General features: G+C 31.8%; 48 protein-coding genes. 12 read left to right on the top strand and 36 right to left on the bottom strand.

Features of this window, described 5'->3' with window-relative positions; all coding sequences use genetic code 11:
- The first annotated feature begins 368 nt into the window (after window positions 1–368).
- Window positions 369–725 carry a hypothetical protein gene (locus QZN45_RS06850; protein ID WP_292883607.1) on the top strand — a complete coding sequence of 119 codons (357 nt, stop codon included), beginning with the start codon at window positions 369–371 and terminating at the stop codon, window positions 723–725.
- Between the two features lie 22 nt (window positions 726–747).
- On the opposite strand, the gene QZN45_RS06855 is transcribed toward QZN45_RS06850, so the two are convergent.
- The gene (locus QZN45_RS06855; RefSeq protein WP_292607398.1) at window positions 748–1,545 is read right to left on the bottom strand and encodes a DUF4013 domain-containing protein; all 798 of its coding nucleotides are present in this window, start codon (window positions 1,543–1,545) and stop codon (window positions 748–750) included.
- Between the two features lie 222 nt (window positions 1,546–1,767).
- Here QZN45_RS06855 and QZN45_RS06860 point away from each other — a divergent pair, with 222 nt between their 5' ends.
- Window positions 1,768–2,253, top strand: a complete 486-nt coding sequence (locus QZN45_RS06860) for a hypothetical protein (RefSeq protein WP_296812014.1) — start codon at window positions 1,768–1,770, stop codon at window positions 2,251–2,253.
- 171 nt (window positions 2,254–2,424) lie between these two features.
- Window positions 2,425–2,862: a hypothetical protein gene (locus QZN45_RS06865; RefSeq protein ID WP_296812017.1), complete on the top strand. Its 438-nt coding sequence runs from the start codon at window positions 2,425–2,427 to the stop codon at window positions 2,860–2,862.
- A gap of 13 nt (window positions 2,863–2,875) precedes the next feature.
- On the opposite strand, the gene QZN45_RS06870 is transcribed toward QZN45_RS06865, so the two are convergent.
- Both QZN45_RS06870 and cas2 read right to left on the bottom strand, forming a co-directional pair.
- Window positions 2,876–3,586 carry a potassium channel family protein gene (locus tag QZN45_RS06870; protein WP_296812019.1) on the bottom strand — a complete coding sequence of 237 codons (711 nt, stop codon included), beginning with the start codon at window positions 3,584–3,586 and terminating at the stop codon, window positions 2,876–2,878.
- Window positions 3,587–3,848: 262 nt separating this feature from the next.
- Window positions 3,849–4,118 (bottom strand): CRISPR-associated endonuclease Cas2, encoded by a 270-nt coding sequence (cas2, locus tag QZN45_RS11085; RefSeq protein WP_367241211.1) that lies wholly within the window; start codon window positions 4,116–4,118, stop codon window positions 3,849–3,851.
- 267 nt (window positions 4,119–4,385) lie between these two features.
- Between cas2 and QZN45_RS06875 the strand changes: the two genes are divergently transcribed.
- Window positions 4,386–4,595 carry a hypothetical protein gene (locus QZN45_RS06875; protein ID WP_292607375.1) on the top strand — a complete coding sequence of 70 codons (210 nt, stop codon included), beginning with the start codon at window positions 4,386–4,388 and terminating at the stop codon, window positions 4,593–4,595.
- 365 nt (window positions 4,596–4,960) lie between these two features.
- Here QZN45_RS06875 and QZN45_RS06880 read toward each other — a convergent pair whose 3' ends face one another.
- Window positions 4,961–6,448 carry a glycosyltransferase family 39 protein gene (locus QZN45_RS06880; protein WP_296812022.1) on the bottom strand — a complete coding sequence of 496 codons (1,488 nt, stop codon included), beginning with the start codon at window positions 6,446–6,448 and terminating at the stop codon, window positions 4,961–4,963.
- A 497-nt stretch (window positions 6,449–6,945) separates the two neighbouring features.
- On the opposite strand from QZN45_RS06880, the gene QZN45_RS06885 reads away from it, so the two are divergent.
- From QZN45_RS06885 to QZN45_RS06900, 4 genes are all read left to right on the top strand, one after another.
- Window positions 6,946–8,028 carry a site-specific integrase gene (locus QZN45_RS06885; protein WP_296812024.1) on the top strand — a complete coding sequence of 361 codons (1,083 nt, stop codon included), beginning with the start codon at window positions 6,946–6,948 and terminating at the stop codon, window positions 8,026–8,028.
- 132 nt (window positions 8,029–8,160) lie between these two features.
- Entirely contained in the window at window positions 8,161–9,177 is a 1,017-nt protein-coding gene (locus QZN45_RS06890; protein WP_296812027.1) for a hypothetical protein, read from the top strand.
- A gap of 647 nt (window positions 9,178–9,824) precedes the next feature.
- Window positions 9,825–10,622, top strand: coding sequence for a DUF169 domain-containing protein (locus QZN45_RS06895; RefSeq protein ID WP_296812029.1), 798 nt, complete (start codon window positions 9,825–9,827; stop codon window positions 10,620–10,622).
- A 68-nt stretch (window positions 10,623–10,690) separates the two neighbouring features.
- Window positions 10,691–11,245: a manganese efflux pump MntP family protein gene (locus tag QZN45_RS06900; RefSeq protein ID WP_296812031.1), complete on the top strand. Its 555-nt coding sequence runs from the start codon at window positions 10,691–10,693 to the stop codon at window positions 11,243–11,245.
- A gap of 7 nt (window positions 11,246–11,252) precedes the next feature.
- Here QZN45_RS06900 and QZN45_RS06905 read toward each other — a convergent pair whose 3' ends face one another.
- The 6 genes from QZN45_RS06905 to QZN45_RS06930 all read right to left on the bottom strand — a co-directional run bounded on the left by QZN45_RS06905 (window position 11,253) and on the right by QZN45_RS06930 (window position 15,459).
- A complete protein-coding gene (locus QZN45_RS06905; RefSeq protein ID WP_296812034.1) occupies window positions 11,253–11,702 on the bottom strand; it encodes a hypothetical protein in 450 nt (149 codons plus the stop codon).
- Between the two features lie 39 nt (window positions 11,703–11,741).
- Window positions 11,742–13,151, bottom strand: a complete 1,410-nt coding sequence (locus QZN45_RS06910; protein ID WP_394346768.1) for an MATE family efflux transporter — start codon at window positions 13,149–13,151, stop codon at window positions 11,742–11,744.
- Window positions 13,138–13,602, bottom strand: a complete 465-nt coding sequence (locus QZN45_RS06915; protein WP_292607353.1) for a MarR family winged helix-turn-helix transcriptional regulator — start codon at window positions 13,600–13,602, stop codon at window positions 13,138–13,140. Before QZN45_RS06915 ends, QZN45_RS06910 begins: the two co-directional genes overlap by 14 nt.
- Before the next feature lie 4 nt (window positions 13,603–13,606).
- The gene (locus QZN45_RS06920; RefSeq protein WP_296812040.1) at window positions 13,607–14,065 is read right to left on the bottom strand and encodes a flavodoxin; all 459 of its coding nucleotides are present in this window, start codon (window positions 14,063–14,065) and stop codon (window positions 13,607–13,609) included.
- A 123-nt stretch (window positions 14,066–14,188) separates the two neighbouring features.
- The gene (locus QZN45_RS06925; RefSeq protein ID WP_292607348.1) at window positions 14,189–14,875 is read right to left on the bottom strand and encodes a type II CAAX prenyl endopeptidase Rce1 family protein; all 687 of its coding nucleotides are present in this window, start codon (window positions 14,873–14,875) and stop codon (window positions 14,189–14,191) included.
- A gap of 8 nt (window positions 14,876–14,883) precedes the next feature.
- Entirely contained in the window at window positions 14,884–15,459 is a 576-nt protein-coding gene (locus QZN45_RS06930; RefSeq protein WP_296812044.1) for a flavin reductase family protein, read from the bottom strand.
- A gap of 37 nt (window positions 15,460–15,496) precedes the next feature.
- On the opposite strand from QZN45_RS06930, the gene QZN45_RS06935 reads away from it, so the two are divergent.
- Complete coding sequence (locus QZN45_RS06935) at window positions 15,497–16,372, top strand: hypothetical protein (RefSeq protein ID WP_296812046.1); 876 nt, start codon at window positions 15,497–15,499, stop codon at window positions 16,370–16,372.
- A 25-nt stretch (window positions 16,373–16,397) separates the two neighbouring features.
- Here QZN45_RS06935 and QZN45_RS06940 read toward each other — a convergent pair whose 3' ends face one another.
- The 16 genes from QZN45_RS06940 to QZN45_RS07015 form a co-directional block, all read right to left on the bottom strand.
- The gene (locus QZN45_RS06940) at window positions 16,398–17,888 is read right to left on the bottom strand and encodes a hypothetical protein (protein ID WP_296812047.1); all 1,491 of its coding nucleotides are present in this window, start codon (window positions 17,886–17,888) and stop codon (window positions 16,398–16,400) included.
- A gap of 310 nt (window positions 17,889–18,198) precedes the next feature.
- Window positions 18,199–19,170 carry a glycosyltransferase family 2 protein gene (locus QZN45_RS06945; protein WP_296812049.1) on the bottom strand — a complete coding sequence of 324 codons (972 nt, stop codon included), beginning with the start codon at window positions 19,168–19,170 and terminating at the stop codon, window positions 18,199–18,201.
- Between the two features lie 66 nt (window positions 19,171–19,236).
- Window positions 19,237–19,917, bottom strand: a complete 681-nt coding sequence (locus QZN45_RS06950) for a zinc ribbon domain-containing protein (RefSeq protein WP_296812051.1) — start codon at window positions 19,915–19,917, stop codon at window positions 19,237–19,239.
- Between the two features lie 253 nt (window positions 19,918–20,170).
- Window positions 20,171–20,854 carry an amino acid ABC transporter ATP-binding protein gene (locus QZN45_RS06955; protein WP_296812054.1) on the bottom strand — a complete coding sequence of 228 codons (684 nt, stop codon included), beginning with the start codon at window positions 20,852–20,854 and terminating at the stop codon, window positions 20,171–20,173.
- 10 nt (window positions 20,855–20,864) lie between these two features.
- Window positions 20,865–21,515 (bottom strand): amino acid ABC transporter permease, encoded by a 651-nt coding sequence (locus tag QZN45_RS06960; RefSeq protein ID WP_292607332.1) that lies wholly within the window; start codon window positions 21,513–21,515, stop codon window positions 20,865–20,867.
- A 31-nt stretch (window positions 21,516–21,546) separates the two neighbouring features.
- Complete coding sequence (locus QZN45_RS06965; RefSeq protein ID WP_292607329.1) at window positions 21,547–22,383, bottom strand: amino acid ABC transporter substrate-binding protein; 837 nt, start codon at window positions 22,381–22,383, stop codon at window positions 21,547–21,549.
- Between the two features lie 322 nt (window positions 22,384–22,705).
- A complete protein-coding gene (gene wecB / locus QZN45_RS06970; protein ID WP_296812059.1) occupies window positions 22,706–24,025 on the bottom strand; it encodes a non-hydrolyzing UDP-N-acetylglucosamine 2-epimerase in 1,320 nt (439 codons plus the stop codon).
- Window positions 24,026–24,059: 34 nt separating this feature from the next.
- Window positions 24,060–24,509, bottom strand: a complete 450-nt coding sequence (locus QZN45_RS06975; protein WP_296812061.1) for a glycosyltransferase — start codon at window positions 24,507–24,509, stop codon at window positions 24,060–24,062.
- Window positions 24,491–27,121, bottom strand: a complete 2,631-nt coding sequence (locus QZN45_RS06980; RefSeq protein WP_296812064.1) for a CDP-glycerol glycerophosphotransferase family protein — start codon at window positions 27,119–27,121, stop codon at window positions 24,491–24,493. Before QZN45_RS06980 ends, QZN45_RS06975 begins: the two co-directional genes overlap by 19 nt.
- Before the next feature lie 14 nt (window positions 27,122–27,135).
- A complete protein-coding gene (locus QZN45_RS06985) occupies window positions 27,136–28,929 on the bottom strand; it encodes a CDP-glycerol glycerophosphotransferase family protein (protein ID WP_296812067.1) in 1,794 nt (597 codons plus the stop codon).
- A gap of 127 nt (window positions 28,930–29,056) precedes the next feature.
- Entirely contained in the window at window positions 29,057–30,154 is a 1,098-nt protein-coding gene (locus QZN45_RS06990; protein WP_296812070.1) for an acyltransferase, read from the bottom strand.
- Between the two features lie 286 nt (window positions 30,155–30,440).
- Window positions 30,441–31,985: a CDP-glycerol glycerophosphotransferase family protein gene (locus QZN45_RS06995; RefSeq protein WP_296812073.1), complete on the bottom strand. Its 1,545-nt coding sequence runs from the start codon at window positions 31,983–31,985 to the stop codon at window positions 30,441–30,443.
- Between the two features lie 89 nt (window positions 31,986–32,074).
- The gene (locus tag QZN45_RS07000) at window positions 32,075–32,470 is read right to left on the bottom strand and encodes an Ig-like domain-containing protein (protein ID WP_296812075.1); all 396 of its coding nucleotides are present in this window, start codon (window positions 32,468–32,470) and stop codon (window positions 32,075–32,077) included.
- 22 nt (window positions 32,471–32,492) lie between these two features.
- Window positions 32,493–32,918: a universal stress protein gene (locus QZN45_RS07005; RefSeq protein WP_296812078.1), complete on the bottom strand. Its 426-nt coding sequence runs from the start codon at window positions 32,916–32,918 to the stop codon at window positions 32,493–32,495.
- A 170-nt stretch (window positions 32,919–33,088) separates the two neighbouring features.
- Window positions 33,089–34,597: a Mur ligase family protein gene (locus tag QZN45_RS07010; protein WP_296812080.1), complete on the bottom strand. Its 1,509-nt coding sequence runs from the start codon at window positions 34,595–34,597 to the stop codon at window positions 33,089–33,091.
- Window positions 34,590–35,978: a Mur ligase family protein gene (locus QZN45_RS07015; RefSeq protein ID WP_292883035.1), complete on the bottom strand. Its 1,389-nt coding sequence runs from the start codon at window positions 35,976–35,978 to the stop codon at window positions 34,590–34,592. Before QZN45_RS07015 ends, QZN45_RS07010 begins: the two co-directional genes overlap by 8 nt.
- A gap of 108 nt (window positions 35,979–36,086) precedes the next feature.
- On the opposite strand from QZN45_RS07015, the gene QZN45_RS07020 reads away from it, so the two are divergent.
- Together QZN45_RS07020 and QZN45_RS07025 are read left to right on the top strand one after the other, a co-directional pair.
- Window positions 36,087–37,178: a cation diffusion facilitator family transporter gene (locus QZN45_RS07020; RefSeq protein ID WP_296812085.1), complete on the top strand. Its 1,092-nt coding sequence runs from the start codon at window positions 36,087–36,089 to the stop codon at window positions 37,176–37,178.
- 37 nt (window positions 37,179–37,215) lie between these two features.
- The gene (locus QZN45_RS07025; protein ID WP_292608295.1) at window positions 37,216–37,602 is read left to right on the top strand and encodes a hypothetical protein; all 387 of its coding nucleotides are present in this window, start codon (window positions 37,216–37,218) and stop codon (window positions 37,600–37,602) included.
- Window positions 37,603–37,621: 19 nt separating this feature from the next.
- On the opposite strand, the gene QZN45_RS07030 is transcribed toward QZN45_RS07025, so the two are convergent.
- The 10 genes from QZN45_RS07030 to QZN45_RS07075 form a co-directional block, all read right to left on the bottom strand.
- Complete coding sequence (locus tag QZN45_RS07030) at window positions 37,622–37,915, bottom strand: hypothetical protein (RefSeq protein WP_292608292.1); 294 nt, start codon at window positions 37,913–37,915, stop codon at window positions 37,622–37,624.
- Window positions 37,912–38,226 (bottom strand): hypothetical protein, encoded by a 315-nt coding sequence (locus QZN45_RS07035; protein ID WP_292608289.1) that lies wholly within the window; start codon window positions 38,224–38,226, stop codon window positions 37,912–37,914. The genes QZN45_RS07030 and QZN45_RS07035 overlap by 4 nt, the downstream gene beginning before the upstream one ends.
- Window positions 38,227–38,269: 43 nt before the next feature.
- Window positions 38,270–39,406 (bottom strand): hypothetical protein, encoded by a 1,137-nt coding sequence (locus QZN45_RS07040; RefSeq protein ID WP_296812088.1) that lies wholly within the window; start codon window positions 39,404–39,406, stop codon window positions 38,270–38,272.
- Between the two features lie 4 nt (window positions 39,407–39,410).
- The gene (locus QZN45_RS07045) at window positions 39,411–39,728 is read right to left on the bottom strand and encodes a zinc ribbon domain-containing protein (protein WP_292608281.1); all 318 of its coding nucleotides are present in this window, start codon (window positions 39,726–39,728) and stop codon (window positions 39,411–39,413) included.
- 2 nt (window positions 39,729–39,730) lie between these two features.
- Window positions 39,731–40,303 (bottom strand): hypothetical protein, encoded by a 573-nt coding sequence (locus tag QZN45_RS07050; RefSeq protein WP_292608279.1) that lies wholly within the window; start codon window positions 40,301–40,303, stop codon window positions 39,731–39,733.
- A gap of 71 nt (window positions 40,304–40,374) precedes the next feature.
- Window positions 40,375–41,274, bottom strand: a complete 900-nt coding sequence (locus tag QZN45_RS07055) for an SseB family protein (protein WP_296812092.1) — start codon at window positions 41,272–41,274, stop codon at window positions 40,375–40,377.
- 5 nt (window positions 41,275–41,279) lie between these two features.
- Window positions 41,280–42,062, bottom strand: coding sequence for a hypothetical protein (locus tag QZN45_RS07060; protein ID WP_292883050.1), 783 nt, complete (start codon window positions 42,060–42,062; stop codon window positions 41,280–41,282).
- Between the two features lie 72 nt (window positions 42,063–42,134).
- A complete protein-coding gene (locus QZN45_RS07065; RefSeq protein WP_296812096.1) occupies window positions 42,135–44,102 on the bottom strand; it encodes a helicase C-terminal domain-containing protein in 1,968 nt (655 codons plus the stop codon).
- Between the two features lie 32 nt (window positions 44,103–44,134).
- Complete coding sequence (locus tag QZN45_RS07070) at window positions 44,135–45,202, bottom strand: zinc ribbon domain-containing protein (protein WP_296812098.1); 1,068 nt, start codon at window positions 45,200–45,202, stop codon at window positions 44,135–44,137.
- On the bottom strand, window positions 45,203–46,645 hold the full coding sequence (locus QZN45_RS07075) for an AAA family ATPase (RefSeq protein ID WP_296812101.1): 1,443 nt from the start codon (window positions 46,643–46,645) through the stop codon (window positions 45,203–45,205). It abuts the gene before it with no gap.
- Window positions 46,646–46,984: 339 nt separating this feature from the next.
- On the opposite strand from QZN45_RS07075, the gene QZN45_RS11090 reads away from it, so the two are divergent.
- Window positions 46,985–47,130 (top strand): helix-turn-helix domain-containing protein (locus QZN45_RS11090; RefSeq protein WP_394346771.1); only part of this gene is annotated, 146 nt, incomplete at its 3' end.

Genomic DNA, 47,130 nt, shown 5'->3' on the forward strand with positions numbered 1-47,130 from the left:
TCTGGAGCAGGGGGGATAGCACGGTAATCCTACTCTCGTGGGAGAGTATCAGCCCGTGAAGTAAGAATCCTCGACTTCTCCAAAGTCGAGGTAGTTCAATATGGAATTTAAGTCATTACAGGTGAAATATTTTCTATATAGATGGTTAATTTGCATATCTCTTCAAAAAAACGGAAATAAACTTTCTACAATTCTTCTTCAAAAACGAAATCATTTGAACATAATCCCTACAACAAGACAAAAATTAGTATAATTTAAATAATAATAATATAAATAAAAATATAGATGTGAATTTATTGAAACAAAAGAAATAGCAATTATTGTAATTGTAGTAATTATAATTTTAGCAATTGTTGGATTCTTATAAAATGAAAATAAGAAAAGACGTTATTATATTAATTAGCTGCGTAATATTATACTTTGCCAATCAATATTACTTCAAATCATTGGGGGTTTTATTCTTCAATGACCATTTTAATGATTTGATAGCAGTGCCTTTGTATTTTGCAGCGATTAATGTAATACTGTATTATACTTTAGAAAAAGAGGTCAACTCTTTTAAGATATTATTTTTAATGACCATAGTCCTGTCATTTTTAGGTGAGTATGTTTCACTGTATACTAGAAAAGGAAGCGTATTTGACTATTGGGACGTATTATGTTACTTTATAGGGCTCGTAGTGTATTACATAATTAAAAACTATCCAAAAAAAGTTTCAGACTGAAAAGTGATTCAAAGCACTTTTCCTATTTAATCCTACCATACTCATGGTATTCAATATTCCTGAAATTTCCCAAATCATCATCGTAGCTTTTGGCAATATTTGAATACAGCAGTCCAAGGGAATAATTAGCAATGCTTTCAAGTATTGGAATAACAACAACCACATAAATCAAAAAGCCCACATAAGGAATCGCCATTACAAATGATGAAACGAAACCAGCCACAACAAGCAATATAAGCATTACTATTGCCCATTTGATTATGGTAAATATTCCTATTCTTCTAATGTCACCCACCACCTTATTGATCTTTAAGGCTTCAGGCAAACTGTTGAAGTAAGCCAATCTTGCTTTTGCAAAGAACAATAAAAATTCAAAGACAAGATATATGAGAATAATAAGCAGTAGCGCAAAGTTAAGATTTAGAAAAAACTCTATTATTCTATAGTTAAAAATCAGATCTCTGCTTGAAGAGCTCAATAGCTTAAAAGCAATGAGAAATACCGCAGCCGGAACAATCATGTAGACCATTCTTAAAAATATCACCCTGATGGAATCATAGATATTATTAACCAGATTGAAGGACGGAAGCAATGCTGATTGAGTTGAACCCATTCTAACAATAGACAGGAAATATCCCGGCACAAACAATACAAACAGGAAAAATGCAATCACACCGATGGCTACAACATAATCATTATTAATCATCAGGCCAATTGGAATGATGGCAATCAGAATGAAAAACAGACAGATTACCAGCATTTTTTTAATGCTTCTGAATGGATATTTGAATGAATACGAAACTATTTTTGACAAATCCATAATAAAACTCCCTAATTATAATACTGTATTTGTTAACATCAACTTAAAAAGATTCGTAAATTCAACCAGTAAGTCACCACCTTGACTGTGTATTTTTTGCCTTTTTTGATAACATTCAGTTCAAAGGAAAAAATCTGACAAAATATATAAATAATCATAGAACTAAACTATTAAATGTACATCAAAATAATTTTTTGGTACATAACATTAAAGAGGAAAAAAATGAATTTCAAAAAAATATTGATTGCACTGATTCTTTCATCTATTCTGATTGGCTGTGTTGGCGCCGCAAGCATACAGGAATACAAAATTGATGCTCCCGTTAAGGAAATATTCGGCAGCGACGACTATGTGATATATGCCAATTTCCATGGCGATGGTGGAATTGGAATCTATAAATGCATTGACAAGCAGGAAGACAACAAAACCGTCGATGAGGACTCTCTTGACAACCTGATTTATGATGACGGGGACGAATACATAACCCAGGACAAGGACATGAAAATCAGCGTAAATCCAGACCATAGTGCAAACTTCACAGACAAACTTCACAAAACCCATGGAATTTCAGAAGTCATAAACGATAGCGGAGAAAAGCATGTTGTGGTTTTCTGGGCAAAATCTTCAGGCGAAACAAACATGACCCAACTGAAGACAGTCCAAGATAAGTTCAACGAAATCAACAATGTTACTCCAATAGCATTCTAGATTTCCGGATATTGAGTGAATAACATTCTTCCATCCTATTTTTAATACTTGAAAAAAGCAAGTTCATCACCAAATTTTCAGAAACGAAGAAAATGATTAATTTCCAGTATTCTTTTTTTTGACAACAATTATTAATATAAAAAATATAATATATCAAACAGGAGTTTAAAGATGAAATTGTGGAATCCGATAGCTTTTTTCATAAGCCTTATAATGAGTATGGTAATGCCGTTGATTTTTGCAATCCCCAGGGGAATGCCTGTTGAAATATGCTTTTTGATGTGGCCGATTCGTTGGGTTGTAGCTTATTTTATGGTGAATTTGATTGTTCATCCGCTATCCCTTAAATTAGCAGGCAAAGTCTTTGGCTTTAAACTAGGCATGAAAACAGGTTTGTGGAACCCATTTGCATTTTTCATAAGTCTTATTATGAGTTTCATAATGCCATTGATATTTGGAGTTCCTAATGGACAATTGCCTGTAGATGTGCTCGTTTATCAATGGCCGGTTAGATGGATTGTAGCTTACTTCATCGTAAATATTATTGTGAATCCTTTGGCATTCAAATTGGCCGGAAAGGTATTCGGATTCAATCCAATGAATAACTAGATAAAAAAATAATTCATTCCCTTTTCAGCTCATCAATTTTTTCGTTGAGCCTTTCAATTTCGGAGGTGAGATTTTCAATTTTTTGATTCACATCATCCCGATTGTCCTTATTGATTTTTGAAATATACAATGATGAAATTACAGCAGTGAATGAAGCGAAAACCAAAATACCACCAATCATTGCAATCATTCCAACGATTCGCCCTGAAAGTGTTGATGGAACGACATCCCCATATCCTGTACTGGTTATGGAAACGATGACATACCACAAGGCCGTATGTATATCATGGATATCAGGATCAACAAGGCGGATGGATATTGTCAAAATGAAAGTGAAAATGATTGCCACTAAGATTATCTTATCCAGATAGGTATGTTTCAAAAAGTCGGAAATGGTTTTTTCACTATCCCTTGCAAGAACAAACAGCTTAATCAACTGGATAAGTTTCACTAATCTTAATGCTCTAAGGAATACGAAATTGATAGGTAACATTCCCAGGATACTTAATGAATTTTCAATCAGGTACTGCTTTTTATCTTCGGATTTCAAATAGCTGTAGATGAATTCTATCCACAGGACTGCGCATAAAATTATATCAAAAGCGAAAACCGTATCTCTGAATGTTGAAGAAACGGGACGCAAAGCTACATAAAACAACAGCAAAATATCCAAAAATGTTGCAAAAATTAATATCAGGTATATTCTTTGTTTAGACTTTTCCATTATTTATTTATTTGAATCCATCAATATTTAAAATTTTAATCTTCGGAGAAACAATCATTCATTAGCCAACGGACCCCACAATATCTGTATGATGAAGTTCAAGATGGTCAAAAATCACATTAACATTCTTTTTTTAAAAAATAAGCAATAAAATAACTTGTTTTAATAAAATAACTGTGTAAGTAACCACTTACATTCGAAAAGCTTTATATATGTATTAATTCATACTATAATTATCTAAAATTGAGTATTTTTAGATAAATCAAATCCGTCTTCGATGGATTTGAAACTGTAATGAGTTGGCTAACTTCATTCTTATACAAAAAAATGAAAATGTTTTGCCATTATTAACCAACTCATTACAAAAACCCCCCACATCGATGTTTTTCACGAGTGTTTCGCGTTCATTATTATTCAATTCTCCCCAATATAATGAACTTTGAATCTTTCTAAGTCCATAATGCTGAAGCATATTTTCAATATATTCCTGATTGATTTTGAATTTGCAATCATAAGTGACTATCGTATACATGAATTAACTTATATTAATTCAACTTTAATATTATTGTTTTTAGAAATAGTTAACTTCATATTTTACGTTTAAATGAAAACAATTTTAAAAGGCCACAACAATTAAACAAAGATAATACAATTCGAATAAGTTTAAATAAGATGAATACAATTGAAATTAGTAATTATTAATGAATTACATTAAACAAAAGTAGAAATTAGAGGAAAAACCATATTTTTGAGATAAACTAAGATAGCTCCTAAAGAATTATTCGATGAATGGGTTGAGTTGGTTACAATTTGTAACCAACTGAAATTACCATTCCGTAAAATTGAAAATCCTGAAGGTTTTTATGAAAGTAAAAACGTTGCTATTGATGGGAGAACTATTGCAGGCAATGCTCGAAGGGAATTTGAATCAAGGACAGGAAAGAAAGTAGTCAGCAGCAAAAATTCTAAATATCCAAAATTGTTGGATGAAAAATTTTTGTTTAAATAATAATTATATAATTTCCAAGTTACAATAACATTAGAAAATTTTTGCCAATATCTATGTTTTTTTAAAATACTAATCTTTATAAATAACTGGTATGTTAGAAAATACTAGTCTTTATAAATAACTAGTATGTTAGAAAGTACTAGTCTAACTAAACATACCTAAGTTATAGAGAATAACAACTAATTATCAGTTAAATTTAATATAATTAAATTATTTTAAGTGTTATTAGAATATTTAAAAATTTAAATATTATATGGTGCATTAATTTTTTGAATAGCTCAGCCTCAAAGAATCAAACTAATTATTAAACTGGACTGTTTTAAAAAAATAAGCGATAGGGATTTTAAACCCTATTTCTGACAATATTATTCGTTTGTCGAAACTGAAGTCATATTGCTTGTTTTTGCCTTTGAAATTGTCACACCTGCCCAGGCGTCAATCTTTTCAGTAGGTGTTTTAATAACAGGATCGCTCCAGCTTATGATGTAGATGTTCTTGCCAGTGTTGTTTGCAATCAGCTTTTCGATATCCCTGGTGTTGAACGTATTGAAGTCATAGAACTTATGGAGCTGAGTCATATTCTCACCGAATACATGGTCGACATTCATGCAATATGTATCAGTCTGATTAGTATAGCTCAAAAAGTACATTATCATATTCTGGTTATTTATTATAAGCATGGAATTCGGGTCGTTTGTTATGTTTTCCAGAATCTCCTTTTGGTGGACTCCGCTATTATAGAAATAATCATTGGTTGAAATTGTTGTTGTGATTCCGATTAAAAGAAGCAATGCTATAAGTGCTGCTGAAATCATAAACAATTCTTTGCTTTTAATCTTTGAAAAGATGATTGATATTGTAAGCCACATTACGGCTGCTGCCGGAAGCAGGTACCTCGGCATCAGTATAGGCTTGAACACGATTGAAAAAATAACTGCCAAAAGGATTGTTCCTATATACACTCTAGCTCCGCTTAAAATCAAAAATCGTTCTTTTTCACCAGCATCCTTGGATTCCTTTTTGTATATGCGTAAAAGCACTATCAAAACTGCAATTGCAATCAGACAGATTATCGCATCATCTGAATATGCAATGTATCCCAGTGCCTTGATTAATAAATCGGGGTTGACCTGACGAATCCAGTAGGCTGCATGAACCTGTGTCATTTGCCTTATGAGTGGAGGTATCCATGGAAGGTAGAGTATTGCAGCTCCGGCAACTGACATCACCCATATTTTGAGTTTATCCTTTTCAAATTTGATTATGTAAAAAAGCAGTAAAATATACATGCATACAACGCTTAATGCCGCAAAGTAATGTGTATATGCGCACAGCACTGAAAATATGGTCAGTATGATCCATGATTTAATGTCATTGCTTTTGATAATTTCTGTAAATGATATGAATGCGACAATTATAAAAAGAATTGCCCAGCCGTACATCCTTGCAATGAGAAAGTGTGCGAAAAATTCACTCATTACCGCCAGTGAAAATGCAAAGAGTCCCGCAGTCAAAAGGCCATAGTCCTTTCTGATTTTAGTTGCTGAAATGACTAGAATCAGAATATATGGTATTATTGAAAGGATTCTTAATGCATGGAGGGAATCCATTCCAATTGCAGCAGCTATATCCACTGCAATCTTTCCCAAAATGTAGTACAGTGGCGGGTGGACATCCCAACTGGTAATGTTTATTATATCTCCCATCGGAAGTGTTAAGACACTCAGTGTAAAGTATTCATCAACATGCATAATGTAATGGTTAAGGGGTGTCAGAAACATGTACCCCAGCATTATTACACTCAATGCGAAAAAAATCATTCCAAAAATATCTCTCTTGCTGGTGATTTCCATATAGTTATTTTTGGAATTAAATGCTATTAATAGTTATTATTTTTCAAATCAATTTAAAAACCAGTTTTTAAAGTAATTTGGAATTATTATAAGTCACAATTGTTTAAGTATAAATAATTAAAAAATAATTTTTGACAAAAACATTTACTGGAAAAAAATTTTGGATTAGATTTTATTCCAAATTTTTTTCATTACTTTTTCTATTTTTAAATTTATAATTAATCTAAAAAAATTTTTATTACTTTTTGATTAAATTAGTATTACAAATACAAAAATTGTAGAAATCACCATTTTGAGACCACTTGATGTATATGTATTACTTCACTTACAACATTTCCCTAGAAACTCCCAAATTATCCAAATTTAATATATAAAGAGAACGTATATTTTATGTAATAATATACAGTAAAAATGAAAAGATACGAAGTCTTTATATACTCAAAAAATCAATAGTATAACCAAGGGTTAGGTATAAAAATTTAGGAGGCAAAAAGCTTATGATCGAAGTTGATGAGCTAACAGACTACCTAGATGAATACTTAGAAGAAAAGCAAGAGGTAAAAAACTTAACAGAAGAAACAATCCAAAAACAAACATTTAATATATCAAAATTTATAGAATATCTGGAAAATGAAGGAATTGATGAACTCAACAGCAACAATGTTAAAAAACAGTTAAGACATTATCGTAGGTACTGTCTAAAGAAACGTGGGAATAAAAGAACAACTGTAAAAACATATATGATGAACATTCTGGAATTCATCAATTCAGAAGATGTCCAGGAAGAAATTCAGCACGATCCCATCAAAATGAAAGATATCATTGAAGTAAAGGCTGAAGATCCAGAAACTGCCAAAAAAAGAATTGAAAAAATCAGCTTAACATGGCAACAATCCGATTTCTTTTTAGATACAATCAAACAAAGCGGAAATCCAAGAGATTACGCAATTTGCAGGACTTTCATTGATTCTGGAATGAGGCTAAAAGAACTGGTACTATTAAACAAGGATGATATCCAAGTTCCAATAGATGACAATGGCTTTTATGAAATGCCAAGCGACACAAATGAGTTTATTGATGTATATCTACGTGCAGAAACTACAAAAGGAGAATTGAAAGACCGTACAACCTTCATCACATATGATACATTGGACAGCTTGAACAGCATGATCTACAATCGAATAACAAAACTCAGAAAAAACACAAATGATGTATATAGACCAGTAATTCAGAGAAACAAGGCTGCTGAAGAAGTAACTCGCGAAGAACTATTTACCAATATTAAGGGAAACAGAATAGGAAAACGTGGAGTTCAGGACATCGTAAAAAAATATGCTCATCTTGCCGATGAAAGAATCATCAATGAAAATATCGATTGCCCTATAAACTATGGAAAAAATGTTAGTGTTCACATCCTTAGACACACCGCTTTAAGCCATTATGCAGAAGTATTGACCGTTGCGGAAGTCCAAACAATTGCAGGACACTCCAACAGCCAAACAACAGATAAATATATCCATGTAGACAGAGAACAAATGAAACAAAAATTAAAAGTAAACAATATGAAATTTAATATATAAATTTTAAATTTTACTTTTTTTATTTATTTTATACCTAAATCAACAATATTTAAATATTAATTTAAACAAATCTATATTTACTATCAGCATACTGATAAGTTATAATATTACTAAATTTTTTTAAGGGTTTATATGATTTCTAAGAGGAGTATATTTATATTAGGTATTTTTTTAATACTTGTTTCGGTACTAAGCGTATGTGCATCGGATAATCAACAAAATATATATGAAATACAACAGATTTTGGATGAAACCAATGCATCAGACTTAACTGGCTGTTGTTCAGTTGCATTGCAATTAGATGGAAACAACAGTATGTTCTCCTTTAGAAGAGATGCAAATTTAACCGCTGATATTTATGTAGAAGAGATTGATTGGCACGGTATTCCTGCAATCAAGCAATATAAAACAGAAGGTGACTATTTCTGTCAAGTAATCATAACCAGTAACGGTTGGACAATCGGATATGGAGGAATTGACGACGGTCCGGATAATGAAAAAATTGAAGAAATAACATCCAAAATGATTACAGATGACAATAGTATTTCAGAAGATGGTTTAATCCAAGTTCAGCAAATTAAAGAACCTTATAAACTAGGACATCTTTTGATTAAGGCCCCTAACGGAAATTATGGTGTTGCATTTTCTGATAATCATTTTAAAGGGAAATTGGAACCTGGCCAATACATTGTAATTCCAAATAGAGAAAAATACATGGACAATGGCAGCTTATCACTTAATACTAGTGATAAAGTAGCAGCTATGATAGAATTAGCGCAATCTGATGCCTTTGGACTTACCAGAAGAGATATTACCACTTATCACTTCCATACCTTTGAAAATAACACAGCTAAAGTGAATGTAACTGACGCTTACCTATCCAATGATGATGGATCCAAGTGGGGTATGAGTACAGGTGGCCTTGTAGACAATGTATATTTCAACAAAACACTATTTAAAGCTGAAGATATACCAATAGCACCTAATTATGAATATATGGGCAATATGACACTTCATGAATCTATTCATCATGTATCTAAACTCATGTTAGCCTCTATCCTCGTAGGTGTTGTAATATTCGTGGCCATATTGTTCTTTGTAGTCTATCAATCAATAAAATATATTAGATATAGGCGTCATCGCAAATAAAATTTAATAAATTTTATAAAATTTAATAAAAAACAACAAAATTTAACGAAAATAGTCAATTTCACTAGCTTGATATATATCAAGCAGTTGATTTATACTATTTTCTTGATATTACTTGAGCATTAGTGGTAAAATACATATAATATATATTTTCTGTAAATATGGAAAATATATAAATAATATATTTCCGCAAATACAGATAAATAGTATAATAGCCATCATACTATTAATACCACAATACATATAATTAGTAAGTATATAATATATCAACTACTAGTTAAATACCTATAATATCTATAATGCCTATTTTTATATATTTCCATATAATACATATCTAAGTATAATATACGGAAATACTATGCCGACTATTGTAATATTACACCAACAAGAATTTTAGTAAAAATAATTGATTTAAACCAATATTTTAACTAATAGCAACACCATAAATAATATTATCATATTATAAGCAATATTTATCTTACTTTATCTAAATTAACTGCAATACATCACATATATTAGGATTAAAACTCATACGAATAAAAAATTAATAAAATTTATTAAATTTTATAAAAATTATTAAATTTAATAATAACAACAAAATTTTTATAGAAAATTATAAAAAATTTTAATTAATCGGAGGAGTAACAATGGAATTTAATATTATCAACGAAATAAATGGTAAATTTAATCCAATCGTTTTAATAAAAAGTGATGAAAAGCCAGATGATGCAATAATACCAAAACCTGGAAGAGGTGGTTGTGTTATGGCATTTGTCTCACAAACAATAGCCAAAAGAAAAACAACTGCATTTGGTCGTGAAAACGTTTCATGCGGAGGTGTTGAAACCGCTATGGGATGGGGAGACGGTTTTACCCATGAAGGTGCCTTAGAATTTCAAGCAGCATTCCTCTCACAGGGTGCCGATTCAGCAAAAGATAGGGATAAATTTCTCAAAAGTCTGGAAAATAAACCAACACATATACAGGAAATGTTTAAAAAAGGGGAAAGAATATATTGTGATTATGAAACTGCAGTGGAACACATCAAATCAAGACCAATTTATGATGATAAGGAGTATGTCATATTTAAACCAATTGAACTTTTAGAAGAAGGTGAAATTCCTCAATCAGTAGTGTTTACATTAAATCCTATTGAATTGTCAGCAGTTTTACAAATCAACAGTTCATTTAGGTCAAAAACAGCACATATTCTGACACCACAGGCTTCAGCATGTCAGGCTATAGGGTCATTTACTTTTGAACAGGCTGAAAAGGATGATCCCGTACCTCTTCTAAGTCCGATTGACTTTGCAGCAAGAGCCCATATGAAGCATTTCATTCCGGATGAATACATGTGTCTGTCAATGCCATGGAAACTCTTTTTGAAACTGGAGGAACTTAGTAAAAAAAGCGTTCTGCAAACCCATTTGTGGAAAGACTGGTAAAATTAGACATTGATTAGATTTTATCTAATCAATATAATTTTATATAAACACCAACAAAATAAAATACAATGTCACTAAACTTAATTTCTGTTTTTTTAATAGCTGTAGCTCTTGCAATGGATGCATTTAGCGTATCATTAACAAAAGGATTTACCCAAAAGAATCTTAAGCAATCACAAATTCTTTATTATGGTCTCTTTTTTGGATTTTTCCAATTTATGATGCCTATTCTTGGATATTATTGCATAAGTACAATATCAGACATAATTACATCATTCGCATCAATAATTGGATTCGTATTGCTTTTGGCAATAGGGTTGAATATGATTCGTGAAAGCTTATCCGGTGATGAAGATGAAATAAGCGATGAGTTTTCCTTCAAGGAAGTGACACTGCTTGCAATAGCCACAAGCATTGATGCATTTGCAGTAGGAATAACATTTGCACTGTTCAATGATCCTCTCCTGATATCTGCAAGCATAATAGGTGTGGTTGCATTTGCATTCAGCATAGCAGGAATATTCATCGGCCGCAAACTGGGTGACTGGCTAGGCGATAAGTTCCAAATATTGGGTGGTGTCATCCTAATATTGATTGGAATTAAAATACTACTGGGTTTTTAGAAAAACTTTACATCATATTTTCATTATATGATCTGAATTGTTCAAGGAAATTTTCAAGTTCCTCCTCAATCTGTGTAAGTGAAACAGTTGGCTTATAATTAAGAAGAGTATTCAATGCTATCAATAAAGGAATGGCTTCACCTACATGGACATTGGTAAACTCCAGATTTTGATAGGTAATTTTAAAGTTTCCGTTGACATGTTCATCAATTCTCAGGCCCTGAGGGATAAAATTGATTTCACCCTTTTCAATCAGTTCCTCCAATACTTCAGTACCTTCCAGTATATCCTCAAACTCAACCTTTTGCTTACTTAAAATAGGTTCTATAAAATCAAATTCAATGTCATAATCGTATTTGGAATAGTTATGTCTGAAGTAATTGTCAACCATCAGATAGTTAATATACAGTTCATGGTTTTGAATTGCATATTTCTTGTTGTTCAATATGAATTCCATGATTAAATTTTAGTAAAAAATAGTATAAAAAAATAGCCCTCATGAGCTATTTTCTTCGTGTTTTTCATATTTTTTGATTGAAATTTCCTTGAATTTTCTAATGAATAGTTTTGCCCAGATATAACCAATTGTTCCTCCAACAAAACATCCAAACACTACTCCACCATAGATTCCAGGAAGTCCCCATCCAAAGATAAAGCAGAATAGATATGCAAATACACTTTCAAGGATTAAAGATCTAAGCAATGTAATCAATAGTGAATATGTTCCTTTTCCAACACCCTGAAACATCATGGAAGACATTATCCCATGAGGAATTGCCAATACGAACAGGCTCAATACGGATATTGCTGTTGCAATTTCTGATGCCAAACCTGCACTGGCCTGAGTATAAGAAAATACTGCAGCAATCTGTCCTGAGAAAATGAACATTAATGCTCCCAAAATAATGGATACAATAAATCCTATTTTGATTGAATATGAATGGGCAGTTTGGAGGTTTTTGTAGTTATGCGCTCCATAAGCTACACCAGCAACAGTCAGGACTGCTGTACCGATACCAATCAGTGGAATCATAGCCAACTGCACAATTCTCATTGAAGCTGTATATACTGCCACTGCAGTAGTTCCTGCCGCAAGCACAAGCATGGAGTTAATGATTATTGCAAGAGCTGAAAATACAATAGTTTCCAATGTTGAAGGGATTGCAACCTGAAGGGTGTTAATCATTATATGACTTGAATATTTGAAGTTTTTAGGGGACAAGTCAAGGAAAAGATCCTTTTTAACCCATATCCAGTAGCTCATTACAATACATGACATTGTCGCCGATACTACTGTTGCCCATGCTGCACCTGAAATTCCAAAGTTCAATACATAAATAAATATAGGGTCTAGAATGATATTCAGTACTGCTGTTACTGCAATTGCGATTGTCGCCCTCCTCATATCTCCTTCAGACCGGAATATTGCTGATGCAACACCTGAAAACACAAAGATGAACAAGAATCCGAATATGATATAACTGTAATCCATTGCATATTGAATAGTATTTCCTGCACCCATAAACTGCAATATAGGAACCATAAACACTTCAATCAATACTGTAAATACTAATGATATTATAATTGATAAAACAATAGCATGCAACCCCGCATTGTTTGCCTGGTCACGATTTTTAGCACCGATATTTCTTGCTATCAATGAATTTGCACCTGCACCTATTCCATTTCCAAGTCCTATAAGCACCATGAATAATGGTGTGATAAAACCTACAGCAGCAAGGGCATCCGGACCGAGTCCTGCAACCCATATACTATCTGCAATATTGTAAAGCATGATTAAAAGCATTGAAAGCATCATCGGCAATGCCAGTTTTACGATTGCCTTTTTAGGATCTCCTGTAATCATTTCAATATTTTTACTTTTAGACATTTTACTCTCCCTCATTTAACTCCATTGTCTTAACAGCTATTTCCTTCAATACCTTTTGAAGCAATTCTTTTTTAATATATCCATCATCCAAAATTACTGAATCTTCCCAATCACGAAGAACTCCACAGGCTTTTATTAGTATGTCTTCACCGTCTTTGGTCAATGAAAGTCTGTTCTGTCTTCTGTTGTTTTCGTCTATTTCTCTTTTCACCAATCCCTTTTCTTCTAGTTTTCGAATAGACCTTGCAACAGCCCCCTTGTTGATGTTGCATCTTGCCGCTATCATTTCCTGATTGATGTTTGATTCATGCGCTATCTCAAAAAGCAAATGAAGCTGTGTCGTATTTATTCCAAATTCCTCCAGATTGCGATTGACATATACAGAATATCCCTTTCCGATCATATACAAAAGCTTTCCAACCGGAATTTGGGTTGCATCCATCTGCTTTATCTCTTCAAATGGCATGTTATCATTCTAAAAATGAGGATAATTTTTCATCGAACATGTCTTTTTTTACCTCTTTGGTTGTTAATGCCAATGTTGATTGAGGTTTAACGGAAACATATTTTTCCATCTGTTCGAATGTTGATTCAAAACCGCTTGAACCAGCGGTTGCGAAGAATTTGACATTGGTAAATTTGCCTTCATTCTGTTTGATATATGAAATCACTGGACTTGATGCTTTTGATGCCCATACCGGTGTTCCAAGATATACCATGTCATAGTCTTCAGGGTCATATTTCAAGTTTTCCAAGTCAATGATTTTTTCTTGAATTGCATGTTTTCCCCCACGTGCATATCCAAGTTTTCCCTGATAGTTGACTTTCGGTAAGATTTCTTCAATATCCGAATCTGTTCTGCTTGCGATAGTTTTTGCAAGTTTTTCTGTAATGTTAGTTCTTGAATAATATACTACTAATGATTTCATACATAGTATTAATACTTCATCATATATAAACTGTTGCATTGACAACTATTGCACTTGCAACAATTTAAAATTCATTTCATGAAAATGTTTATAAATAAAAAAAAGGATGTGTATAAAACACACCTATATTCCAAGCATAATTAGTATAAAAGAAAATGCATCCGTGAATAAGTGAGACATATATGGAACAAAAAGATTTTTGGTTTTTGCATATCCATACATTTCAACAAGTGATCCAACACCCTGCAAAAGCAATACTGAGGCTATTGATGTTGATGAAGGGTCAAAGTGCAGAAAAGCAAAGAATATTAGTACAATAACCATTGAAGATACGAATGAAAGGTTCCTTTTATTAGTATATTTGAAAAATACCCTCATAAAAAACATCAAAGGTATGAATTTCAACAGCTCTTCTCCCATCATTGAAAAGAAAAGTGAAACCAGGCTTATAATATTCAGATTTAAAGGTGTTTCATCTACAGGTAATAAATTAAACATTTCCAAAGCAGAAGCCATTGCAATTGAATATACCATATATATGACAAACATCAATACCGCAAGAATAATCTCATTTTTTGTTGGCTTGTGAAATATCAGCTTATAATCCCAGTTTGAAAAATAAAGCAAAGGAATCAACAAAACCATACAGAATATTATACTTGACAGAAGTTCATCGAAGGAAAAAAGAATATATCCAATATATGATAGCGGTATTAAAAGCAACAGCACAAACCATGCTCCCTTAGATATGCGAGGATTATGCCTGTAATATGGAAAATCCCTTTCTTCATCAAATGTTAAAAACTTCACAAAATCACCTACATGAATTTTCGTCCCGGCTTGAATGCGTCTGAAATCTTATCGCCCATCCTAAAGTAGGAATGGGTGACATCATCGTAAGCCAACGAATCCAATTTTTCGAAAATAATTTTGCCGTTACCATCCACGACACTTTCATCTGCCTGAATGTTTACTATTTCACCTGTGACTTGGGTGTGTGAGCCAACTTCAGCAATATTTATTACCCTGCATTCAACAGAAACCTTAAACTCCTCAATTATAGGTGCATTAACCATTTCAGCATCCCTATATGAAAAGTTTACCTTTTCAAGCTTGTTTTGATTGTAACCTGATTCTATTCCAAAGTAATCTGTTTCATCCATATGCTCACAGCTTGGAAAGCCAATGCAAAACTCATTGCTTTTTAAAATATCTGCTAGTGTTTTTCTCTTGAGTGTTGAATTGATTGCAATCATAACGGCAGGAGGGTGATGAGAGCACATTGTTGCAAAAGCAAGTGTACAACAGTCAGGATTTCCATCCTCATCATATGCACTTGCAACAACAGCAGGTGCCGGATACATCATAGTACGCGGTTTTAAATTAATCTTCATAGTAATTTATTTACTTGATTATAATATAAATAATTATATGAACAAGTTAAAAACCGCTAAAGTAATTTCAGATATAACTAATCCCCCAATACTCTGCATCCCGTTATTTTTGATAATGTGTATTGTGCTGTCCTTTGAAAATGGGGAGTTCAACATGTCTAAATTCATTGTTTTGGAATTGATTTCACTTGTCTTTTCATCAATATTGCCTATGGCAATTATCTTAGGTTGGGCAAAAAAGATTGGAACCGACAAGGACATATCCAACAGAACAGATAGATTCGTACCATTGATTGTTGGAATAACATCCTATTTCATTGGCTTTTTGGTATCATATTTCATTGGATTAAGCAATTTTTTAACAATCCTTCTTTTGTGCTATGCAGTGAATACCTTCATTGTAATGATAATAACATTTAAATGGAAAATCAGCGTTCACACAACAGGATTAAGCGGGCCTGTAGGTGCATTGATATTGCTCTTGGGACCATTCGGTGCAATATTTGGAATATTATATCCGATACTTATCTGGTCAAGGGTTCTTTTAAAAAAGCATACCCTGGCACAGGCAATCTGCGGTGCGGCTCAAGGATTTTTCCTAACCATATTTGAAATGTATCTTTTTGTTGATGTGCTGAAACTTCAATTAGGTGAGATCATAAGTCTGGAACTTGCAACGCTATTCATATTGGCAATCATTATTACACCGATAATACTCGGATTTTTAAGCTATCTGAATGTAAAAAAAGCAAAATTTGTATTTTATTTACTTGAACTTATATTATTTGTGATGTTTCTGGCATTTACACCAATGGATGTATTTATAATATTTGTTTTAGTCAGTCTAACATCAATACTGATAAGCTACTATGCCGGCGAGGATTTTATCTGGTATGAGGTTTTAAAAAAATAAGTAAATAAGATGTGTGTCAACACATCTATTTAGTCTGATTTTTGTATTCTAATTTATAGAATTTACAGTTTTCAATCTGACCTACTTTATCTTTTGAAACATATTTAGGTATTTCCAAGTCAGATCCACTACGGTACGCAAGATATATTGTTTTATTCTTGTATTTATTGAAATCATCAGGCATTAAAAACTTGTCTTTCTTCTTATCAAATATCCTTGAAAAGTCTCGAGCCTTTTCCTTTTTGTCAATCGAATATCCTGCAAAGACATTTGACTCATTCAACTGATCATGGAAATGAATATATTTAACCATTCCATCTATGATAACAACGGAATCGTTGTTGTTTATGCTTTTAAGGAATTCCTGGTTTTTGACCAAAGAGTCGTGATAAGTGGAAATATCTGAAGTCTGTTCATATAGATTGACCGCACCGAACAGCAACAGAACAACAACGACAGGAATAACAACCTTCTTAACATCAAACTTGGATATAAAAATTGAAAGGCTCAACCATACCAGTCCAACAGCAGGAGTGGCATATCTTGTGATAAAAATAGGTTTGAATACGGTTGAAATGACAACACCGAAAATTACTGTTGCAATGAATACCAAAAATCCAAACAGAACAACAAAATTCTCTTCGCGAGACTTTTTAAACTGCATCAGAACAATAATGAACACTACGAAAAATACCGCTGCAAAAGCATAAATAGCGATTAAATCCGGATTAAATGTGAATACTGATGAGAAAAAGCCCAAGAAATCATTGAAGGTAATGCTTTCAATCCAATAACCCTGGTTGACTCCAGTCATTTGTTTATATAAAACAGTTAACCACGGAGCATAACATATAATGCCGAAAATGACAGATATGAAAAAGTTTTTAATTTCAGATTTGTTGTTAATCATGAAATATATGAACAGAACAAGATATAACATTATCGCTGAAACTGCAACGAAGTAATGTGTATATGCTCCTAAAACTGAAAATACTGCAACTAAAATCCAATTTTTCAATGAAGGATTTTTCAAAATATCTGCTGCATAAAGGAATGCAAGAACCAGGAACAATAATCCCCATGGATACATTCTAGCTATTGAAAACATTTTGAAAAAATCACACATGCTTATAAGAGTAAAAACAAAAAGTCCTCCAGCTAACCAGCCATAATCCTTTCTGATTTTAGTCAATGCTATTCCAAACAATATTATATATGGAACAACAGATGCCAGTTTCATTACAAAAATCATGTCATAAGCGACATTAAGATGATTTAGTATGTATATAGGAATCCGAGCAATGAGATAATACACCGGAGGATGCACATCAATGGCAGTTAAATGGATAATGTTTTTAAAGGAAGTATTTAATATACCCATTGTATACCATTCATCAATATCTAAAAAGGGTTTTTGAATTAGATAAAAAATCAACAGGCCGAATAAGAATAAACTCAGCACAAATAACGATTTTCCAATATAATCTTTATATTTGTCATTTATATTATCATACAACATACTCACCTAGAAAAATTATTTTTTTCTTTATAAAAACTCTCCGATTGTTTGAATAAGTTATGAAAATATTACTTCTTAAAAAAATTTTATAATTATAATCTTCAATTAAATTAACGATTCATGGAAACAATATCTGAAATAACCGTTTCAAAGTAATTAAAATTTAATTATTTACTCAATATTGAACAAACAATAAATGTTTGAATCCACATATTATTATGGGCAAACTCTTTTTTTCAGACTAATATTTTCAACGATTTATAAAATCATTATTATATTTATAATGATTATTATATAAATTTTTAATTTATCGGGATTTTTTGATAAAATCATAATAATTTTCAGATTTTAATATGTCTAAAAAGAATTTCTTTTTCACCGGCCCCAGATTTTCCAGATAATCACTGTAGTACGGACAGGATTTTATGGATTCATAGTCGTTTTTAATCAATGCATATAAATCCTTCCTGTATTTTTCTTCAATAGCCATCAGAGCATATCTTGGACCATTTATCTTAAAAGCAAGCAAATCAAACTTATACATATCATACCAATCGTTTTCGATAAATATATCCATTAAGATTTGACCTGCAGGAACAGTGTCCAGAAATTTGGAATCAACAGATTCTGTAATTGATCCGTCATGCTTTTGACGCACATACAAATGCTTTTTGATAATGGAAATTCTTTGAGCTTTCAGAAACGTATAAAAGAAAAATGGCATGTCTTCAAAATAGATTCCAGTAGGAAACTTGGCATTGATTTTTGAGAGGAATTTTCTATCGAATATCTTTTGACAGGCACTTACAGATATGTCAAACAAAAAATCCTTGCACTCATGAGGGTTGAAAACACGATTTTCAAAGGATTTGTCAAAATTATTTAAATTAAACCAGCCATTTTGACTGAACTGGCCGTTGAAGTATTTGATGATTTGAAAAATTGATATATCAGCATTATTGTTTTTTGCTTCGAAATATGCAGTTTCCAATGCATCTTCACAAAACCAGTCATCAGCATCCAAAAACATTATATAATCTCCTGATGCAATCTTAAGGCCATTGTTTCTAGCCTGTCCAGGACCTTCGTTGTTCTGGTTGATGATTCTAATTCTGTTATCTTCAAACGAATTGATAATGTCTGAAGTTGAATCTGTTGAACCATCATTGATTATTATTAATTCAAAATCATCCAATGATTGATTCAAAACAGATTCAATAGCTTTTTTAATGAATTTCTCCCCATTGAATACAGGTAAAATAATAGAAACACTAGTCATCGAATAATATTTTATTTGCAATAGCTTAAATATTTGGCTAAAAAAAAAGAAAAAAAGTGTATTCAACTAGAAGGTTTGAGTACCACTAGTTGGAGATAACGATACACTTTGTGTGTCTAAAAGATTTGAATTGCTATCATACAGATTGATTGTTGCATGATCCGGATAATATGCATATGCGTCTGCACTTTGAACTTCAAGGTAACCGTTGGAGTGAACAGTAACTGGAACCATATTACCATTATTTAAAGTATTTCCATCTCTACTGTACCAGATTTGAAGTATTACATTTTTACCGGCATGTTCCTTACCTACATAGATGTTTGCATAAGTCAAATCACTCAATTCACTACCAGTTGAGAAACTTCCACCCTGTATCTTCATAGAAGTTGATTGAGGAGTGGCTGTTTTTTGTTCATTTGACTGTGATGGACTTGCTTGTGAAGAACTTGCCTGATTTGATGCATTTGATTGTGATGCAGCATTGGAAGCATTGTTTTGGGAAGGGGAATCCTGTGAGTGAGAGCCACTTCCAAATCCTTGAAGGTATATAAAAGCACCTGCCAATACGACAGCTATTATGATTAATGCTGCGATAATTATTTTTGTATTATCCGATTTTTTTTCATTGTTCATCGAATTAATCATTTTTTCATGACTATTCGCTTTCTTTTCCAAAGGTGTTCCACATTTTTTACAAAATTTTGCACCTTCATTGTTTTCAGCATTACAATTTGGACATTTCATATTCAAATACAACCTCACAACTATATTTGATTAATAATATTTTATCCACAATATTAAATAAAGTTATTTATATATCCATTTTCAATTGAAAAAGTAATGAAGTAATCCATATCAATGACAAATTAATAATGAAACTTTATCAAAAAATAAATTTAATTAAAAGAACACTTAATTAAATTAGAATTTATGTCTAAAAAATTAATTAAATTAAATGTAAAATAAATAAAAAATAGCTGGAAAAGATATGAAATATCTAATCATAAAATTTTCCCAAAAATTCTTTCATCCTCTTGTTGTCGGATGAGAAAACTTCGTCAGGAGAACCTTCCTCCACAATAACACCACCATCCATGAAAATTATGGTGCCGGCTACGTTACGGGCAAAAGCCATTTCATGAGTAACGATAACCATAGTCATGTGCTCAGCGGCAAGCTCCTTAATAACATCCAAAATTTCACCAGTCAATTCAGGATCAAGAGCTGAAGTAGGTTCATCAAAAAATAGAATATCGGGATTCATTGCAAGTGCTCTTGCAATAGAAACACGTTGTTGTTGACCTCCTGAAAGTTCACAAGGGTAGGCATCTTCCTTATCTTCCAAACCCATTTTCTTTAAAAGGTCACGTGCATGTTCGAAAACTTCCTTTTTGTCTCTTTTTTGAACTTTAATAGGTGCATTGGTAATATTTTTCATTACGGAATGATGAGGGAACAAATTGAAATTCTGGAAAACCAAACCGAAAGTTCCATCAAATTGAATTACACCGCTGTCTTCCTGCTCCAAATCTGTAATGCATCTGAGCAATGTTGATTTGCCTGAACCTGATGGTCCAATAATAGCTAAAACTTCACCCTTTTCAACACTAAGAGAAATATCCTTTAAAACTACATTATCATTAAAACTTTTTTTAAGATTTTTGATTTCAAGTAAACTCATAATATTCCCCCTATTCATAATAATCCAATTTATTCTCGACACGGGCCATTACAAATGCAACGAGTACATTGAATACATAATAGAATATACCTGCTACCAATAGTGCAGCAATGGATGCATCGGCAGCTGCAATTTGTTTAGCTACTGTAAACATTTCTGGAATTGCAATAACAAATGAAAGAGAAGTATCTTTAACAAGTGTAATTACTTCATTAGTAATTGAAGGAAGAACTACTTTTATAACTTGAGGAAGTATTATAATAAAAAATGTTTCGATTTTACTATAACCCAATACCTGAGCAGCTTCGTATTGTCCACTGTTGATGGATTCAATACCACCCCTATAAATTTCTGCAAAGTAAGCTGCATAATTAATTGTAAATGCAATTATAACTGCAATAAATCTATAATCACTGGAAAGACTCATACCAAATAAATAGTAAGGTCCAAAAAATACGACAATCAACTGTAGCATTAACGGTGTACCTCTCATGATAGAAATATATACTTTTGCAAGCCATCTGATTGGTGCAAAACCACTCATTCTTCCTCCCGCAACAAGTAAACCGAGAGGAAGAGAGAATAATAGAGTGAGTAAAAATATTTCTATAGAGGTAACCATACCTCCAAGCAACTGTTCAATTACTGTACTCAATATCATATAACTAATTCTCCCCTCTTAATTGACTAATTTATTTCGGTTGGATTAATGCATCTTCAGATATACCATAATCTTTTGCGATTTTAGCAACAGTACCATCTTTAAACATTTCATCTAAAGTAGCTTGTACTTTATCTTTTAATGCATCATTTCCTTTTTTAAATCCAATACCGTATTTTTCGGTGGTAATGGAATCGTTCAATATTTTGAAATCTGCAGCAGAATCATTTTTGTTTTTGATATCATATTCTGCAACACCAATATCCATAGCTACAGCATCACATGCACCGGATTCTAAATCCATGAATGCAGTGTTATAATCAGCCACTTCAGTTAAAGTAGCGAAAGAGTCTTTAATGGTTTTGTTATCACCATTAAGAGCAGCTAAAGCAGATGAATCTTTTTGTGTTTCAACAGTTTTACCTGATAAATCTTTGATGCTGCTAACGTTTCCACTTGATTTTACAACAAATATCTGTTTGTTATCGAAATAAGGATTGGACCATGTATAGTCATTTTCCCTTCCATCAATGGTAAATCCATTCCAGATACAGTCAATGGATCCTGAACTTAATTCAGCATCTTTTGCATCCCAGTCAATTGGTTGAGCTTTGAAAGTCCAGTTATTTCTTGCACAAACTTCTTTTGCTAAGTCTAAGTCAAAACCTGTGTAATTTCCGCTTGCATCTTTATATCCATAAGGTGGGAATTCTGCATCAAAACCAACAATGAATGTATTCTCATCATTAGCTGTCTGATTAGAATTGTTACTTCCCCCCAAAAAGTCAAATAGTCCCGCACTTACTGTTCCTACCATCATTACTGATACGAGGAGTAAGACCAAAATAAAACCTATCTTTTTATTCATTTTCAAACACCAATAGTTATAACTATATAAGTAGATTAAATCTACTTGTAATATAATTTATTTATTTACATATTTATTTATTTATATTAAATTTTTTAAAATAACATTTTACGAAGTTAAAAACAAAGTTTGAAAATAAATGTCAAACTAAAATCAATTTTAATAAAATTGTTGTTTTTTTTAAAAAAAAATTAGCCATATCACCAAATTAATTAGACAAACAATGAAAAAAAAATCTAAAAATTAATATTTTACAATTAATTGATTTTAAAAAAAAAGAAATAAATGATAAAACCCTTTGTTTTACCGAAAATATAATCAATTAATATTTATCATAAGTAATCATCATACCATTCAAGTTTAAATTATCTGATGGGAAACACATTTTTTGACCATCGAACACCATTCTAATTAAAGCATTTTCATTTTTTTCAAAATCAGATACTATAATATCCTCATGAATACTAGCCATTTTTCGTGTAAAAGATCCCATCACTTCTTCCGGAGCTTTAATATCCAACAAACCTTTTGAATAGTATTTTTCTATTGCATCAACAGTAGACTTTGCAGAATTTCCTTTACCATATGGATTTTGAGCATTTTTCATTCTGTCAGCAAATTCTTTATCATACAATATTTTTCTTGCATTATCAATTATTGCCTCTTTGTCAGAACCTACCAAAATATTTCCACCAGCAGTTACTGTTTCTGGCCTTTCAGTATTATATCTTAACGTTAAAGCAGGAATATCCAATGTAATTGCTTCTTCTTGAAGTCCACCAGAGTCTGTTAAAATCAAAGTTGATTTTGAAGTTAAAAGTAAGAAATCCAAATATCCTATAGGTTTAACAATGTGAACATGAGGCAAATTATTTAATTCATCAAATAAACCAAAGTTTTCAAGAGTATTCTTAGTCCTCGGATGAATTGGAAAAATAATGTTCATTTCATCTAATTCTTTAATAGCACCAATAATATTTGTTACTCTCTCCTTAACATCAACATTTTCCGCCCTATGCATTGTTAATGTTAAAATATTCTCCATATTTTCAATATCTAAATCATTGAGGGAATCATCTTCAAATCCTCTTTTTTTAGCAATTTCCAAGTGTCTGAAACAAGCATCAACAACAGTATTTCCTGTGATGAACATATCTTTTCTTGAAAATCCTTCAGCCAAAAGATTAATTGCAGATTGTTCAGTTGGAATAAAATACATAGTTGAAGTAACATCTGCAACCCTACGATTTACTTCTTCAGGCATAGTCATATCAAAAGACCTCAATCCTGCTTCAACATGTCCAATGGCAATATGCAATTTAGAAGCCACTAATGCTCCTGCCAAAACTGCATTAGTATCTCCTTGAACAAGAACAATATCAGGTTTCTCATCAATCAAAATTTCTTCAATACCTTTCATCATCAAACCTGTTTGGTTTCCATGAGTTCCGGACCCTACATGAATATTATAATCAGGAGTTGGAATTTCCAAATCTCTGAAGAAATTATCTGACATTTCCTTATCATAATGTTGGCCAGTGTGTAAAACAATCTGATTTATATCCCTTATTGATATTTCATCAATAATTGGAGCCATTTTAATAATTTCTGGCCTAGTCCCTAAAATAGTAGCTATTTTCATTAGTATAACCTCATCCAATAAATTAACTAAAAATTTAATTCTTAAAAATCTTATTTATTTTTCTCAATGGTTTAGTAATTCTCCAACTTTTAGATTTGAAAACTTGTTTGTGCATAACTTTATAATCTAAGAATTCCTGCTTGTTTATTTCATTATCTACTAATAACCTATCAACTTGACTGTTTAGTTCCTTATTATCGTTGATCAATTTAGATATCTCATAATTATTTAATTCAGTGTTTTCGTACTCTTCTTTTGTAATAATAGAAATTCTTGAATCTCTTTTTGAAAATCCAATAACGATATCCATTAATTCTTCTTCTGTATTATCCACAACACACAATACTTCCATATCCTTAAAATCAGAAAGTTTAATGCTTTCTAAATAATCTTCAAGAAACTCTTCCGCTTCATTAACATGCACTACTATAAATATTGAATTCATTATTTCACCATCAGTAATATTTAGTTTGTATATAACCATTCATATACTCTTTTACAATTTTTTTGGTCAGTATACTTAAAGAAGTTATCAACACGTGATTTATATTTTTCTTCCATTTCACATCCGTTGTTCATATATTCAATTATTCTATCGACCAAATCATCTTCATTTTCTACCACATCTCCAAAACCCATTGTTCTATAATCAAAATAACCTTTGTCATAGTGATAATCATCACCTTCATGATAATAGATAACTGGTTTTTTAAGGAATGCAAAATCAAAAAATACACTTGAGTAATCAGTAATCATCAGTGCAGAATCATTAAATAAAGTTTGATATGAATCATGAGTATTCACTTCAATAACATCATCATTAATGTCAAACAAATCTAAAAATGGTTTCAAATCATAATGAGGTTTAAATACTAGTTTATACCCATTTTCTTTGATAGCGTTTAATAAACGTTCATTTGTTAAAAAATTGTTTAATCTTCGATAATAATCTGATTTTTCAAAAGCTACTCTATTGATTAAAAATTTTCTCCATGTTGGGGAGAATAATATCTCTTTTTTTTCAACATTGAACTTTAGGTTATCATGTCTTGGAAGGCCAAATGCCTGAACTACCTCATCATCATAATTATAAGTATCTGATAAAATTGAATCCCTTTCATAATCTGATGATGTTAAAAACAAATGCAGATTTTGGAAAAATTTTCTAAGCCAACTTGATAAATCATCTTTAATAACACCATGCTGTAAAAAACATTTTTCAATTGTGAGAAATCCATTATAGTATGGATGTTTTGGGTTAAAAAATGGATTCAACCAACTGTGATTCACATGGGAAGAAATTATTTTTTCAGCGAATAAATATATAAACTTATTTTTAAAAGAATCAATCGGAACAATGTTTTTATCAATTTTCTTCATTTTATTGAAATCTTCACAATCTTTACTGATAACATAATACTTTTCTATATCATCATCCTGTTTAATGGCGTATTTAAATAAATGCATTGCATTATCATCGCAACTGTCAACACGATCCTGAAATATCCAAATACGTTTATTCTTCATGAAAGGATATAAAAATAAATAAATCAAATGAAACAATAATGCTTGAATCATTGATGAATTATGGTCCTTAATTATCTTTAAAATAGAAATAAATTCCAATTTTAAAGCCTTTGTAAATGAATAAGGTTGTGTTAAAAAAGATTCATCTTTTGAATTATATATAACCATTTCATTATCTTTAATCAGATAATTGCATACCTTTGAAAGTCCTGCATCATAATTCTGAAATTGTAATGGATTATGAATCTCGGCATGATTTCCATTCTCATCATATATCAATTTGAAATAAATCTTTGATATCTCATCTTTTTTAAGGGGTATCTTAAAGTCAACGGAATAATCAAAACTCCAACATATACCAATAGATTCTTCGGGATATCTGTTAGTTGTAGGGTAAGAAAAGAATTTACCTTCATAAACTTCTTTTCCTTGAGAATTAATTTTAATAGCTTCAATTCTTAAATAATCATAATCACAGCAACTTTTAAAAAATGTTGAAATATTTAAAGAATTATCAATTACTTCTATAACATCACAAATAAGTAATTCATTGTGCAACTCATTTATAGTGTAATCTTTTGATTTTAAGAATACCTCATTACCTTTCACATCAATATGAAATTCATTATTCTTTAAGTATATCAATAATGATTTTATCAAATTAGGAATAAAAATATGATTGACGATTATATCCTCATCAATATATGCCAGACATTCATGCAAATTAGATCTGAATTCTTTAAATTCCTGTTTAGTTAAAACATCAGATGTTTGAATCCTATAATAAAATTGCATATCATATGCTATCACATATTTTATAAAATTGGGAATAAACCCTAAACAGTCATATGAATAATCAAACAGCTGTTTATAAAAACGATTGACTTTATTGATGAAAAAATTCTTATGTGACCTGGATATATCTGAAACTGACGATTCATCTACTCTAATACGATAATAATATTTACAATCATTAATAAAAGCAATGCGCTTTTCATTTATCAATATTTTATTGATTAATAAGGCTCCTTCTCCTATAAATAACTCTTCATCAAATGAAAATGAATCAAAAACATTCCTTTTAATAAAACAAGATGAAATATCTGCTTGAGGATAAGTATAATCTTCAAATACATCAATTATTTTAGTTTTAGAAAATTTAGGACTAAGCAAATACTCATCATCATTACCCAAAAATTCTATTGGAATCGCTATAATATTAACATCATTCTTTTTAAAAAAATCATTTACTGATTCCAGTGCATTATTAGATAATTCATCATCACTATCTAAAAAATTTACATATTTTCCAGTTGCATATTTCAAGCCTAAATTTCTAGCACTGGATTGGCCTTTATGGCTTTGAGATAAAACAATTACATTGGAGTATCTTTCTTGATATTCCAAAGCTATATCAGCGGAACTGTCGGTTGATCCATCATCAACCAATATTACTTGAATATCATCAAAATTAAAAGATTGATTTAGTAAAGAGTCAATGCAATTTTTAATATATAATTCACTATTATAAAATGCAGTAATAATTGAAAAAGTATAATCTCTATCCATAAAATCCCTTATAATTAAATTACATCCAAATCAGACAGTTCATCAAGTAATCTATCTCCGTTTTTCCCGTCATGAAATTCATTTATCTTGGAATATCTTTTTTCATATTTTTCATCCATTATATAATTATTTGATATTGCATATTTAACCTCTTCAACCAATTCTTCCGGACTGAAAACAGGGACTCCATCACAATTATTCTCATTGATTGGAGGTATTGCTCTGTAGCATTTAATTAAATAATCTTTTTCTTCCCAATAATAAATTATATATGCTCCACGGTAATGGGCATCGTATGATGCAGATGAATAGTCAGTGATGAATATTTTTGATTCAGCTAATCCTTTAGCAATATCATTCTCAACACACTTTGCGTATTTTGGATTTAGATTATTTAAGAAATCTGTAAATTTAGGATGACATGAGATGATTAACCTATCCAAAAGGCCATTTTTATCAAATGCTTCTAAAATTCTCATATAAGCTTTGAAATAAGTTGTTTCCTTTATTGCATCTTCATCCATAACAAAGGATTCTTCCCAATACCTATATGTCAACATTACCATAATCTTGTCTGCATCATCATCCATTTTAGCCAAATCAAATTTTGGCAATCCACATTTTATCAAATCTTCATCCTCAAAACCACACTTGTAAAATTGGGTTGCTTCCAAATCAGATGAAATGATATTTTTATAAAAATTAACTGTTTCATTATCTTTTCTAAAATTTGCTGCAGCAGGATTATCCACTGGTTTTGAAAACATGATTCCATGCTGTAAAAATATTAAAGGTTTGCTGCGGATGCATTCATTTAATCGTCTGATATACAACCTTGGGTTAATAACATGATTAGATAATTCCGATGAAATAAAATATCTGCACAAATAGATATATAAATAATGTCTAAATGAATATTTCTCTATAATATTCTTCCCATATAAAGATTTAAGTCTTGGGTATTCCTCATTATTCTTATCAATTACAAAATAAGTTTTTGACTTTAATTTTTCTTGTCTTTGTCTTTCCATTATTTTTTCAAAAGCATAAAAACCTGATTCACATGCCCTGTTTGTTTCCTTTTCAAACATTAAATTAATATTTCTTGTGCCAATTAATTTTGATAAGGCAAAAGCAAATGAATCCTTAATCATGTTAACTTTTTTATATTCTTCCTCAAATTTAATATTAGTAATTCTTATTTTAAAACCATTGATAATACTTCTAACAATTATTAAATTATCTCCAACTTTCTTTTTGACCCAATAATTCATGCCTTCATGATGAGTTTTCATTAGAACCGGAACAGAAAGATCTTGAGATTTACCTATCCTTAAATTATTATGTATCCTTTCACTTTCAAGGATATCTTTCATAGCAATTTTAATAATTGCATAATCTTTTAGTTTTTTTTCACTGGATCTACGCTTAACCTGACCGACGACTTCACCATTAAGAAGTATTTTATCAAATCCTTCAATCTTGTGGGTAATGTCAGTAAATAATCCATAAAAACATACATAATCATCAGTAACCTTACATTTTAAATTCTGACGTACTTTACAATATTTATTAACATTATTTGTCAAATATAAAATGTTAGATTTACTAGTATATAAATAAAATTTAGTCCCATCTATATTTATAACATCAATTAATGAAGAAGGAATGCTTGTGGGTTGTTCAGACAATCTTATGTTGTTAAATTCTTCAAATAAATTTAAATTAACACGAACATAAACACTCTCAAAATCAACATAGATGTACTCTTCACCATCCTTTTCAATATAACTCAAAATCGTTTTCATTAGATAACCTTAATAAATATTAATTTTTTAATTATATAATTAAATTTATAATTTGAAATTAATAAAAGTAATGATAAAATAAAATTAAAAATAGTTGTAATGAAACAACCATAAATTAAAACTAAAATTATTTCGCACCAATAACCCTGTTTACATATGGAATCCTATTAAAAATAGCCATAATTAACCAACATACACCAAACGATAATATGAATGCCAATATAATTGAAGATTTGTAACCATTAAAATGACAGACCTTTAAAACTCTAATGACAAGATTGATTATAACTTGATGGAGTAAGTAAAAACCATAACTGTACTTTGCTATTGATGCTACTGAACTGTGAAAAATTTTATCAGGCACTTTTAAGAATTTATTATTAATTTTAATATCACTGAAATTCCTAAATAATAAAAATACTCCAATTACTTCAATTGCTGAAAAAATTGAATATCTATCAAACTTAACCAATTTTGTTGGAGAAGATAGTAAAAAGGATGCATAAATTTCACAAGCAATTACACCAACGATTAAAATTATTGGAAGATATTTATTTGTAAATATTTTTCGTTGAGTATGTCTTAAATAATAACCTGCCACTACCATCCCAATAGGTCCACTGAAGTAAGTAATCTTAATTGGGAAATTTATGAATAATGTATAATCAAAAATACATGTAATTAACCATATTACCAAGAAATATTCTGCTTCTTTTAAATCAGCATGCAACAACCATTTGTTGAAAATAGGCATGATCAAATAGGTACCTAAAATCATCCAAAAGAACCAATATGGTCCAAATCCCCATGACGTATGTCTCCATGCACCTATAATAAAATTAACAATATTAGTAATGTTAAATCCATCTATGACATGTAAAAAACCTGGATTAAAATATTGTATAGAAATAACAAACAAACTTAGAACAATTCCCCAAAAAATGAATGGTTCTATAATTCTGGGAAGTCTTTTACCTAAAAAAGATTTTATATTCCATTCACGACCTAAAGATAATGCTCCTGACAGCATCAAGAATAAATCAACACCTATTACAGTAGTAACATAAAAAAAGTCACCAAAAACCCAGTTAAAATTCAAGGTACCATCATAGAATACCATTACATTACCTTTTAGCCTTGCTAAAACATGAATCATTATTACACAAGTAATAGCTAAAGCTCTTAAAGCATCAAAATAAAAAATATGCTTCTTCTTTTTTTTCACATTCCCATTATTCATAGATTATTCCTACCCACATTTATATTAAATTAATATAATATAGTTTATTTTTAATAAATCATTTATAAATAATTTTCTAATAATCTACATAAATCACCGCATTATTATTTAAAAAAAATAATAAATTTTTAAAATTTTAGTGTATTACACAAAATTTCAATTAATTGCAATAAAGCAATAATTTTTCAATTTGCATGATATCAAACTTTTAAAAAAACAGGAAATAACATTGTTCGCAAGAAATTCTCCCTCTTTTTTAAACAGAGGATTTTCAATGACTTAAAATCCATTCATAACATCTTTTTGAATTGTTATGGTCATTATATCTAAAGAAATTCTCAACACGGTTTAAATAAATATCTTCCATTTTACAGCCATTATCAATATATGAAATAATTTTTTCAACTAAATCATCCTCATTGTCTATAACCGGACCGAAACCCATGGTTTTATATTGGAAATATCCATTTTGAGAATCATAATGATAGTCATTAGCATATTGATAATATATCAAAGGTTTTTTTAGATATGAAAAGTCAAAAAATATTGAAGAATAATCTGTAATCATCAAAGCAGATTCATTAAATATCTCCTGATATTTCTTATCCAAATCTATTTTAACATAATCATTTTTGTTGAATAAATCCAAGTATGGAGTTAATTCAGGGTGAGGTTTAAAGATAATTTCATATTCATGATTTTTAGCATATTCAATTAACATTTCATTATTAATTAAACTGTTGAATCTTTTAAAATACTCCGAACTCAACAAATCCTCTTTGTTTGTTAAATAATTCCTCCAGGTCGGCATTATAACAATTTGTTTTTTAAGACCACTATTGTCCAAATTATCATATCTTGGAAGACCTAATAACTGAATCACCTTATCTCCGTAATTGTATCCTTCATCAAACAATGATTTATATTCAGGAATTGTTGAAGATACAATCAATTTTGGATTTCTATCATATTTTCTAAGCCATGAAGACATATTATCTTTTATAACACCATGTTGTAAAAAATAAAAATCAAGATTGGTTGCTCCCGCCATTAATGGATAATTTTTATTTAAAAATGGATTTAAATCATATTCTGTTCCTTGCGAAGAAATCAACTTATCGCAAAACAGATAATAAATCCTATGTTTTACTGAATCACAATCCAAAATCTTGTCTTTAAATAGCATTGACAATCTGGAAAAATCCCTACTTGAATTATGTATTACAAAAAACTTTCTAATTCCATCTTTTTGTTTTATAGCATATTTAAAAAAATGTTCGGCATTATCATCCGCCATTGTTTTTCGGTCCATTACAACCCATATTTTTTTGTTATTCATAAACGGATATAAAATCAAATGAACTAATCGAAAAAGAATGGCTTGAGTATAAAAATCTGGCCTTTTTTTAATAATTTTAAACAGTTCTTTAAATTCATTTGAAATCATTTTAAAATAAGAAAAATCCAAAACATTAAATGAACCATCAAAGAAAACAAGTTTATTGTCTTTGACATAATATCTGCTTAAATCAGACATATTACAAAATTTTCTAAAACGAATTGGATAATCAATGCCATCATATGATTTTATATTAAGTTTGATAGATTTGTCATTTATTGGAATTTTAAATTCAAAATTAAATATTGTTTTATCCCTCCTTGTTGGATAATCATAAGATTCAGGTTGAATTTCTTCACCATTGCATATTCCATAAACACCCATTTGAGAATTATCGCAGTTAAGATAACCTGAAATATTTAAAATATTATCTCTTAAAGTAATAAAATCAATATTAATTTTGTTAAATGACTCCATGAAAAAGTATATGTAAAAATAGATATTTAATACTTAAGTAATCCAATCGGCACCCTAAATAAATAACAAAAAAAAAGAGTTTAAAGTATTTAATAACTTGATTGCAAACCATCATCAATATTCAAATTAAACTCTGATTTTGACTTAGATAAAAACATTGTCCCATTATATGTTGAATGAACAGTGTAATTACCGTTTTCCAATGCAAACAATTGAATTGTAGCACGGCCGTTTTCATCTGTAGTTGCATTATATTTTGTTGCCCAACCTTTATCATCCAATATTTTAAAATCAATTCCCTGATTTGGAATAACATTCTTGCGGTCATCTTTTAGAACAACTACAAATGAGTCCCCATTCTTTAACGTTTTGTTGCTTTCAACTTCAATTTTTGATGTATGACTATTTGCAGAAATGTAGGAAAATGCCAAAATAGCCACAATAATGACAACTACAATAACAATTATAATCTTTTTTGTATCCATTAACCATCCCTCTAATAGTTAATCATTTGTTGTGAATCAATAAAGTATCAATTTCTGTTGTTTTAAGAACCTTTTCAGCTACGCTTCCAATGAAAAATCTATGAAGCCCACTTTTACCTGAAGCAGAAATAATTATCAAATCAACATCTTCCCTTTCAGCAACTTCATTAATAGTTTCTGCAGGAAATCCCACTTCAACAAGAGGTGTGACTTTAATATCATCAGGAAACTTCTTTATCATCTTATTGACTGCATCTTCAGCTTCCTTAACCAATCCTTTATTAATTTTTCTAACGTTTGATCTTGATTGGAAAGCAGAAGAGGTTAATTTACCTGCGACAGATAAAATTATAATTTCACCATCGTCACCAAGCAATTTGGTTGCTCTTTCAACTTCATCATCAGCATATGTAGAACCATCAGTAGGCAATAATATTTTTTTGTACACGTAAACACCTTTAATAATTTTATGTAATTACTGATTTATATAGATATATTAAATTTGAAGATATTATTCACTTTTTAAACAAATTAGTCAATTTTGATATTTAAAATAACTTTAAATCGATATATAAGCAATAACTCTTTAAAAAAATCACATCCTACAGGAAGTAACACCTACAGATTATGAATAATAGATTTATATTTTACACAGGCCTCCCCAATAGATATTACCATTTCACAATCAAGGTTCATGGCTATTTTCAACCCATCCCTGAATTCCTCTTCAGAAGCACCAACAGTTCCGGTCTTTTTGAAGTTTCCGATATTGTTGAAAAATATCCTATCAGTGAGACTTGGATTTTCATCCAAAAACTCAATAGCTATTTTTTTGGAAGCACTTGAAGCCGGAACCACAAATTTTGAGAATTTCAGCACACTTTCAAAAATATTGCTGTCTCCAATATGGCCAGATTCTGAAGAAACTGTAATTACGCATGTAAAGTCCCCGAACAATTTTTGAAATTCCCTTAAGACGGTTTCCACTCCAGCGGGATTGTGTGCATAATCAACAAAAAAGTCCTTTCCTCTTACTTTTGTGATTTCCTCCATCCTACCGCTTACACCTGTAAAGCTTTCAATTGTAGGTAAAATCTTTTCATATGGAAGTTTCAGGAATTTATGGGCTGCAATTATCACTCCAACAATATTGTATACATTGTGAAGTCCATCAATTGACATTTTCACTTCCAGTTTTTCATCAGGAGTGTGGAGATCGAATGTTCTGTTTTTCAAATCCACATTTGTTGCGATATAGTCCACTTGAGGTGTTGTAAGACCGCATTTGCAGAAGTAATATCCGCATCCCGAAATAATTTCCTTTACGTTTATTTCACGGCCACATACACATTCCTTTGTTCCTACGGATTGTGGAGTTTCATCGACTCCAAATGTTATGACTTCACCTTTAAAGTCCAGTTCCCTAATCAAACCCATTATTGTTGGATCATGACCATTTACTATCAATGTGCCTTCATTCAACTCAGATATGAATTCTCCTTTTACATTTGCATAATCTATAAAGCTTCCAAGGTCATTCAAATGGTCTGGAGTGATATTGGTTATAAGACCACCCTTCATGGAAGTGTTTTTGACTATTCTCCCAACTGTTCCCGGAACACCAAATGTGCCAACTTCCAGTATGCCAACGTCCCCTTCCAATCGGGATTGCAGTATTGGAATGAATTCCGCATTTCCCTGCATTCCTTCAAGGCCGTGTTCTGACGGTTTTATGCCATTATCATATGCAATCTTTTTAAGCAATGTGGTTGATGTTGTCTTTCCATTTGTTCCGGTTATTCCAAAAACGTCTTTGTCGGCTTTGATGTTTTCAATAACATCATTTAACTCCAAAATAGGCTTTGTACATCTTTTAATCACATCTGCATCTTTTGGAAGGCTTGCCGGAGGTATTACATAATCCACCTTTTTAAAAAAAGTATCTGGAGTCTTTCCGTAAAACACATCTATATCATATCCATCAAGGGATTTTGCAAAACGGCAGTCCTTTTTAAATGCAACATCAGTTCCGATTACATTGTATCCTCTCTGTTTGAGGATTCTGGCTATCAGGTTTCCATTTGCCCCACAAACACCAATGATTCCAAATGTCTTATCCTTATTCATATCTTTTTCTCCCGTCTTCAAGTCCTATCTTTATTTTGTTGACAATGTTTTCACGGTCAAATGATATGAGCGGACCCATATGCAGAATGATGTCTCCAGGTTCGGAGTATTTGAATGACAGTGCCGCTGCCTCTTCAAGGGATTCTGTTGCAACCTTTACCATTTTTTCATTTGAAATTGCATCAAGGATTTCCTGAGCTATGTGAAGTTCCACTTTCTGAATGGATTCATCAAATCCGCTTGCAAGCACTGCCTTGATGTTATCGTACTCATCCAAAATCAGACCCACCTCATGCTTGTCCCTTACCCATGAAGTGTCGAAGTGGTCAAGGAAAACAACAAGATTTTTTCCTTCAAAGTAATCCAGTGTAGTTCTGATTCCATCAGGAAGAAATGCCGCATCAATGATTACCTGTCTTCCATTCATTTCTCCGAAGTCTTCCATGTGTGCGGATATTCCCTTGAATTCTGTCAATCCTTTAATAATATCCTCTTCACTGAGACCGTAGTTTATACCGACTGCTGCGGCACCCACTGCATTTTCGAAAAAGTAGCTCATCATATAAAATGGTGTTTTGAATTTCCTATCACCGTATTCTATGGTCAGTTCCTTATCGCCCATTGTTCCCTTGAAGTCAACATCCTTGTCAAGGGCGTAGAAAATTGTATCCTCCCTTAGAAGGTCAGTTTCCCTCATGCATTCTGCATTTGCAATGAATGTTTCACATATATCCTGCATAATCAGCTTGCGTTTCTGGTATTTTTCGTAAGACCCTTCAAATTCGTTCAAGTGTTCGGGTGTTAAGTAGGACAATACTCCAATCTTAATGTTCAGCTGGTCCAAAAGACCTAGTGACCCATGAGGCAGTTCAAAAACAGCTATATCACATTCATCAGCCTTTCCAGTTACTATTCCATCAATGATTGTTTCTGAAACAAGGTTGTTTGCAAGTGATGAACATGACCATACATTATAACCTGCTCCTTTAAATACACTTGTAATGAGAGTAGTTGTAGTGGTTTTTCCCATGGAACCTGTAATACCGATAATGTCTGTGGAAACAAGGTCATTTATCATTTGAGAGAATTCTTCATTGGTCAATATCTTAACATCACTTTCATCAATGAGCTTTGCTATTGGAGCTGTGCTCGGCAAAGTCGGAGGAACATAAACTGCTTCTATCCCATCCAAAGTAGGGTTTGGATTTTTCAAATCCAAAATTACTCCTTCCTCATCCATCTTATGCAACCATGTTTGATAAATAGGTTTGAATTCTGACATTTCCTTTAAATCTGTCATTATTACCTTATGACCCAAATAATTAAGCAATCTTGCAACAGGCCTACTTGCATTTCCAGCACCTACAACTAAATAATTCATAAAAAATTTCTCCCTAAGTAATCTATTCAGTTATAACTTTGATTTTTAATGTTTAAATATATTGTTAAAATGAAGATTTTATTAATTGAATATGACATAATTAATTTTATGTCAAGACAGGATAAGATTGTTAAAACAAGCATCATAGGCATTGTGGTAAATTTGATACTTGTAGCATTCAAAGCGACAATTGGAATTCTTGTAAACTCCATTGCAATTACTTTAGATGCAGTCAATAACCTAACTGATGCTTTATCATCAATCATTACAATTATTGGAACAAAACTGGCTGGAAGGGCACCTGATAAAAATCACCCATATGGATATGGTAGAATTGAATATTTTTCATCCGTAATCATTGCTGCGATTGTCCTGTGGGCAGGTATCACTGCATTGATTGAGTCTTGGCCAAAGATATTCAATCCGGACGTGACATCATACAATACAGTGTCACTGGTAATCATTGCCGTTGCAGTTGTAGTTAAATTTGCACTTGGAAAATATGTGAAAAATGTAGGTGAAAATATAAACTCGCAGGCACTTGTTGCCTCTGGAAGCGATGCGTTTTTCGATGCGATACTTTCACTTTCAACACTCATTGCAGCTATCATATCAATATTCTGGCATATTTCTCTTGAAGGAATTTTGGGAGTAATCATTTCATTAGTGATTATAAAGGCAAGTATTGATATGCTTAAAGAGACTCTTGACAGTATGATTGGTGCAAGAGTTGATTCCGAGCTATCACGCAGAATTAAGGATTCCATTTGCGAAGTTCCCGAAGTTTACGGCGCATATGACTTGAGCCTTCATAACTACGGACCTGAAGATATGCAAGGATCAGTTCATGTGGAAGTCGATGACACTTTGAGTGCACTTGAAATTCAAAATCTAAGCCGTCAGATTACCTTAAAGATTTACAATGAATTTTCAATCGCCCTAACAATTGGAATTTATGCAAGAAACGACAGGTACTCCAACATCAGAAGTGACCTTGAAAACATAGCTTCACAATACGAGGAAATTTTGGAAATTCACGGTTTTATAGTATATGAAGACCAAAACCTGATTACCTTCGACATGATTGTTGACTTTGATGCCGACAGAGCCAAGGTCAAGGAAGAAGTTCTCTCAAAAATCCAGGCAAAACATCCACAGTTCAATTACATGATAATTGATGACTATGACATAAGTGATTAATACTAAAAGAAACATAATTAATAGATAGGTGAAAACTATGGAAAATAAAAATATACTTTTAATTGCCATTGCTATTTTGATTATAGCAGTTATAGGTATTGCAGCATACAGCACAGTAAACCTGCAAAATAATGCAAGCAATACAACAGACAATACATCATCCAATGTATCCACAAATACTGGAAACATTAATTCAACTAGTAACGCTACTCAAAATAATACCAACAATACAACTATTGTTGGAGACAATTCTGTATTGAATATTTCCGCTTTAAACAAGACAAATGGCACATATAAGATATATGATCCTCAATCAGATTCATATGTTACTGTCATTGGTGAAAAATTCGATAATGGCGTTAACAGATGGTACACTTATGACAAAGATGGTGTAAGATATTACAATACAAGAATTAACCACTAATTCTTGTCTTTTCTTTTTTTTAATCAAAAAATACAACATTAATTAAATTATCCCTATATGTTGTCTCATCCCTTAGAGATTCTATGTGATGGATGGCATTTAATTTCAAATCCTCTAATTTAATTCTAATTTCCAAATCCTTAAAATCAACATTGAAATGAATTAAGTATTTCAAATCCATTTCATATGTGTATATGGCCCAGTCAGGCCCATTGATGTCAAGTAGCTTGATTGACCATTTGGACATTATGGCGTTGATTTTGGATGTGACTTCAGATATATCGAAATCCGAATTGATTACTATTTCTTTCATTGATATAAACTCTCAGGCTCGATGTCTTTTAAAAGATTGCTTATTTCAATTACATTACCTTCATCCAAAACACCAAAGCTAATGATATGTTCCTTTTTAAGGGACATTATCTGGCTTTCTATTACCTCATTTGTTGAAACCAATAAAAATGTTACCCATTCGTCATCTTCTGAAATATACTTGCACGGTTCAAAAAATTGGTTTTTGAAAAAGAAAGTAACTAATAAATCCTCTACGTTTTCTTTTGGTTCTCTTTGGTTTTCTTTAGCAAATTGTCTTTCCAATTCTAGAAATTTTTCCTTAAAATTCATGTTCAAAGATTTGTTTATAATATTTTATATAGATTTTCCCAATTCAAAATTCTTCCATATAACGTTTTACTACTTCAATATTGCAGTTCTGAAACCCTTCAGACAATATCAACCATATCGCTTTGATAAAACCTTCATCAGATAATTTATTGCAGTTTTCAAGCTGCAGTTGTCTGTAATCTGGACTTTCTATTGTATCCTTAAGGAATTGTGTTTTTATATCCTCCCTTAAATCCCAATCCAAAAATCCTTCTAGCAACTCCTTGATGTAGATTGCAAACGTGTTTCCTATAGTCTTTGCAATGTCAACATGTTCTGAGTCCAAATCCTTTTGAATAGCTGTGAATGAAGAATAATCCTGATAGCCGAATATTGTAAATCGTCCCTCAACGTTGTGGGCTGCATATTCATCAATCAAAGAGTTGAAACTTGAATTACTCAATATATAAATAATGACTGCTTCCACATGCCTGTTTTTGTTCACATCGAGTATTTTACAGGTGGTGTGGACCAAAAATTCCTTTAATAAAAAATGTGACAGTTCATGAATCAAAGTTGTGATTTGAAGGGATTTGCGCTGTCTGTCATCTACATAAATCTTGTTGAACTGGAAGTATCCTAAATCTTCACCATATGACTTGTACTCTACGCTGACGAATGCCTTTGCAAAGAGCAACACCTTATCAAGTATGTTTAGACTGTCCAAATCGATTGAATTATCCTTGATTGCGTTATCCAGATTTCTGAATCCCTGTGCTTTAATTGAATGGACAATATCATTAAAATCATCAATTGTAAAATCAAAATTGCATATAAGTTCAATATTGTCCTTTGTTAAAATGTTGGATGAATCCCCACTACCCTTGAATTCAATTTTTGAGTTGATTTCAATGCCTTTAATGGAATCCATATCCTGAGGATATTTCAAGGTTACAAGACAATCCGGACAGAAGTTTTCAACTGCATCGAATCTTTTTTTGCATTTCGGACAGATTTTTATTGACTTTATCGCCGGTGCCTCAAGGCAATGATCATATTTTACATAATTCCCCTTAAAATCATAATCATTCATTTCAATATATGAAGATTCAAGCTTCATCATCGGCCGCACATCCTCAATCAATGCCATCTTTTCAAGGTCAGGTTCCACATATTTATCCAATTGGGAATAATCACTCATCAAATCACCACATATACAGGAATGATGACGCAAAACTTATAAACCAGATTACCACAGCTACAATCAGAATATATTTTCCATGTTTTGATGCTTTACTTGAGTTTTTACGTGTCATCAGGTAAATTCCAATAATAATGCCAATTAGTGGAATCAGAATTGCAAAAATATAACCCAACACAATTGCCAAGGTGTGTGATTCTTCATAAGCAGGCCTTTGAGGATTTTCAGCCCCTGGAACAGAATTAATTTTTGCCCCACAGCTTTTGCAGAAATTTGCACCGTCCGGCAACTCCACTCCACATGACGGGCAGTACTTTACCATAGTTACTCACCTAATTCGAATACTTTTTCTATCAATTGTTCTTCAGTTTTGTAAAAATCAAGTTTTAAGATTGTCATCAATGTTTCCGGAGCTCCAATGAGTTGTGTCATTGAATACCATGGCAGAAATATGTTTTTTGCACCCTGATTGTAACATAGCTTCAAAATTTCAGGCAAATTATCAGTTTGTTCTTTGTTGAGTATAACTGTAGCATCAGATGTTGGCTGGTTAAGTCTGATGGATTCATTTGCTACAATTTCCTGACATTTAAAATTAGTTGCTTTAGTGGAACCTGTCAGATTATCAACTGTAGTTTTATTATTTTTGATAGATAATTTGAATATGTTTCTGTTCTCAATGAAGTATACCTCACCGACAGCAGGTTTTGTCTTTAAGAGGTCATCAGGCAAATCACCATAAAGTTCCTCTTCTACTTCCTTTTGAATTTCGGCAAGATTGACATAGGGAATAAAATCCTCTTCCTCGCCGGCTATTTTTTTCAAAAGACGAATGATTTCTTCATTCTGCTTTTCAATATTCTTATTGATTTTTATTAACTCGGATAATTCAGACATACTAGTAGTATATACTTCGTGATTATTAAACTATATGATTGAAAAAAAAATTGAATGGACATTGAAGAACGCTATATGAATAGATAATAAATTGCGTTTGAAAGTCTATCATCATTTGCAAACTTTTCAAAGCCAAGGCAATACTTCAAAAGCTCGGAACGTGGAATCAGCACATTATCACTTTCGGGATTGATAATAATTCCATCCATATCCTCGCTCAATACAAAATTAACCAAGGTTGCAACATTGACAATCTGAGAGTATTTGAAATAGTCTGTGCCAACATAGTCCATTTTTTCATGGGATGTGAACAATGTCGCATACTCTCCACCAATCATATCAACATACATCTGAGCCAGCGGCCCTGTTGACTTCATGGATATTATTCCATCCGCTGCATAATCAGACAGGTCATTCGCAGACAGCATCAATGCAAGCATCGTAGAAGATGCCAGCTTTTCAAATAATCCTTCATAATAGCCAATGTTTCTGGAGTCAGTGATAAAATCCTCCAATTCACGATTGTCAATATTATCATTTAAGCTTTTAAGTTCATCTTCACCATAAGGGTTATCTGAAAAGAAATTGGTTTTTGGAAGGTTGGTGATGCCCAATATGAACTTGTCTGTAAAGAGATACTTTTCGGAAGCTGGATTTAAGATATATCCTTCGATGTCTGTAGTCTTTATGACGTTCTGATACAGTTCAAAGGAATTTTGAAGAACCTGTATGTCCTCACTATCTGTGTAGAACTTTTTGAACTCATCCATATCCGTAAAAAGAGGAGTGATTTTAGCCTCTTCATCCTCATAGATGATGAAATTAAGAGTATCATTTTCCCTTTTGGCGGGAATGAACAGATTGGAATATTTAAATTCATTAATCAATTTCAAAAGAAGAGATTGGGTTAGCTTATCATCATTTGCATGAATGTCTTCAATAACCAATCGCAGGTGTTTGTGGTTTGCCATTTTATCTAGTCTGCAAAAGAGTCTGATCCATCAAAATGCTTTTCTATTGTGGAATCTCCATTTTCAAAAACAACATAAATTTCATTGCCCTTATTGATTACAGATTTATATTCATAACCTTCAACTTCATCTATTGCATCATATAAATTCTGCATTGTCAAATCTTTGTCCTCATCAAGTTTTTCAAGAATGTCATAAGTTTCATAATCCATACTGCCCAATCTTGGATTGATGATACCTTTTCCTTTAGAGGAATTGATTACCTCCCTTTTTTCTTCTCTGAGTTGGAATCTTATTTCATTTTTATATTCATTTGAACCGTTTTTCTTGTCTACAAAATCAATGGCCTTATAATAGCTTTTTATGGCACCAAATCCATCCCCTAATTGCCATTGAGATCTTGCTTTCCATTGATATGCTCCGGAAATATTTGAAAACCTATAAAATGAATCTTTATACTCTTTAATATAATTTTTAAAGCACTGCAAGGAATCATAAAATCTGTTTAGTTGATATAATGATTTTCCCTTAATATACTTCATGGAAGCGTCTGAACCTAAATTTAAATCGATTGCCTTATTTGCATATTTCAATGAATTTTCGAAATCCTGTGCATCATAAGCATCTTTAGATTTTGTTTCATATTCCCTATATTCCTCAACGAGTTTTTCTTCTTCACCATATATTTTTTTAATCTTATCTTCGGGAGAAACAATAAATTTAGTTCCACAGGAGCAAGTTTCAACTCCATCGTCGACAAATTTTCCACATGTTGGACAGAATGGCATTAAATCACCTATTTGAATAATTTGTAATATGTTATTTAAAAATATTGCTATAAGTAATATTTATTAAACCAGCTAATATTTAATTAGGACTCTTTTGAAAAATTCCTTTTCAAGAGTTTCAATATTTGAATTATAATCAAAATAGCCCATTTCACACAATTGCTTCAACTTATCCTTGAACATTTCAAGCTCATGAGTGTCACAAAATGTTCCTGACTTGAAAAAATCCGTTAGGATTTTCACTTCTTCCTCATACAACAATGTTTTTTCATATATTTCAGCCAGTTTCAAATAGACTCTATAGTCATTTTTATCCAGCAGGTTCCTAAAGAATGCAATGGCCTTTTCAAAGTCATTATTTTTGATGAATTCCTCCCCCTGGCTAATGAGCAGGTCAGTTCCTGAATCACTTATGCTTTCAAATTCGCCGACATTGTGGATTTTGTCTATGGCTTCCCTAAAAGTATCAGGCAGAAACTGGTTTGAAATCATGTCAGAGTATACATAACCCATAAATCGATTGTCCATCATGTAAGTCCTGCAGAAATCCCCTTCAAAGCGCATTCCTCTACCGTGAGTCTGCACCAAAGCAAGACATGTCTTGTAGTCCATCCATTTGGCATTATCCATTGCTCTCATTTGAGTCTGCTTATCTCCCAAATCAGGATATGGTATTTTATAGATTATTTGAAAGCGACATTCATCGCCAGGCAGGTCAACACCTTCATTCATGGATGGTGAAACCAAAACCAACGCTTCTGTCGATTTTTTAAACTCCTCCAAAACCTCAGCCCTATTTGTAGTGTCATGAGTAATCAAACGTGAATCGTTTATATTATCAATTAGAAAGTCCCTGCATTCATTGCTGATTGTGTGGATGATTCCCTTTTCATTGAGGTGATTTGACAGAATGTTTCTGATGGTTGGGATTGTTCTGGGAGCTGACTTTTTGAGGATATCATGAGTCATGTTAAACTGATTATATGTTTTTATCGGATTATCGGACACATCAAATGGACTTTTGCATCTAATCGGATAAATCTCATCAGCAGATATTCCAAGCCATGTTGCAAACAACTCATAATCAAGAATAGTAGCACTCATGAACAGACAGACATCGGCATATCTAAAAAGAGTATTTTCAGCATAGCTGTCGATTTTCAATGGTTTGAACTGGGCTACGCCTGCTGTCCTGTCATAGTCAAAAATCCATTTGTCTGGGCTTAATGCAATCTGTGAGATGAAACGTCTGCAAGCGTTAATCTGATTTTTAATGAATAGGATTTTTCGTGAGATGTCAGGGTTTGTTTCAAGATGGCTGATTTTTTCAAGTTCAATCTCATATTTCTGCTTAATCTTTTCAATAAAGTCCATCCAAGTTGTAAAATCACCATTTTCAAGAGTGTTGACCCTTGATTTCGACAGATTGAAGTGGATATACTCCTTCAAATCCTGCCTTGAGAACTCCAATTTCAGCTGGTTCATTATCATACTTTCAATGTTGTGGGCCTCATCACATACCATCAGAAACCTTTTAGTAAAATCCCCAACATAATTAAGTTCCAAAAACATGTATGGATAATTTGAAATTACCACATCAGAGCTAAGTGCCAAATACTTTTGCCAGTAATAGCTGCAGGTATTTTCCCTAGTGACCTTTTCCTTTATTTTGTATTTGCAATTGTGGCCTTCGAGAACACATTTTCCCTCATCACATCCAGCATTGGACAATCTGCACTTAAAATTTGATCTTCCCTTGACAACACTGAAATCATTAAAATCCCGCACATACTGGTCCTGAAGCTGTTTTGTAATAGTCAATATATATGATGATTCAAACATTCTTGAAAGCGTTGCAGCTATTGCGGATTTGCCTGTACCTGTCCCAGCTTCCAAAACAATATACTTATACCCATTATCGACTGCTTCAAGAATTTCTGAAATTGTCTCAAGCTGGTGTTTTCTTGCCTTTTCGAATGGAAAATAGTTCAAAACTTGAGGATTAACATTTGCATATTTGGTGTATGGCCACTTTGTCATGATAATAAGATATATAGGTTAAAATATTTAACCTAATCGTAATTTTTAATCGAATCGATGAGATTTTCCATATCACCCAACAGGCCTTCGACATCATCATTGCCGGCAGGATCAAGTGAAAGTACCAACTCATCAATCAAGCCGTCAAGCTTGTCAGATATTGAATTGAGTGTATTGAACTTTGATTTGATTTCAGATTCGATTCTCGGCGAATCCTCACTTGCGAGCCTTATGATGTTTGAAATGTTATCCGCTTCCTGGTTGAACAGCTTTGTTGAACTGTCAACTACGGATATGAATTTGGTATATGTCATTTGTGGTGGCTCGAATTTCTTTTCAATCAATTCTCGGGCACGACTATCCTTTTTATAATACTCGTTTTTAAGGTCATCCAGCTGCCTTTCATATTCGTCAAACTCATGGACACTGACTTGTGGAGCGGTCTCCACTGTCTTTTTTGGAGGCTCCATCTTTTGGGTTTCCGTATATGAAACTCTTTTAGCATTTGTATTATCCTCATAGGTAATCTTGTGTATTACAAAACCAATGATTGATGCCGGAATTGCAAAAATCAATCCTATTACGACATATACAACCAATGCAGGTGAATTGGATACGACTGCAATCAATGAAAATATTATAAATATCAGTATGCTGAATACCTTTGTCTTTGATAGGACATATTCTCCGGTTTTCTTGCTTTGCCAGTAAAACAGAAGATGTTTCAAATCAGTTATAAAACCCAAATCATTGTTGTCCAGCTTGGCTTTTGATGGTTTGAACTTGAAATAATGGCCAAGATATCCTATCAAAAATACCAGCAGAGTAAATATTGCTGTTAATATAATCATTCCAGGTACAACAGGTGAAACGAAAGTGGACAAAATCATTACGGCAAATGTGAATATGGCTGCCAATTTTGATTTTGCCAAAATGTATTTTCCATCAACTTCCCAATAGAACAAGGAATGAATGATACTTGGCTTTGAATTTGCTGTGACTTCCGCCTTATGTCTAAATGAAGTTGATTTGCAGTTAGGACAAAAGTTAGCATTATCGTTTACAGTTTCGCCACAGTTGATGCATATTTTTTCACCCATTTAATCATCCCCTATTAAGAAATCTTCATATGTCAATGTATTCAATTCCTCATCAGTTATATTGTCTTTTCCAGCAAGACGATTTGCTTGAGAGGTTATCACCTCTTCAAATAGGTTTCTAACAGCTCTGGCATTTGCAAAGTTTTTGGAACGGTTCTCGTACATCTTTTTAAAGTATTGGCGAAGGTATTCATCAGCTCCTTTATCCAACACCAGATTGGAATCTTCACACATGAGCAGAAATATTTTATATAACTCCTCATCGTTGTAATCTTCAAACAGTATGAATTTGTTGAATCTTGACTCCAAACCTGGATTTGAGTTAAGGAACTTGTCCATAAGTTCAGGATAACCTGCAACAATGACAATCAAATCGTCACGATTATCTTCCATTGCCTTTAAAAGAGTATCAATTGCTTCTGCACCATAGTCATTTTCACTGGTTGATGCCAGACTATATGCTTCATCGATAAATAAAATTCCACCCATTGCAGATTTAATTACGTCTTGAGTTTTGATTGCAGTTTGGCCGACATACCCACCAACAAGCCCTGACCTGTCGGTTTCAACCAAATGACCTTTTGAAAGAATTCCGATTTCGTGATATATTTTTGACAATAATCTTGCAACTGTTGTTTTTCCTGTTCCGGGATTTCCTGAAAATACTAAATGCAAACTCATTGAAGGTTGTGATATGCCTCGACTTTTACGCAATTCTCTAATTTGCACAAGATTAAGTAATGAATTAACATCTTTTTTAACTTTTTCAAGACCAATGAGTTTGTTTAATTCCTGTAAATATTCATCTAAAGTGTGAGTTTCCTCAACGGTATTTGCAGTGCTGGTGTTTTGGTTGAGTTTAATCGGTTTTAAATTAACATTATCATCTGTTAATTTGGATTCTAGTTTATTGATGTAGGTGGAATATTTATTTAATACGACATCATCAAGTTCGTTGTCCACTGTTATGAAAAATTTACCGAATAGTTTATAACAGCCAAACAATTCATTTGTTGAGCTTAATTCATGCATATCTAAGTCTTTACCATATAAGTCCAGCTGATGCAGGTATTTGAATGATAATGGATAATCATCAATTTCTTCGTTTGCCAGTTTCAATATGTCTTCTTCAGTATAAGCAGTATCCAAAAGCACATTTATAAATTCGACTTCATTTTCGGTAATTTTTCCATCACCCCAGCCAAGATATGAAAAATATCTGAACAAATCATCTATTATTGTCGTTTCAATGGAAATGTCCTTTAGGTTTTCAATGTATGGCTTAAAGACACTTGCTGTCTTAACTATAAATTTCAGATTATTGAAGTATCTAACCAAATAATCCATATGAATTTTTTCCACATCCGTATGACAATTTTGACAAGTCTCTTGGCTTTTATCTAAAATTGTGCCACAATCACTACAAATACTCCATTCCAACATATTATCATGGTTTAAATTAATTCAATTATCTATTTCGTTTATATTAATCGTACAAGAATTTCATGCCATCTTTTAGTCAAGGATGAATTGCACGAAAAGAACAATCCTAATATTTTACTTTTCAAATGCTTCTTTTACTATGTTAATATATGGTGTTTTATCTTAATAGTGAAAGAATACTCTGACCTCTTTAAGGTCGGAGATGAATTTCACAAAAAGGCATCTGAAGATATTAGTTTTCAAATGCTCTCCCTATTTCTTTATATATTATTTATTATTTAAATTAGTTTATAATTAATTTTAAAATTGTCTCTAAAATGGAATTTTAAGTGTTTTTTTATGAAGTGTGTTAATATGGGTTTGAAGGTTAGGTTGTATCCAGATGGGGATATGATGATTAAAATTAATCAGAATATAGGTAATTCCAGGTTTACATGGAATAAACTCTTAGAGGGCTATAAAGAAACCTATAAATTATTCAAATT

It is taken from the genome of uncultured Methanobrevibacter sp., assembly GCF_900314695.1.
Classification (GTDB): domain Archaea; phylum Methanobacteriota; class Methanobacteria; order Methanobacteriales; family Methanobacteriaceae; genus Methanocatella.

Coding starts and splice junctions, on each gene's coding strand:
- QZN45_RS06890 (WP_296812027.1), top strand. CDS start 8,161: ATGATTTCTAAGAGGAGTATATTTATATTAGGTATTTTTTTAATACTT.
- QZN45_RS06905 (WP_296812034.1), bottom strand. CDS start 11,702: ATGGAATTCATATTGAACAACAAGAAATATGCAATTCAAAACCATGAA.
- QZN45_RS07015 (WP_292883035.1), bottom strand. CDS start 35,978: ATGAATTATTTAGTTGTAGGTGCTGGAAATGCAAGTAGGCCTGTTGCA.
- QZN45_RS07070 (WP_296812098.1), bottom strand. CDS start 45,202: ATGGGTGAAAAAATATGCATCAACTGTGGCGAAACTGTAAACGATAAT.
- QZN45_RS06935 (WP_296812046.1), top strand. CDS start 15,497: ATGAACAAGTTAAAAACCGCTAAAGTAATTTCAGATATAACTAATCCC.
- QZN45_RS07025 (WP_292608295.1), top strand. CDS start 37,216: ATGGAAAATAAAAATATACTTTTAATTGCCATTGCTATTTTGATTATA.
- QZN45_RS07030 (WP_292608292.1), bottom strand. CDS start 37,915: ATGAAAGAAATAGTAATCAATTCGGATTTCGATATATCTGAAGTCACA.
- QZN45_RS07055 (WP_296812092.1), bottom strand. CDS start 41,274: ATGGCAAACCACAAACACCTGCGATTGGTTATTGAAGACATTCATGCA.
- QZN45_RS07010 (WP_296812080.1), bottom strand. CDS start 34,597: ATGAATAAGGATAAGACATTTGGAATCATTGGTGTTTGTGGGGCAAAT.
- QZN45_RS07000 (WP_296812075.1), bottom strand. CDS start 32,470: ATGGATACAAAAAAGATTATAATTGTTATTGTAGTTGTCATTATTGTG.
- QZN45_RS07060 (WP_292883050.1), bottom strand. CDS start 42,062: ATGCCATTCTGTCCAACATGTGGAAAATTTGTCGACGATGGAGTTGAA.
- QZN45_RS06945 (WP_296812049.1), bottom strand. CDS start 19,170: ATGACTAGTGTTTCTATTATTTTACCTGTATTCAATGGGGAGAAATTC.
- QZN45_RS07065 (WP_296812096.1), bottom strand. CDS start 44,102: ATGACAAAGTGGCCATACACCAAATATGCAAATGTTAATCCTCAAGTT.
- QZN45_RS07045 (WP_292608281.1), bottom strand. CDS start 39,728: ATGGTAAAGTACTGCCCGTCATGTGGAGTGGAGTTGCCGGACGGTGCA.
- QZN45_RS06885 (WP_296812024.1), top strand. CDS start 6,946: ATGATCGAAGTTGATGAGCTAACAGACTACCTAGATGAATACTTAGAA.
- QZN45_RS06995 (WP_296812073.1), bottom strand. CDS start 31,985: ATGGAGTCATTTAACAAAATTAATATTGATTTTATTACTTTAAGAGAT.
- QZN45_RS06980 (WP_296812064.1), bottom strand. CDS start 27,121: ATGGATAGAGATTATACTTTTTCAATTATTACTGCATTTTATAATAGT.
- QZN45_RS07040 (WP_296812088.1), bottom strand. CDS start 39,406: ATGAGTGATTATTCCCAATTGGATAAATATGTGGAACCTGACCTTGAA.
- QZN45_RS07050 (WP_292608279.1), bottom strand. CDS start 40,303: ATGTCTGAATTATCCGAGTTAATAAAAATCAATAAGAATATTGAAAAG.
- QZN45_RS06960 (WP_292607332.1), bottom strand. CDS start 21,515: ATGATATTGAGTACAGTAATTGAACAGTTGCTTGGAGGTATGGTTACC.
- QZN45_RS06910 (WP_394346768.1), bottom strand. CDS start 13,151: ATGAGGGAGAGTAAAATGTCTAAAAGTAAAAATATTGAAATGATTACA.
- QZN45_RS06975 (WP_296812061.1), bottom strand. CDS start 24,509: ATGGTTATATACAAACTAAATATTACTGATGGTGAAATAATGAATTCA.
- QZN45_RS06955 (WP_296812054.1), bottom strand. CDS start 20,854: ATGAGTTTACTTGAAATCAAAAATCTTAAAAAAAGTTTTAATGATAAT.
- QZN45_RS06865 (WP_296812017.1), top strand. CDS start 2,425: ATGAAATTGTGGAATCCGATAGCTTTTTTCATAAGCCTTATAATGAGT.
- QZN45_RS06850 (WP_292883607.1), top strand. CDS start 369: ATGAAAATAAGAAAAGACGTTATTATATTAATTAGCTGCGTAATATTA.
- QZN45_RS06915 (WP_292607353.1), bottom strand. CDS start 13,602: ATGCCATTTGAAGAGATAAAGCAGATGGATGCAACCCAAATTCCGGTT.
- QZN45_RS07075 (WP_296812101.1), bottom strand. CDS start 46,645: ATGTTGGAATGGAGTATTTGTAGTGATTGTGGCACAATTTTAGATAAA.
- QZN45_RS06920 (WP_296812040.1), bottom strand. CDS start 14,065: ATGAAATCATTAGTAGTATATTATTCAAGAACTAACATTACAGAAAAA.
- QZN45_RS06930 (WP_296812044.1), bottom strand. CDS start 15,459: ATGAAGATTAATTTAAAACCGCGTACTATGATGTATCCGGCACCTGCT.
- QZN45_RS06985 (WP_296812067.1), bottom strand. CDS start 28,929: ATGAAAACGATTTTGAGTTATATTGAAAAGGATGGTGAAGAGTACATC.
- QZN45_RS06880 (WP_296812022.1), bottom strand. CDS start 6,448: ATGGAAATCACCAGCAAGAGAGATATTTTTGGAATGATTTTTTTCGCA.
- QZN45_RS07035 (WP_292608289.1), bottom strand. CDS start 38,226: ATGAATTTTAAGGAAAAATTTCTAGAATTGGAAAGACAATTTGCTAAA.
- cas2 (WP_367241211.1), bottom strand. CDS start 4,118: ATGTATACGATAGTCACTTATGATTGCAAATTCAAAATCAATCAGGAA.
- QZN45_RS06965 (WP_292607329.1), bottom strand. CDS start 22,383: ATGAATAAAAAGATAGGTTTTATTTTGGTCTTACTCCTCGTATCAGTA.
- QZN45_RS06870 (WP_296812019.1), bottom strand. CDS start 3,586: ATGGAAAAGTCTAAACAAAGAATATACCTGATATTAATTTTTGCAACA.
- QZN45_RS06900 (WP_296812031.1), top strand. CDS start 10,691: ATGTCACTAAACTTAATTTCTGTTTTTTTAATAGCTGTAGCTCTTGCA.
- wecB (WP_296812059.1), bottom strand. CDS start 24,025: ATGAAAATAGCTACTATTTTAGGGACTAGGCCAGAAATTATTAAAATG.
- QZN45_RS06860 (WP_296812014.1), top strand. CDS start 1,768: ATGAATTTCAAAAAAATATTGATTGCACTGATTCTTTCATCTATTCTG.
- QZN45_RS07020 (WP_296812085.1), top strand. CDS start 36,087: ATGTCAAGACAGGATAAGATTGTTAAAACAAGCATCATAGGCATTGTG.
- QZN45_RS06950 (WP_296812051.1), bottom strand. CDS start 19,917: ATGAAATGTCCAAATTGTAATGCTGAAAACAATGAAGGTGCAAAATTT.
- QZN45_RS06855 (WP_292607398.1), bottom strand. CDS start 1,545: ATGGATTTGTCAAAAATAGTTTCGTATTCATTCAAATATCCATTCAGA.
- QZN45_RS06895 (WP_296812029.1), top strand. CDS start 9,825: ATGGAATTTAATATTATCAACGAAATAAATGGTAAATTTAATCCAATC.